Origin of the sequence: Psychrobacter sp. UBA6739 (assembly GCF_002453835.1) — a bacterium.
GTDB lineage: Bacteria > Pseudomonadota > Gammaproteobacteria > Pseudomonadales > Moraxellaceae > Psychrobacter > Psychrobacter immobilis_A.
On sequence record NZ_DKHR01000055.1, the window covers coordinates 1 to 48225 of the forward strand.

Sequence of the window (48225 nt, forward strand, 5' to 3'; positions counted from 1 at the left end):
GGTCGAACAATTCAATAATATCCTCATTACGCATACGTACGCAGCCGTGCGAGAGTGGCGCGCCCATCGGTTCACTGTCTGGCGTACCATGAATGTAGATATAACGCTGATAAGTATCACAGCCACCTTGACTATTACTGCCTTTATTAAAGCCCTCTTCCACACCACTTAGCCAAAGAATACGGCTTAATATCCAATCGCGTTCAGGATGTCGTTCACCAAGCTCAGCACTATATCTCTCGCCCGTAGGGACGCGTCCAATGAATACGGCATTTATGGGTTCATTTGCGCCAATTTTTTTGGCGATAAAGTGTTTGCCAAGAGGTGTGCAGCCGCTATCTTGTTGACTACCAATGCCATTTTTAGCAGTAGACACCGTATATTGAGCCAATTCTCTATTATGCTGGTAGAGCGTTAATGTTTGCTTAGCAATATTAACCAACAACTGCACATCAGAACTTTCGTTATTTTTCTCGTTATAGCTTTCGTTATTCTTCATAGAATNNTGAATTTTTCTATTATTAAGGGATTGTATCAAGGCTTTTGGCACCGTAATATAGGGGCACACTTTTTGATGCTAGCAGATTATGACGACTATTTCACCGACACGTGTGTCGATGTATGATTTTCTCTATCAAGATACCAAGCCAATGGTATCTTTATTGGCCGATGCCGCCAAGCTTTCATTACCACAAGCTCGATTGGCAATGGATGCCAGTTTGCAGGCCATTATCAGTGCCTTGCTTGCTTACCAGCAGCACAATGACGGACAAGCTGTGAGCAAAAAGCTATTTAGTCGCGGCGCTGTTAAAGAGCTACGCCAATATAATTCGATGAATTTTTCGACCATGAATGCGACGTTATATCATCGCCATGAAGCGGCGGATGCGATATTTTATGATAATGCTCGCGTGATTAAAGCGAGTGACTATATTGCTCAGCAAATTGACGCAACAACGCAGCAAGTACAGATACTCCTCACGTCCTTATGCGTGATTGTCTTACGTGAACTGGCTATTTTAGCCGACTATAGCCAACTTGATAACGACGAGATGGATAAGTGGTTCGCTTTACAGCCACAGTTTTTATCAGCTGCTCGCTTTGCCATCAATGAGCCAGCGTCTGTCTCTGTTAAATTGAATGAGGTAAATGAAGATAACAGTCTAGTCGCAGCATCAGAGATCAATTTAGACTCGACATTAAAAACAAAATCAGCAGCCGAATCCGAAAAACATCCTAATACAGAACGTGCCTTATTAAGTACAGAACAGCTCGCTGACACCCCACCAGCGTTCAATCCTTACTGGCATGAATTGACGACATTCAAGCCTGAAAATCAACAGCCTGTGCAAGATATGCAGTTGGCAACTGGCAATTATTTAAAAGCCATTGGACGCTCACCTGATAACTTGCAGCAAGGTCGCCATAACGATATGCTAGTCTTTACAGAAATGCAAGCCATTGCCTTGCCACACCAACGCTGGCTATTACAGCTCGCCAAAATCTCAGATATCTATCTCAGTCGTAATCGCCTACGTATTACCTCCGAACCTGCCAGCGCACCCAAACCACCTTTGGTAAGCTTGGGTTTAATTGGTGGTAATAACGATAATACGCCGACCACCACCAGCGAAAAGCCCATTGAATACGAGGCATCAATACCCCTCTGGAAAAATCCGGTTATCCTGATTATTATTGCTGTGATCGGGGTGCTTGGCGGGCTTGCAACGCTCAAGTATCAAAGCCAAAAATCTGACGGTGTGTTACTGGCGACAGAAGAAGTCATAGAACAAGATGTTATCGAAGAACGTCAGCAGCAGGATGTGGCTATTGTCATGGTTGACGATGAGGAGCCTGATGATAAAGAAACAAAAGCGGCTCAATGATAAATAAAAGCTCTGAATACAGAACTTCTTAATTAGCAAAAAATCATCGAACAAACCTTTAAAAAATCCACAAAAAAAAGGCGCTATTCGTATAGCGCCTTTTTCTATTCATATTTTTTATTCATGCTTTATCTAGCACAGTCTATTAAGACCGGCTTACTTCGATAAATCACGACCACGACTGGCTTCGATAGCCAAACGTAGACCATTTAGACGGATGAAACCTTCTGCATCTTTTTGATCGTAAGCACCCGCATCATCTTCAAAAGTCGCGATTTTTTCGTCAAACAACGAATCATCTGACTTACGACCAACAACGCTCACAGCACCTTTGTATAACTTCACACGTACTGTGCCATTGACATATTCTTGTGACTTGTCAATCAATGCTTGTAACATCATACGCTCAGGACTGAACCAATAACCATTGTAGATAGTTTTGGCGTAGCGTGGCATCAGCTCATCTTTTAGATGCGCCGCTTCACGATCGAGCGTCAATGACTCAATACCGCGATGCGCTTTTAGCATAATGGTACCCGCTGGCGTCTCATAGCATCCGCGTGATTTCATACCAACATAACGGTTTTCTACGATATCCAAACGTCCAATACCATGCTGACCGCCAATCTCATTTAACTTAATCATGACTTCATACGGCTTAAGTGCTTCACCATCGATGGCAACGATGTCGCCTTTTTCGTATTCTAATTCTAAGTATTGTGCTTCGTCAGGCGCTTCTTCTGGGCTCACTGACCAGCGCCACATATCATCTTCTGCTTCGGCGTAAGGGTCTTCTAAAATACCGCCTTCATAAGAGATGTGTAATAAGTTGGCGTCCATTGAGTACGGAGATTTTTTCTTATTGCCCGCATAATCAATCGCAATGTTATGCTCTTTGGCATATTCCATCAAGCTCTCACGGCTAGACAAGTCCCACTCACGCCATGGGGCAATGGTAACCACGTCAGGCGATAAAGCAACGGCGCCAAGCTCAAAACGGACTTGGTCATTCCCTTTACCAGTAGCGCCATGACTAATAGCATCGGCGTTGTGTTCTTTAGCAATCTCAACCAAGCGCTTGGCGATTAACGGACGGGCGATAGAAGTCCCTAGCAGATACTCGCCTTCATAGATGGCATTGGCGCGGAACATTGGGAACACATAATCACGGGCGAACTCTTCACGTAAGTCTTCAATATGGATATGTTTGATGCCCATAGCTTCAGCTTTGGCGCGTGCTGGCTCAACTTCTTCGCCTTGACCGATATCAGCAGTAAAGGTAATCACTTCTGCATCATAGGTTTCTTGCAGCCATTTAGCGATAATGGAGGTATCAAGACCACCTGAATAGGCCAAGACGATTTTATTAATATTTTTTGGATCAAGTTGAGCCATGAAGAACTCCTATTGTGAGCATTTAGTGTTAGGAAAAGCGCTAATATTCAATCAAAAGATAAACTACTTGCTCAGTGTACATCATATTTACTATAGGCAAAAGTGCAACTGCCCCATGGCATAAGCTTTTGATTTAAATTTTGGGTCGATAGATTTCAATTATTCACATATAGGTGACAGTTGACTGCCGCAAATTAAAAAACAACCCATCTATTATGTACAGATATTTAGCCGCATATTTAGTCAAGTAGGCAAATCTGTTATGATAGCAGTACAGTATCCCTTCCTTTTATTTCCGTATATGACGATATAGAGCGCGACGACATTATGACTGATTCGATTAGAGAGTTGACCATCCTTCAGCCAGACGATTGGCATATCCATTTGCGTGATGGCAAAGCATTGAGCACGACTGTATCGCACGCAGCAAACAGCTTTAACCGTGTCATATGTATGCCAAACTTAGTGCCTCCTGTTAAGAACACTGACGATGCGCGTGCCTATCGCGACCGTATCATGGCGCACTTAGTAGCCAGTGAGCTGAGTACTGAGCGCAAAACTGCATTCGATCCACGTATGACTTTATATCTCACTGACAAAACCACTGCCCAAGATATCGAGATGGCAGCACAATCAGGTATCGTCCAAGCGGTCAAGCTTTATCCTGCTGGCGCGACTACCAATTCGGCTGATGGCGTCACCAATATTAACGCCTGTGTCGATGTTTTTGAAGCATTAGAAAAGTACAACCTACCACTATTGATACATGGCGAAGTGACGCAAGATCATGTGGATATCTTTGACCGTGAAAAGCGCTTTTTAGACGAAGTGTTGGCGCAAATCATTGTCAAATTCCCTACATTAAAGATTGTCGTCGAGCATATTACCACCAGTGATGCGGCAGACTTTGTCTTAGCACAAGGCAATCACATTGCCGCCACTATCACTCCGCAGCATTTAATGTTTAACCGCAATCATCTATTGGTTGGCGGTATCAAGCCACATTTTTATTGCTTGCCTATTTTGAAGCGTGAAAGCCATCAAAGAGTATTATTAGACGTGGCAACCAGTGGCAATCCCAAGTTTTTCTTAGGCACGGATTCAGCCCCGCATGCGACGGATAAAAAAGAAGCCGCTTGTGGCTGTGCTGGCTGCTATAGCGCTGCAACTGCCTTGCCATTGTATGCCACCGCTTTCGATAGCGTGGGGAAAATAGACAAGTTAGAAGGCTTCGCCAGTCGTTTTGGTGCTCAGTTCTATGGACTGCCAGTCAATGACAGCACGATTACGCTTGTCAATACGCCTATGCAAGTGCCAGCAGCCTATCCTTACTTTGATGGCTCATCATTGACCCCACTTATGGCAGGCGAGACACTGCCTTGGTCTATCAAAGCATAAAACGCACTAAGCAAATCCATCTGTATTCTATTTTAACTTGAGAAGTTTAGCCCTATGATAAGAATGACATCTGCTAACCAGCGGTGTGATTTGTATCATAGGTTATTTATTTTTCATTTAATGTCTTAATTCAATATAACAGTACGACTGATAAAAGCGATTTAACCAGATATGACCACTCCAAACGATGCCGCCTTACCTAACGAAAACCCATTAAACTCTGTAGAGAATAGCCTTAAAATCGCGTCAAATAGTCACACAGAAGATACCGCAGCAGACGGACTAGTACCAATGCGTCTAAAAGACCGATTTCGTAAGTTTCTGCCTGTCGTCGTTGATGTGGAAACTGCTGGCTTTAATGCGCAAACCGATGCTTTACTAGAGATTGCCTGCATTCCTGTACTACTGAATGAGCAAGGCGTGTTTTATCCTGGGGAAGCATTCAATGCTCATATCGAACCCTTTGAAGGCGCGAATCTTGAGCCAAGTGCCCTTGCCTTCACTGGCATTGATCCCAACAATCCGATGCGTAAAGCCATTGCCGAAGATGAAAAAACAGCACTACGCCGTATCTTTAAGGGGTTAAAAGAAGTACGCCGTACTGAAGACTGCCGCCAGTGCGTCTTAATCGGGCACAACGCCCATTTTGACTTAGCATTTTTGAATGCGGCAGTGCTGCGTACCAATAACAAAAGTCACAACCCGTTTCATAACTTTTCAGTTTTTGACACAGTGACCTTATCTGCGCTGGCATTTGGTCAGACAGTACTAGCACGGGCTTGTAAGGCAGCAGGGCTTGATTTTGATGGCAATGATGCGCATTCTGCCCTATACGATACACAAAAGACCGCTGAACTGTTTTGCCATATTCTAAACCATTATCCTATGCTAGCTAATGCGATGCATACTGAAGAAAATAAAGAGGATTCGACTGAGAGTAGTCACAAATAATCCATTTATCACATATCCTATATTGCCAACTACCCATAATAGTGCTATTTGTAATACTTGATGACTTTAACATCTTGGTTTTACAATCAATAGGGATATGATTGATATCACAATAAATCAGCCACTTGTCTAACCGTTGAATATCATATTGTGTAAAACAATTCAAAAACCAGACAAGTTGTTGTAATTACTCACATTAGAACGTCTCGTTATATCCTATAGATGGTTTAAGTTGCCCACATTGTCTCGATAGCCAGTACGGTTCATGCTATCGAGGCGTAATAGGAGGGACTCTATTATGGATCCACAGCTTAAGTTATGGGGAACCATCCTCGGTTATATGCTGCTCGCATTGACTATTAGTGCTTGTACTTCTCTATGGATTCGTTATCATTTGAAGCGTAATGACTTACATCCTCGCCGTGCGATCAAAAAAAGATACTTAATTTTAAAAAGAAGAAGAAAAAGGCTTGACAGCAAGCGCAGACGCTATTAGAATACGCACCACTTCAGCATAAAGGTGAAAGCAGCTGAGGTGTTGTGTTACTAGTCCCCATCGTCTAGAGGCCTAGGACACCGCCCTTTCACGGCGGTAACGGGGGTTCGAATCCCCCTGGGGACGCCACTATTTGGCGTCACTTATTAGCAAGCTTGCTGCAAAGCATCTGATAAGACTAATAAGCGTACCATCAAAAAGCCCAATCACATACTATTGTGATTGGGCTTTTTTTATGCCTGTTTTTTATATCATGAGGCTCTTGATACCTTAGCACTCAGTTCGTCATCGCCGATTTACTTAATAGGTGAAGCATAATTAATTTTATAGATAAGATTCGGTATTAAGTTCGCTCAAGATATTAAGGTATATTTACTAAGCGTCGCTATCCATAGTTTCTATACTTAGCTTGATATTCTGTTTATTTATTGAACTCCTCATCATAAATTTAAGCAAAAAAATCCAGCATTGAATACTGGATTTTTAAGTCAAACAGTCTATTTTTACAAAAACTACCAAATCTTATCTGATAGCATTAGCCACAACAATGTCATCACAATCATGATACCGAGTACTGTTTGAATCAAGAAGAATGCTTGATGCTGACCAACAACCTTACTTAACGTCACCCCTAACGTGCTGTACTTGATAGGTGGCGTGTCAATATTGCCAGTTCTTGCTTGTTCCTCATAATATCCTTGTAAGATATCTAAAAATTCGCGCCATGCGTTAGAGCCCCAATCATAGGGTTTAAATGGCATGAGTTTTTTCAGCTCAGGCTCTTTGGTCATCCAACGTTCAAGTGTAATGGAGCGTAAAGACCAGTTCGAAAAACGGCGTTCAGTAATTTCTGAAAAATCTAAGATTTTTAATTCTTTATGTCGATCGTCTAATAATAAGCGATTCTTTAGATTGGTTAAATCTTGTTCTGACCCTTCTGCACATTGAAAAAAGTAGCCATTGCCATAGCAAAGAATACCCGTAACATTATCGGCTTGGTTACGCTCAATCGCGACCTCTGAGATGTCGTTAAGCGTGCTGGGACTTGAAAGACCAGTCGAAGTAATTTGGCTTATATATATAAGCTGGCAGAGATCTGTCGTCACTGGATTTGTCGAATCGTTGATTGTTGACAATCAGCTTCTCCCTATTTTTAGGTAAATGTAGCTAAGACAACCATACTAAATTTAGAAAAAACATAGAAACAAGATCTTTGAAAATATCAAATAGGCTTGGTATATTATTGATTTTATAAATGTTTATATTAATTGTATTAAGTTGGTTACATCATAGGCTAGTTTAGTCATCAAAGCAATATATGTTTATCTTATATCATCAACCAACAAAACTAAACAATAATTCACAATTATTTCTATTGAGAACTTGCACTGTGGTTTATGGGAAGCAATAGGATAAATAGGTAATATGGGAGGGGAAAGTGATGATAAAAACCGTCACCAATGAGCGATAAGACTACCGGCTCATTAATGAGATTGATACAGACTGATGGCTATTGCGAGTGTTTAATTATTTTTAGTCTGCTCAGAACAGAACTGAGCGTTAATAATCGCTGCGAGTAAGATAGCATCATCAGGATAGGTGAGCTTGATATTCTGGCGACTGCCAGTCACGATGCGAATGGGTAGGTCTAAACATTCAAATGCACTGGCTTCATCAGTAATAGTGAGCTCGTGTTCAGCGACATAAGTTAATACTTTTTGCAGCTGACCTAAGCGAAACACTTGCGGCGTTTGTGCTTGCCACATATGACGGCGATCGATAGTACATTTAGCGTAAGAATGTGGGCTGCTACTCACTGTCAGGTTAACTACAGGCGTCTCACCTACAAGCTCAGATTGAGCGGTAGACTGCGGATAAGATTCCTTTAAAGTATCAGCCACCGGTGTCGCTAAGATAGCACCATAGGGCTCTAGCATCGCCGCTTCGATGACTTGTTCAATATCATGACTGGGAACCGCAGGACGCGCAGCATCATGAATAACAACCAAATCTAAATCGTCGGCTCCCGCCTCAATAATCGCCTTTACCCCTGCCTGTACCGACTGCCAACGCTCATCGCCGCCAATCACATAATTGATGGGAAGCGCAAAATTAAGCGTCTGTGCTGTACTGTCATCTGCTGCGACGACTAATAAACATGTATCAATATAAGCACTACTAGCAAGCCGTGCCACACTATGCTGTAGCAAGGTCTGCCCTTGCAACATCGTATATTGCTTGGCAATAGAGGCACCAAAACGACTACCGCGACCCGCAGCGACGATCATGGCATGTACATTAGGTGTGATATTCATAAGGCAATGTTCATAAAGTAGTATTCATGGTTAGAACCTATGACAGTATTGCTAAGGATAAACGAGGAATAAGAGAAGTAACGAATTTCAGGTGAATAAGGTTTCTATTATAGACAATAGAAGATCATAATTTTAGACAGTTAATGGGAATTAATAACGGCTATGCGTCGTGGGCGCCGTAGATACTTGTACAAAGGTCTCATTCGGCTTAATCAAACCCAAGTCTAAACGAGCGTGCTCTTCTACTGCCTCAAGACCAGTTTTTAAGTCATGCACATCAGTACGCAATAAGTTATTTGCTGCCACTTGGTTTTCGTTTAAGCGTTGTTGTTCTTCGATTTGAGTCAGCAATTTATTATGCTCAAAGCGACCATTTTCGCCCAGCCAATACTGATATTGCAATCCCAAAAGGACGGCAACGGCTAGAGCAAGTAGCATAAATTGGCTAAAGTATTTCATAAGATAATAACGCCGAACAACATAGAGACAATAATAAAAATAAAAAACCAGCTAAGCTTGCTAAGCGATATATCACCAGATTAATGATGACATATCGCCTAGCTGTAGCAGGAAATCTGGCTTGTTAACCACGTAGACCGATGAACTCTTCACGACCACGATAGCTTGCACGTACTTGTTGCTCGATACGTAGCAGCTGATTGTATTTCGCCACACGGTCTGAACGGCATAGTGAGCCAGTTTTAATCTGACCAGCAGCAGTACCAACTGCTAAATCTGCAATGGTGCTGTCTTCAGTTTCACCTGAACGATGTGAGATAATCGTTGCATAGCCATTTTTCTTCGCTAGATAGATCGCATCTAGCGTTTCTGACAAGGTACCGATTTGATTAAATTTAATCAAAATTGCATTGGCAATATGCTTATCAATACCCTCTTGCAAGATAGCAGGATTGGTCACAAACAAATCATCACCAACCAACTGAACTTTATCACCAATCTGCTCAGTTAAGTACTTCCAACCATCCCAATCAGACTCATCAAGCCCGTCTTCGATAGAGATAATAGGATATTGACGCGCCAAGCCGACTAGATAATCTGAGAATCCTTGGCTATCAAAGGCTTTGTTGCCCTCGCCTGCCAAGATATATTGACCATCTTTATAAAACTCACTAGCCGCACAGTCTAACGCCAAATGAATGTCTTCGCCCGCTTTATAGCCGACTTGCTCAATCGCTTGCATGATAACGGTGATGGCTTCTTCATTGCTACGCAGGTTTGGCGCAAAACCACCTTCATCACCAACCGCAGTATTTAAACCTTGTGATTTCAACACAGATTTCAAGCTGTGGAAAATTTCTGTACCAGCACGCAATGCTTCTGAGAAGCTGGTGAAACCAACAGGCTCAATCATAAACTCTTGGATATCAACCGTGTTATCCGCATGCTCACCACCGTTCAAGATGTTCATCATCGGTACAGGCATCGTCAGCGACGTCTGATTGCGCAAGTTTGCAATATATTGATGTAATGGCAAACTTTGCGACTTGGCAGCGGCTTTTGCAGTGGCAAGAGAAACCGCTAGCATAGCATTAGCGCCAAGGCTGTCTTTGTTTTCTGTGCCATCTAGCGCAATCATTGCATCATCAATGCCTTGCTGTTCGGTGACGTCTTTATCCATCAACGCGCTGCGAATTTGGCTATTGACGTTAGCAACGGCTTTCTTAACACCTTTACCCATATAGCGACTTTGGTCACCATCACGTAGCTCAAGCGCTTCGCGTGAACCAGTTGATGCACCACTTGGGGCAGCAGCACGGCCGATAGTGCCATCAGCTAAGATTACATCAGCTTCGATGGTTGGGTTACCACGCGAGTCTAAAATCTCACGGGCACGAATGTCTTTAATTGCGGTGACGTTGGTGGTTTCTTCAGCGTACATAATGTCTGTTAATTCCTTTGGTCATGCCAAGTTTGTGGGATAAATAACGGCAACTAGAATACAAAAAAGATAAAGCAAAATATCGTATAGTGCTATGCTCAAACCAGCTTTGTTTATCTATATAGTCAGCAAGTTTTGAGCAGGATTAAAGGTGGTTTTAATACTTTAATCGTCAGCTATAGTGCTTGGCATCATAGCATAAATTTTGCCAAACTTCCCTTATCTTGCACCGACTGGCGCTGATAAAATCATACTTAGATAAACAAATTACCAATTATGGATTTGTCTCAGCACCTATAATATTAAAAGTCATATGACTCTTATGCTTTTGTTAGACGCTTTGCTTTAGTCTCGGAGCCAGATACTGTGTTATCCAGCTCAACCTTTGTTTTAAATTGGGTCAAACGTAATGCATTCATTAATACTGAAATAGAGCTAAGCGCCATCGCAGCGGCGGCAATCATAGGGTTTAAGAAACCAAAAGCAGCCAGCGGAATACCCAGACAGTTATAAATAAAAGCAAAAAACAGATTTTGCTTAATGTTGCGCACTGTTGCATTAGCGATTTTTTGCGCGGCATCAATATGCATCAGTGACTCACCCATCAAGCGTGCAGACGCACTATGCTGGGCGACATCTGTGCCTTCAAACATGGCAAAGCTTGCATCGGCAGTTGCCATCGCTGGCGCATCGTTGACACCATCACCTGCCATTGCAACTTTATGACCAGCCGTTTGCAACAAGGCAATTTGACTGGCCTTATCGCGTGGGCTCATTTTACCATAAGCCTGTTCAATACCCAGCTGCCCTGCTACATGATCGACGACGGACTGCTTATCACCACTCATCAAAATGACATTGATACCTGCGTCTTGTAGCGCAGTAATAGCCTTCGGAGTATCTACTTTTAAGTCGTCAGCTAATGCAAAAGCACCCAAAGCTTCCTCATTAATACTAACGGCAACGGTACTGGCAATTTGCCATACCTTTGGCATCAGCTTAGGCAGTGTTAAATTAGCAAACTCTGCGGTACCGACTTTTACCACACCCAAACCGTCAATATTGGCTTGTATGCCAGCGCCTTTAATGACACTAATATCAGTCACATTCATCAACGGCAAGTTTCGCTCAGTAGCCGCGTTAACCAATGCTGTTGCTAGCGGATGACTGGCATGTGCTTCAACGCTTGCGGCAATTTGTAACACATCATCGACTGCGATCGATTTATCCACCATCACATGGTCTACGATAGTCGGCTTACCAATGGTCAAAGTACCTGTTTTATCGAGCACTACTGTATCGATGTTGCCTGCCGCTTCAAGGCTTTGTGCGTCTTTGAACCAGACACCATGACGAGCAGCAACGCCCATACCAGCCATGATAGCGGCTGGCGTTGCCAAACCTAGGGCACAAGGACATGCAATGACCAACACCGAGACGGCATGCATCAAGGCAGTATCAAGGCAGTATCAATCATCCCAGTCAGCCACCACGTCACTCCAAAGGTGATAAGCGCAATGACAACGACGACTGGGACGAATACTGCCGTCACTCTATCGGCAAGACGGGCTAAATTGGCTTTTGAGCCTTGGGCATCGCTGAGGGCTTGTACCATATCACCAAGCTTTGTATCACTACCTTTAGCACTGACGCGGTATAACAAGCTGCCATTTTCAACCAACGCCCCTGCCAATAATTTATCTCCCACTTCTTTTTTAAGCGGTACCGACTCACCCGTTAAATGACTCTCGACACACCAGCCAGCACCATAGATAACCACCCCATCGGTTGCAACTCGGCTGCCTTGCTTGGCACGCAAAATATCACCAACTTGCACGTCTTTAAGAGCAATATTATGAAAATCACCATTAGGCTGCTGCTGTTCGACTTCATCGGGCGTTAAGGACAATAATAAATCGATACTATTGAGGCTGTGTTTTTTGGTGCGCTCTTCTAGATACTTACCCGTACGCACAAAAGCAATGACCATGACGCCTGCTTCAAAATACACCGCAGGACTGCCATCCGCATCGTGACCACCAGCATGACCACTTTGCAGCAAACTGTTTAAAGTGCCATCACCATGGGTCAGCCACAGATACGTTGAATACGCCCAAATAGTCACGGTACCGATGACGACTAGCACGTCCATATTAGCAAGACCACCTTTAATCGACGCCCAAGCGCTTTTGTAAAATGGCAAGGCAAATCCAAACTGTACAATGGTCGCTAATATAAATTGAGTCCAAATTGGCGGCATCCACGCCATACCCTGCCCAACAAGCATACCTGCCATACCAACTAAAAATGGCACCAAACAAATCCATAACCCAATCAAGCGCCATGGGTACTGAGTCGCGGTATCTTCGTCTGTTTTTGCAAACAAACTATCGGCCGCCTGCAAATTGGCAACGAAGCCTGTTTTATTTACCCATTCTGTCACTTGTTCAGGCGTTGTCTGCGTTGGGTCATAATCAACATTCGCAGTTTCGCCAGCGAAATTTACACTCACCTCGTATACCGACGGCTTTTTGTTGAGCACCTTCTCAATTCTCGAGGCGCAGGCTTGACATGTCATTCCATCAATGGCCAGCTGCAAGTGTGCACGCTGCGGCGCGAGCGGCGTATTGGACTGAATATCAGTTTTTACATCGTAGGCGTCATGATTGTCAGTTTGGGTAGTATCATTCATAAATAAAACTCGGTATGGCGTTTATGCGTTATGGCGTTATGGCGTTATAAAGTCGTCTGAGCTAGGACAGCAACTCAGTGGATGGAATATCTAAGTCAAACAAATAGCACGCTTTAAAATTTAATATTGGTATGGTCGTACTGAATAATGAGTACGCTACTATCAATAATTTTTAACCATTAAAAAACCAGCCTTGATAGCCGGTTTTTTAATACAAATGAAGCAGGTTAAGCATTAGCAACAGTGGCATCAAAGCCAGCATCGTCGATAGCAGCAGCAATTGTCTCTACACTGGTTTTGCTATCATCAAAAGTAACCGTCGCTTGATTATCTGCCAGCTCAATACTGATATCGTCTAAGCCATCGATATCAGCAGTGGCGTTATGAACACTGGCTACACAGCCACCGCAAGTCATGCCATCAATTTTAATAATACGTGTTTGGTTTGCCATGAGAGGCTCCTTATTTTTGTAACTGAGTTTTTATAGGTAAATACTTTTATTAAAGAATTGCTTTTATAATTGTCTTTTTAAGACGGCTATCTTTTAAGACGTTATAAAAATAGCACTTAACCAGCTTAAGCCCTATCACGGTTAACAACAAGGCTCTTTGATTATCACTTTATTAATAGAACCGTAAATAATGGAACTGTAAATAATAGAACCGTGAATTTATGCCTAAGTGACAGACAATAGCGCTTATTTTAGAATAACGTCTAATCATCATGACGTGGGTTTTGCGGTGCATCAAGAGGAAATGGCTGAGTCACATAATCGACCGTACTAATTGCCGCCGTAAACGCATGAATACTGGTGTCTGTATCTTCATAACGTATGGTGGCAACATTATTATCAGGATCAAGCTCGATGGCCGTCACCCCTGTGATATTTTTCAGCGCTGTCATCACACTCTTTAATCCTTCATCATTATCGATATTTTCGATACTGACTGTTGCTGTTTGCATCGCCATAATCTCAGCCTCTTATTGTCTGTGAATACATTAATGGGTATCTAACACCTCAAAGCCCTTAACCAAGTCATCAATTTGCTTCAACTGACGCAAAAACGGCTCTAACTGGCTCATACGTAGCGCACACGGACCATCGCATTTTGCAGTTTCTGGATTTGGATGCGCCTCTAGAAACAACCCTGCCAGTCCTGTCGCCATCCCTGCTCGTGCCAATGTTGTGATTTGTTCACGGCGTCCACCCGCACTATCGCTACGGCCGCCTGGCTGCTGTAAGCTATGCGTCACATCAAAAAATACGGGGATATCCATCTGCTTCATGGTATCAAAACCAAGCATATCAACGACCAAATTATTGTAACCAAAGGCACTGCCGCGCTCACAAAGGATCAACTTATCGTTACCGCCTTCAAGGCATTTGTTCACGATATGGCGCATCTCATGCGGCGCTAAAAACTGCGCTTTTTTGATATTGATAATCGCATCCGTCTTCGCCATCGCGTGTACTAAATCTGTCTGACGTGATAAGAATGCAGGTAGTTGAATGATATCTGCGACTTCAGCGACGGGTGCCGCTTGATACGGCTCATGCACATCCGTGATAATAGGAACTTGGAATTTTTCTTTGATTTGCCCCAGCCAATCAATACCTTGCTCTAATCCAGGACCTCGATATGAGTGCAGGCTTGAACGGTTGGCTTTATCAAAACTGGCTTTGAAAACATAGCCAATGCCCAAACGCTGACATATTTCGATATATTGCTCTGCAATCTCGAAGGCCAATTCCTTTGATTCTAAGACATTCATACCACCGAACAACACGAATGGCTGGTCGTTACCGATATTAAGAGTATTGCCATTTGGCGTAGTAAGTTTGATATGTGATTGCGCCGTTGATAAATGTTGCATGAAGTCGTTACCCTCTTTATTGTTATTAATATTTCTATCCCATATTGTAACCGATAGACTCAGTAAAAAAAGGGGTTAAGCGTAATTGCTGACCAACCATTAGAAAAATTGTCATTTTTATTGCTTAAAAACAATCTCATTCATAGCCACAGTCATAAAATTAAACGCAAAAAAAAGACCAATCCGAAGATCAGTCTTTTTTATACATGTAAGTTTTTATGCATTAACGATTATTTGCTTTCGTTATAGTTCTTAGCTGCTTTTACAAAGCTGTTGAACAGTGGATGACCACCGCGTGGCGAGCTAGTAAATTCAGGATGGAACTGTACGGCGACAAACCAAGGATGATCAGCAATCTCGACTGATTCTACTAGATGCTGCTTGGCAGAATAACCAGATATGGTCATGCCTGCTTGCTCTAATGGCTCGATATAGCGATTGTTCATCTCATAACGATGGCGATGACGTTCAGTGATATTTTTAGCGCCATAAATTTGGCTAAGCTTGCTGCCAGCAACCAGTTCGGCTTGCTGCGCGCCTAGACGCATAGTGCCACCAAGGTCAGAGTCATCGCTACGAATCTGTAATTCGCCGCGCTCATCTAACCACTCAGTGATGAGACCAATGATAGGCTCTGCCGTTTTGCGATCAAACTCAGAAGAGTTGGCATCGATTTTGAGTACATTACGCGCGTACTCAATCACTGCTAGCTGCATACCAAGGCAAATACCTAAATATGGCACGTTGTTTTCACGAGCATAAGTGATGGCTTTTATCTTACCATTGGTACCACGCTCACCAAAACCACCCGGTACTAGGATGGCATCAGCATTGTGTAGCTGCGCCAATAAGCTATCATCGTCTTCTAGACGCTCAGCATCAACATAGTCAATTTTGACATCGGCTTTATGAGTGATACCAGCATGCAGCAGTGCTTCGTTGATCGACTTATAAGCATCAGGTAACTCGACGTATTTACCAACCATCGCTACCGTAAGGCTCATTTCAGGATTAAGCTGCGCTTCAACCACTTTGTCCCAATCACTCAAATCTGCTTCTGGTACATCTAAACCAAAACGCTCACAGATCAAATCATCAAGATCCTGCTCATGAAGCGTGCGTGGTATTTGATAAATACTTTGCGCATCTTCACACATAATGACTGCACGCTCTTCCACATTGGTGAACAACGCTATTTTGCGACGGTTGTCTTGCGAGATGTGGTGATCAGAGCGGCAAATCAATATGTCAGGCTGCAAACCGATAGAACGTAGCTCTTTTACTGAATGCTGCGTTGGTTTGGTTTTGGTTTCGCCTGCACTAGCAATGTAAGGAACTAGCGTCAAATGCATCAGCATGGCTCTATTGCGACCAAGCTCTACTTGCATTTGGCGGACGGCTTCCATAAATGGTAACGATTCGATGTCACCAACCGTACCGCCAATCTCAATAATAGCGATATCATAACCTTCACCACTGGCTAAGATTTTACTCTTAATTTCATCAGTGATATGTGGAATAACTTGTACTGTACCACCAAGATATTCACCACGGCGCTCTTTATTCAAGACGTTTTGATAGATACGACCACTAGTAAAGTTATTGCTCTTACTCATTTTTGAATGGCGTAAGAAGCGCTCATAGTAACCCAAATCTAAATCAGTCTCTGCACCATCTTCGGTGACGAATACTTCGCCATGCTGGAATGGGCTCATCGTACCTGGATCGACGTTGATGTACGGATCCATCTTGGTCATCGTGACGGTCACGCCACGGGCTTCTAAGACCGCTGCAAGAGAGGCTGCGGTGATACCTTTTCCTAGTGAGGACACTACCCCACCGGTCACAAATATAAACTTGGTCATAGTACTCTGTCGGTAATTGGTAAAGAAGGATTTTACTAAAAATACGTCAAAAAATATAGGGCAAAAGCATAAACTCTTTGAAACATTCAAGTTTTAGTACTTAGCTATTATAACGCACTACCCACTCAAAAAGGATATAACAAAAAAAACTCACCCCGAAGGATGAGTTTTTATAATCAGATTCTAATGCTTAGATTAGAATTTGTATTCTAGACCAGTACCAACTACGAATACTTCAGCATCGCCTTTTACCTTGGCAAGTATGTCTTTATTAGTAATAGGATCTTTAACACCAGTGTTATACATAGTATTAACGTTATCAGCATTGTTCATACCAGCATAGGCATGCATGATGATATTGTCTTTAAAGAAGTACTTACCGCCAACAACGATCTGATCTGATTCAGCGTTATCAATACCAGCTAGATTGTCAGTCTTGTTGTACTGAGTGTAAATAGAAGCTGGACGTGCAAAGTTAGCTAGCGCCATTTGAGCACTCACAACTAGACCTTTTTCTTTTTCAGAACCAGTAAAGTCATAATCTGCAACCTGATACAAAGCACCGAGTGTTATAGGGGCTGCGATGTATTTTCCTAAGTCTACAGTGGCCGTACCACGGATGATATCACCATTGATGTTTTGGTCTTTATCATAAGCCACACCAGCAGTGAAGCCTGTACCTTGGTCAAACATCATTGCAACACCGAAGCCCGCATCATTGTTGAAATTATCATCATCAGAGCTATACATAGCATACAATTCTAATGGTAGGTTATTGTATTTTGGTGCAGCCCAGATCACTGAGCTATTAATACGACCACTATCAGCCATATTCAACGCTTCAACAACGTCGTCTTCCATTTCATTCGTACCCATGTTATCCCAATAGCCTTCGTTAACAACAACGTTGTTAATTTTGTCTAGGCTAGATTGGTTTTTACCAACACGGAACTCACCGAATTGCTTGTTATTAATACCTAGGTATGTATCACGGTTAGAGAAAGTATCATTATCACCATCGATGCTTGTGCCATACTCTAATTGATAAATAACATCAGTATTAGCAGTCATGGCTTCAGAGCCTTTGAAACCTAAACGTGAAGAATGAGAGTTGATTTCTATTGTATCTTCATCAAAGTCATTTACATTACCAACTGAATTATATTCAGCATTAACGTAGTCGGCAGCTAAGAATGCTTTACCATAAACAGTTGGTGCTGCATTGGCTGCAGATACAGATAAGGCAGCAACTGCTGTAGCTAAAAGTAGTTTTTTCATGGGGTATCTCCACTTTACAATTTTAGTAATAAGCTAGCTATTATTAGCTGGTGCTCATAATGGTATCGTCACAAATCCTCAAAGATATAATGTGTAACTGGCTACCGAGATTAGTCAGAAACAAGTGTGGCGAAGTTCTATTACAGTAAGATGAAAAAAACAATGACTTACATAACTGGGATTAAAAAGTAAATGCCATGTAATCTTAGGTCTTTATCGCTCCGTTGCGTAACATCCGTTACCAAACTCATACTTCGAATACAAGCATAACAACTTTGACATAATTTGCAACATTTTTTTTAGATTTTTAAACCCAGTATTTGTTGAACACCATATCTACTATAGAATGTGGTTCATTGTAAAAAAATCCCTATCTGCTCAAATAGATAAAGATATTATTGATTAATATAATTACCAAGAACTTGAAACTATCGTAATGAATACTCTTTGATTAACAAAAATAAAGCCGTACTTGTTCATTAACAAGTACGGCTAATAAAAAATAATAAATGTGGTTTATGACATACTGACAGTCACAATTGAGATCGAAAAATTGCTACAAGAACAGTAAAAAAGGTATTTTCACTGCTCTTGTTTCCAGACTATAACCTTAGTCAATGGCTATCACAGACTTCTTATTAAGTATAAAAACCAAGAAGAAGCCTAGTCAGTCATATAAGTCTCATAATGTAATATCAAGCATGCCATATTCTAATATTAACCTGCGCAATATTAGCAGCCTGCTTTTAGATCAAGGCGTGCCTGATGTAATAATGGCTCAGTATAGCCACTCGGCTGCTCGCGACCTTTAAACACTAAGTCACAGGCCGCTTTGAATGCATAAGAGTGGTCAAAGCTATCTGCCATCGTCTGATAGTCACTATCGCCTGCATTTTGCTCATCAACTACTTTTGCCATACGCTTCATCGTATCCATCACTTGCTGCTCGCTCACGACATCGTGATGCAACCAGTTGGCAATATGTTGACTTGAGATACGTAAAGTCGCACGGTCTTCCATTAGACCCACATCATTGATATCCGGTACTTTAGAACAACCAACGCCTTGGTTTACCCAACGCACAACATATCCTAAGATGCCCTGAGCATTATTGTCTAGCTCTTGCTGTTTCTCTTCATCTGTCCAATTAGTATTTTTTGCTAATGGAATGGTCAAAATGTCGTCTAAGCTGGCACGCTCACGTGATTTTAGGCTGTCTTGAACATCAGCAACACTCACTTGATGATAGTGCATGCTGTGCAAGGTTGCCCCTGTTGGTGACGGTACCCATGCGGTACTGGCTCCAGACTTAGGATGTGCAGCTTTGGTGTCCATCATCTCTTTCATCTCGTCAGGCTTCGCCCACATGCCTTTACCAATCTGAGCAACACCTTGTAAACCAGTCTCTAAACCGATATCAACGTTCCACTGCTCATAAGCTGGCTGCCATGCTTGTGACTTCATCTCACCCTTAGGTACAAATGGACCTGCATTCATGCTGGTATGCATCTCATCACCAGTACGATCTAAGAAACCTGTGTTGATGAAAATGACACGCTCTTTCGCTTGGCGGATGGCTTCTTTCAAGTTGACCGTCATACGGCGCTCTTCATCCATGATACCGATTTTGATGGTATTACGCTCTAATCCTAATAAGTCTTCTACTGCATTGAATAAATCGTTGGCCATTTTGACTTCTTCAGGACCATGCATTTTTGGTTTAACGATATACATTGAACCTTTACGTGAATTCGATAGCGCATTTTTACCTTTAAGGTCATTGAGCGTTAATAGTGGTGTAATCAAGCCATCCATTAAGCCTTCAAATATTTGTTCTTGACCATCACCCAAGTCGACCAATATTGCAGGGTTTTGCATGAGGTGACCGACGTTACGAATCAGCAATAACGAACGACCTGGCAGGATAAGCTTACCACCATCTGGGGTAGTGTATTCACGATCTGGATTTTGCTGACGTGTGCGGGTTTTGCCACCTTTTTCAAAGGTTTCTTGCAAATCACCATTCATGAGACCAAGCCAATTGCGATACACTTCCACTTTTTCTTCTGCATCGACGGCAGCGATTGAGTCTTCACAGTCTTGAATTGCCGTAATAGCTGACTCTAGCAGCACATCTTTGATATGTGCAGGGTCGTCTTTACCGACTGGATGATTGGCATCTATTTGAATCTCTGCATGCAAACCGTTGTTTTTTAATAAAATACCCGTTGGGCTTTCTGCATCACCGACGAAACCAACGAATTTTTCGGCATCTTTTAGCTCAGTACTGCTATCACCTTGGACAATTTCAAGCTTACCATCGACCACTTTAAAGCCGGTCGCATCGTTATATGAACCTGACGCCAATGCAAAGTTTTCATCTAGGAATTGTTTGGCATAAGCAACGACAGCAGCACCGCGTGTTGGATTGTAACCACCTTTTGCTTCTTGACCATTTTCGTCACTGATAACGTCAGTACCATATAAAGCATCATACAAGCTGCCCCAACGAGCGTTGGTTGCGTTCAATGCGTAGCGCGCATTACGTACTGGTACGACCAACTGCGGACCTGCAATATGAGCAATCTCGTCATCGACATTTTCTGTGCTAACTTTAAAATCATCGCCTTCTGGCAACAGATAGCCAATCTCTTGTAAGAATGCTTTGTAAGCAGGATAATCAATATTGCCGTCTTTGGCAGGATGTTGCAGGTGCCACTGGTCAATCTGCGCTTGAATCTTGTCACGAGTTGCAAGCAATGCTTTATTGCGCGGCGTAAACTCTTTAATGACTTTTTCAAAACCTGACCAATAACTGTCTGAATCAACACCGACTTTCGGCAGCACTTCGTTTTCAATAAAGTCATACAATTGCTGGTCGATGGCAAGAATGCCTTTTTGAATACGATTGGCGTTAGAAGACTGGCTCATGTTGTTATCCTTATCTGTTCGTGAGGGGTGTGAATACGAAGTTGCTACCGCAATGATTACACATTGTCGGTCTTAAACATCTATTCCAAATTTAGATGAAATACTAAGCAAACCTACTGATATATCATACAAGCTTGTGGTGACTAGCGAATTAACTATTTATGCTATGCTATTAACCTATATTTTTGCCGCTTTAGCCATTAGCATGGTCAAAGCATTTATAACGGATGATGGTATCAACCTTGCTTAATGTACTCAGTGTACGATTTGAGCTCGGTTGCCTTGTGCCCACTGTAAACGGTTTCAACTGCATAACATTGGCAAGCATCATCACTGCGACAACACAATATAGCGACACATCAATAGTAAGACAAAATAGCGCTTAAGCGAAATATCATCCTACTATCAAATAAAGAAATAAACAAGAAAACATCATTCACTAGATAAATACTGGGGTTGTATTATAATGATAACCTATATGACACAGGCGCTAAGAGGTTTTATTAGTACTCATTGATTAGTACCTGATATAGCATAGACAAACTGTCAGTAATCACTACCCCACGGATTTATGCTTAACCGTTATCTATTTAATATTAAAAAAAGATTTTTTAAACGTTCGATTATGGCAAAAACTATGAATAAAGAAGATATAAGAACCAAGAACAGTAACGACAAAGTTATGAACGACAGTATTATAGAAGAACCTCGTATAGTAAAAGACGAGATAGAAGAGGACGATGTCGATATCACAAAGCTACGCACCCCGATCAAGGTTGACCTATCTGCTGTTTATAATTTTTTGGGTGCGCGCACAACGCAAGCTTGGGTTGATGCGGCGATTGCAAATGTACCGCTGATCATTCAAGATCATGCCAATTGCGAAAAAAAGGCCGCTGGCACTGCCATGAATCTCATATTCCGCTATGAGTTTTCTTATGATTTGCAGCGTAAATTGGCGCAATTGATACGTGAAGAAATGCTTCATTATGAGCAGGTCTTAGGTATTATGAATGACCGTGGTCAGGCGTGGAAATATCTGAGTGCTGGACGTTATGCCAAAGGCATGTTAAAACACAAACGTACTTATGAGCCAGCAGCGATGGTTGATGTATTGATAATTGGCGCATTTATCGAAGCACGCTCTTGTGAGCGTTTTGCCGCCCTTGCTGAGGTCATCGACGACGAACGTTTGGCAAAGTATTACCGCTACTTACTTAAGTCAGAGAGTCGTCACTTTGAGGATTATTTAGCCTTGGCTCAATCACTGTCTGAGGACAGTATTGATGAGCGCGTCGCATTTTTTAAAGAAGTAGAAGCAGAACTGATTTCTAGCCCAGATCATGAGCTACGCTTTCATAGCGGTACGCCTGCTTAAATACATAAGATTAGGTATCACTTTAGATTAAATACCCTCTTATACAGTGAAAGTTATACAGCAAAAAAGTGAAGTAATTAACCAAGCTTCATGCTCTGGTCTGCTACTTCACTTATTAGCCTTTTATTTGAACTTTTTTATAGCAAAATGAATGGTTATTTATCATCTTTCATCAATGAGCTGTCGTACTGTTTGCTATCCTTCGCAACATGATGAGGATCGTGATCATCGGTTGCTCTTTCTGCCGCTGCTGGATTGACTTTTTGTAGCGCATCATCAGGTACGATGCCATGGTTATCGTTCGCATCTCTTAACTGATGGTCTTCTTGGTTGACAGCCTTGTCATCTGGCGTATTCATCATTACTCCTTATTATCATCATAGTCATTCTATAAAGATAAAAAATCTGTATTTAATCAATATTTTATAAAAGGCTATTAATCTTTTTCATCAGGATTTAACACTCGTGTTTGGGCATTATCGATATTTGCATAACGATTCATGTTGTTAATACTTTCGCTTTTGGATGTCTCGCTAACCATCGTATGCTCATTCACGCCATCATCAAAGGCATTACCTTCTTGGTCTCGGCGATCAGGCTGACGTGCGGGGTTGTCATTATCATTAACATGCTCTGAGTGGACGACGCCTTCTTTAAAAGTATCCGTTCCTTTATTTTCAGTGATGTTCTTTTCAATACCACTATCACTATGCTCATTAGAAGTAGGACTACTAGGTAGGCTATTAGCAGAATCATGACTATTGATTGAGTCATCATTTTCACTGATGCGTGTCTTGGTAAGTGCTGGATCATTGGTTTGCATGGCTATATCCTTATTATTGTTATTCGTGTTTTAGCAATTGCTTAATGTGCTTAGATTTTTTATGGCGGTTTAGCAAATGGTGAGCCTGATTTAATACCCAACTCAACCTAGCCAGCAATTCATACTATTCATTGCCTTCTTGGCTTAGGTCATAGGCATTCAAATCTGCGACGTTCTTGCCACCAGCGGGTAAATTCTCTTCTTTACGAGGGTCAACATATATCTCGTCGGTTTCTTGCGACTCTTGTTGTGGACCATCGATATTAGGTTCGTGCTTACGACCTTCATAACTGTCTTGTACATTGTCTAGGTGTAAAGCGGCTGGATCACTAACTGGTACCGCTTCTTCATGGTTTGGATGAGTATTATTTGGCATTGCAGTTCCCTCGCATCAATATGTCATTCATAGATAAAATAAGTTAATACAAATATTTATGTCACAGCTTATTTATCATTTATCCGTACGCAAATCATCTTCAATAAAAGAGGTTTGCTCGTCTTTATTTAATGCTTCAGGTGCATCGACCGCTTTATTATCTTGAAGGTTTTGCGCAATTTGCTGACTGTCTGCTTGCTCAGCAGCTTTTTTGATATCTGATGTGTCATTATCGATATTGCTCATAACGTGTTTCCTATTTTTATAATTCGTTGATTTAGGCAGTCCCTACTCTTTTTCGTAATACGAGCAATTTTGCGTGAATTACTAGAGTGCTAATTATTTATTAAACCATCAAACCCGTTTAATAATAGCGTGAGGGCTGATCTTGATTATAAGGATGAGATAACGTACTGCACTAGTGTGCTGCCGTATCAATATGTGAATAAATGTGAGGTTACAAGACAGTTTGTAACTTAGACAAATCGTTTATCCAAAAAAAAACCAAGCATAGAAAGTACTCTATACTTGGTTTTTTGCTTGATATTTATTGATTGTAAAGACGTGTTTACCACTTTGAAGATGTCGTTGAAATATTAAGCTAGCTTGATGCGTCAACGCCATTAATCACTTTTAATAAATACTCTTGAGCGGTATGCGGCGTTTCACCTGCGGCTGATTGCAGCTGCTGCCAAACACCATCACCGCTAAGTATCCACGCTTGGGTATTGTCTTTCAGATAGTTAAGTAAACCGTCTTGATATACTTGTTGAAACAGTTTTTTGTCTTCGATTGGAAACGCCACTTCGACGCGATGGAATAAATTACGATCCATCCAGTCTGCACTACCACAATATAAGCGTTCGTCGCCATTATTATAGAAATAATAAACACGCGTATGCTCTAAAAAACGCCCAATAACAGAGCGTACAGTAATGTTTTCTGACAGACCTTTTACTTGCGGACGCAAACAACACATGGAGCGTAAGATGAGCTCGATTTTGACGCCTGCTTGCGAGGCATCGTATAACTTGCTAATCAATCGACGTTCGGTTAAAGCATTAACCTTAACGATAATATGAGCGCGCTTGCCGGCTTTTGCATGAGCAATTTCATCATCGATAAAACTTATCAACTTATCATGCAAGGTAAAAGGCGCATGCAGCAGCTTTTTGAGATTGGCAGGCTTACCCATTCCCGTCAGCTCTTGAAATATATTATGTACATCCTCTGAGATATCAGGATCTGCGCTAAATAAACCATAATCGGTATAAACTTTGGCATTGGCGGCATGATAGTTGCCCGTCCCTAAATGCACATAGCGGCGGATTCGATCATCCTCACGGCGCACAATAAGCATCAGCTTGGCGTGGGTTTTATAGCCGACAATCCCGTACACGACGACCGCACCCGCTTCTTGCAAATAATTGGCGACAGCGATATTAGAGGCTTCATCGAAACGCGCACGCAGCTCGATGACGGCAGTGACTTCTTTACCATTACGAGCAGCAGCAGCCAATGCTTTAACGATTTCTGAATTGGTGCCTGAGCGGTACAGTGTCTGCTTAATCGCTAACACTTTTGGATCGCTCGCCGCTTGCCAAAGCAGATTGATAATCGGTGAAAACGCATGAAAAGGATGATGCACCAGCACATCGCTTTTACGCATGGCGGCAAACATACTGGTTGCTTTGTCCAGCTTATCCATCTCACGGCGGAACTCTTTTGGCACCACATGGGTAAAGGGCTGATAGCGCAGCGCTGGAATATTGAAATCAAACAATAAGCGCGTTAAGTTGACAGGACCATTGACGCGGTACAGTTGATTGTCATGCAGCTCAAACTCATTGAGCAAATAATCGCTGATAGGCGTTGGACAATCGGTGGTGACTTCTAGCCGCACTTTATCACCGAAGCGGCGGTTTTCTAGCTCGCCCTCCAGAGCTTTAGCAATATCCTCAACATCATCAGCCAAATCTAAATCGGCATTGCGCGTCAGTCTAAACTGATGGCAGCCCGTCACACTCATACCAGGGAACAGCTCACCGATATGCTCATGAATAATAGCTGAGAGCATGACGTGGTGTTCTTTGCCACCTGTCAGCTCATCAGGCAGGCGAATCACGCGCGGCAAACTGCGCGGTGCGGGCACAATCGCTAGATTGATATCACGACCAAAGGCATCTTTACCTTCTAAAGTGGCAATGAAGTTTAAGCTCTTATTGACCAAACGCGGAAACGGATGCGCCGGATCGATGCTAATCGGTGTCAACACTGGCGATACTTGCTCAGTGAAGTAGCGCTTCATCCATGCCGACTGCTCAGCATTTAGCTCATCGCGTTTTAGATAACGGATATCCTCAAGCGCCAGTGCAGGTAAGATATCTTCATTGAGAATACGATATTGCTCAGCGATGGCGTCGTGCATTACGGTAGATATCTCATTCAGCACTTCACTGGGACGCATGCCATGAACACTGGTCGAGACATCACCAATATTGAGCTTTTGCATAATGCCTGCGACACGAATCTCAAAAAACTCATCAATATTCGATGAGAAAATAATCAAGAAAAACAAGCGCTCAAGTAGCGGATGACGAGGACTTGCCGCCTGCGCTAAGACACGTAAATGAAACTGTAATAAAGACAAGTCGCGATTGATATAACTGCTGGGTGAATAGCTGCCGTCTTCTGAACGCTGCCACGCAACCTCAGTTAAATTGTCATTGCGACTCTCTGTATGGCTTTTATTATCAACTGCTATCACTGTATTATTGCTATCAGTGTCCTGCTTATTATTCACATCCATCACGTCACTACTCCTTTGCGTTATCGATACGCCATCATCTTTAATACCAATTGTCTTTTATAATCGCTTTTCCACTAAGAAATTTATCAGGGTTCTTTCTTCATTCATTATTACTCGAAACTGCCATTCAAAACTATCGCTTAAAACTATCACTTGAAACCGTCACTTAAAACTATCATGCAAAAACACAGCACTATTTATTAAATGGTCATGGGTACAATCCATTAAGCCGATTGTGGTAACACCGCATTGCTCATGCGCTTTTTGATAATACGTTGTTTATTGCGCAAACGTCTATCACCCTGATTGTCTTCGTAGTATTTTGGATTGGTCAACATAGCGATAAGTAAGGCTGATTCATCACGGTTCAGCTTGGCTGCAGATTTATCAAAGTAATGCTGAGCTGCTGCTTCGATACCATAAATGCCATTGCCAAACTCTGCCACATTGAGATAAGCAGTCAAGATACGCTGCTTGTCCCATAATGTCTCAATCATGACAGTGATAATCGCTTCCTCAATTTTACGAACATACGAGCGATGCGAGGTCAAAAATAAGTTTTTTGCTAGCTGCTGGGTAATCGTCGAGCCACCAGCGGACATCTTACCCGTCTCTTCATTTTTCTTACGTGCCGCCTCAATGCCTTTGAAATCAAAACCATTGTGCTGACTAAATGTCGAATCCTCACTCACTATCGCGGCTTGTTTGGCAGATTTTGCGATGGCATCGTATTCCGCCCAAGTTTGGGTGACAGTACCACCCGTCAAACGATGAGTCAGCATAAACATGCTGTTATTAATCGGCTGCGTTTTCCAAATTAATAGTAGCCCAGCGACTAATACATGAAATGCGACGACCAATAGCATGATTGCCATCAATAATCGTTTGAAAAATTTGCCAAAACTTGCCATGCGCGATATCCAAGTGATTGAAAAGGTAATAAGATAAGATGAGCTGAAGAGCCAGTAATTAAAAACAGCAGGTCATCTTACCTAATCTCACAATCGCTGTCATTATTTACCCCACTTCTTTATCATGCCATAGAGTCTACGTAAACAAGATCAGGCGGTATTTATGCTGGCAAATGAAGTCCTAAAAACCGAAACTTTGTGACAAGTATTAAGACAAGAGAATAAATATGTACGATGATAATAATATAAAAGCCTTACGGGAACGTATGGTTGCTGCAAACCCCAATCTTGGTCATGCTGAAAATAATGATAAATGGTGGTTACTTGGAACGTCTGGCTGTCATTTGTGCGACATCGCGAAGCAAGTGCTGGTTCAATTTCAAGCCGTACAGCCGATTGCCTATCAACAGGTCGATATCGCTCATTTCGATGAACCATTGATGATGGAATTTGCCACCACTATTCCGGTGATTTTGACACCATCAACACGATTAAACTATCCATTTTCAGTCATGGATTTACAGCAACTTTTCATGCAATCATACATAGCAAACCAACAATAAAAAACGATGTAGTGAGAACATAATGAAAAATTTGAGCAAAATTACTGAAATTGAAGACCTGCGCCGCGTTGCCGAACGTAAAGTACCGCGTATGTTTTATGATTATGTCGATTCAGGCTCATGGACTGAGACGACTTATCGTAGCAATGAAACCGACTTTGACCGTATCAAATTACGGCAGCGGGTATTGGTAGATATGGACAATCGCAGTCTAGCAACCCAGATGATTGGTGAAGAAGTAAAAATGCCCGTCGCCATCGCGCCCACTGGCTTTACCGGTATGATGTGGGCGGATGGCGAGATTCATGCCGCTCGGGCAGCAGAAAAATTCGGCGTGCCGTTTTCGCTATCGACCATGAGTATCTGCTCTATCGAAGATATCGCCACCCATACCAGCAAGCCCTTTTGGTTTCAGCTATATGTGATGCGCGATCATGACTATGTAGCCAATTTGATTCAGCGGGCGAAAGATGCCAATTGTTCGGCGTTGATTCTTACCGCGGATTTACAAGTGCTGGGACAGCGCCATAAGGACATCAAAAATGGCTTGTCTGCACCGCCTAGACCCACACTTGCCAATATCGTCAACTTGATGACCAAGCCTCAGTGGTGTATGAATATGCTGGGCACCAAACGTCATAGCTTTGGCAATATCGTCGGTCATGCAAAAGGAGTGGACGACTTATCTTCTCTCACCGCTTGGACGGAAGAGCAATTTGATCCGCGCTTGAGCTGGGATGATGTGGCGCGCATCAAAGATATGTGGGGCGGCAAATTAATTATTAAAGGTATCATGGAACCTGAAGATGCCATTATGGCTGCTCGTAGCGGTGCCGATGCACTGGTCGTCTCAAACCACGGTGGTCGTCAATTAGATGGCGCCCTCTCTTCCATATCTGCCCTATCCGATATCGTACAAGCGGTGCATGCTGAAAATAGCGATATCGAGGTGTGGTTAGACAGCGGTATTCGCTCGGGTCAGGATGTACTAAAAGCGCGCGCATTGGGTGCAAAAGGCACGATGATTGGTCGCGCTTTTCTTTACGGTCTGGGCGCTTATGGCGAAGATGGCGTGCGACGTGCGCTGGAAATCATCCATAAAGAATGCGATCTATCGATGGCATTCTGTGGTCACACTGATATCAATAATGTCACCACTGATATATTGGTAAAAGGCACTTATGAGAACCTCAAAGTTGCTAATCGTTAAATTTGTCGTTAAATTTGTCATTAAAACGGTCGTTAAAACGATCCACTATTAAGAGTACTAATTTTTTAAAAGTACTACTCATCAAATCATAATGTCATGCAGATGTATGACATTATTTGACCATACCCTTTATACTCTATTTATAACATTCTAATGATATCTCACCTTTATGACCATTCAACAATTATTAAAAACAGCCCCTGTCACCACGCTGTTACTAGCCAGCTTTATTGGGTTATTCATCATGCAAGTACTGACAGGCGTCGACGCCAATAATCCATCGACTGAGGCGCTCTTGAAATGGGGTGCCAATGCATTGCCATTTACCATGGGCGATGAGCCGTGGCGCTTGGTCAGCAGTGCCTTTTTACACATCGGCTTGATGCATTTATTGTTTAATGGATTTGCCATGTATTTCTTTGGGCAGATTGCCGAGCCGATGTTTGGCTCAGCCAAGTTTTTGGCATTGTTTTTACTGGCGGCGATCGGGGGCAACTTACTGAATAACTATGTCACGTGGCACAGTATTGTAGAAGGAACTGGTCAACCGGGTCTATCGGCTGGGGCGTCAGGTGGCATCATGGGTATCGGCGCAGCACTATTAATAGCCGCACTGTTTAAAATATCGGTCAATGGTATGGTGCTCAATCTTAAGAGCTTGATATTTATCATGGGCATCAACCTAGTTTATGGTTTTGCCGTACCGGGTATCGACAATGCGGGGCATATCGGCGGCGCGGTGACTGGCTTAGTGATTGCACTGGCATTCGCAATCGCCTACCGTCAGCGTATGACAATAGCGTTACAGAATACGCCTAACCCAGCTACTTATGACGACCGTTATCGAACGACTTATATCAATTTTCCAGTAAGCAGCGATAGTGATTCTCTTGCTAATAATGAGCACTTTAATACTGTCGGTTTTGACAATAAAAGCAGTTTCCACCCCGACTCTGCTGTAAACTCACACTTAAATACTCATGCTAATCACAGCCACCTTAGTGAACAAGAAACACCGACCAAATCTATCCTTATTTGGCAATTACTACCATGGTTAATTATGCTACTGATTAGCATTGGCTTTATTTGGTGGTGGCAAGATATTCATGATCAAATACTACAAGTATTAAAAACCATTGAGTAAACCTTCATAGTTATTTATCATTGCTAAATAGTTCATGATAACAGCTTACTGGTTAGGTTTTCCTTGCTCGCTTCTTGCTATAAGTCAGAGCGCTTTTAAACCGCTACGGTGTTACCCGCCCTAGATGTACTCAGTTTACTATCTGCGGTCGGTCGCCTTGTAGCGATTCTAAAATTTCTTGACTATACACGATTGCCTCCAATTATTTCATCCATTCACGAGACTCTATTATGTTTAAACCTGTAGCGCTACCTCATATTTCTACGCGCGTCATGCTTAGCGCATTAACGGCTACCGCGTTATTTAGTGTCGCCAGTATGTCCAATGCTGCACTTTTTAAGGACAATTTACCTACTGACCAAGACGCTGTATTAAGCGTGGGCGTCAACGTCATAGCCGTCAACTCAGCCTACGATATGGAAGACAGCCTCGATGTGCGTGTGTTGCCAGGCGCCTTTTATGACAACAATAGATTCTATGTGCGCGGCGCTCAAGCGGGTGCTTATATCATTAATGATGGTAAAAATCAGCTGTCGGCTTATGCTCAGCTCGCTGGCAACGATTTCGATCCTGATGATGCTAGAGGTGCATTACAAGGTCTTGATGAGCGTGAAGCATCAGTCGCTGCTGGTCTAACTTATTTGCGCCGCACGCCCGTCGGTGGTTTCCGTGCTCAAATCGCGACTGATGTTTTAGACCGTAGTGGTGGCAATACTGCCCGCTTGACCTATCTTGCTAGAATTACAAAAGACAAGCTAACGGTCTATCCAAGCATTGGCTTTGAATACAACGATGCTGACTATAATGAATACTATTATGGTGTCAGTGAAAAAGAGTCAGCGGAAACTGGCGTCGCCGCTTATAAGTCCAATTCGAGCTTGAATCCTTACGTTAATATTAGTGCCAACTATGATTTCAATGAACGTTGGGCATTGTTTGCCAATCAAAGCTTAAGCTATCTGCCAAATGAGCAATATGATAGCCCAATGGTTGACTCGCGTACTGAGTCAACTTCGACGCTTGGTTTGCTGTATAAGTTCTAATCAAGCTTAGAGTTTTGATATAAAAAAGACCTTACCGCGTGATGTGATAAGGTCTTTTTTTAACAAGCTATTTCAACATAGTCAATTATTTTAAGCTGTTCAAAACTAGCCTTACTTTTACAACAAAAATTACTTCATAGTCTTGATATAATTTCTGTAATTGATATAGATTTTCTTATAATTTTAGTCTTTATGTGGATCGTATTTATTTGTATTATCTACTATAAATAAAAAATTAATTTTGATTGTTTTGATAGATATTTCTAGAACTATATTTACAGTTTATTATGAGCATGTTACTTAGGTTTAAATCAAATATTATGTTAAGACAAAAACTAGATTACAGCCAACGTTTGATGCTTGAGCAGGTTAAGATAATTGAAAAAGCAGAAATGATTTACTACAAATCATTTCGTATGAGTCCGAGACGTTATCGTAAAAAGTTGAAAAGGCTAGACCCAAGTATTGCTACATGTTTGAATATCATAACTGTAAAGCTTAAAGTTCAAAATGTCGAGCTTGATCTTCATACTTATGAAAAATTATTGTCTAATCCTACTATCAGAGAGCTAGCTGAAAAAAACTTGAAAGTACAAGGATATAAACCTCCCCCTGAATATGACGATCAAGGCAAACCTATATATAAGACTTTTACTCCCATGCCAAATTCAGCACGTAGAATAATGTTACGTGTTTATAAAGAATCTTGGCTACTCATCACTTTTTATATACTACTTCTATTGATCAACCTAATCATTGTTGTTGCAGGTTAAGTTTAAAATCGCCTTAGTATGAATGGATTTTTTAATATCTAGTAGAAATTGAAGGCCTAAAGCAACCTAACGACTCAGCTTTTACAATTAGAAGGTCACGCTATTTCTACATCTTTTTATTGCTAATTCAATACTTCAAAAACGTCAACAAAAAAAGACCTTGCAACACGACAAGGTCTTTTTACTATTCTAAGAAACTATTAAATAGCTTACTTAGGGTTTACCATATCAGCAGGGATAACCCACTCATCAAACTGCGCTTCAGTTAACAGCTCTAGCTCAACCGCAACTTGCTTCAACGTTTTGTTTTCTTTATACGCAGTTTTAGCGATTTTCGCAGCATTCTCATAACCAACATGACGGTTAAGCGCAGTCACTAGCATCAACGAGTTATGCAAAAAGTCATCGATTTTGTCTTTGACTGGCTCGATACCAACGGCACAGTTTTCGTTAAAGCTGTTGCATGCATCGCCAAGTAGCTTGATAGATTGCAACAAGTTAAAGGCAATCACTGGCTTGTAAACGTTAAGCTCAAAGTTACCTGATGCGCCTGCCATGCTGATAGTGACATCGTTACCCATCACTTGAGCGACAACCATGGTCATTGCTTCTGACTGGGTTGGGTTTACTTTACCCGGCATAATAGATGAGCCTGGCTCATTTTCAGGAATCGTCAATTCACCTAGACCACAACGAGGACCTGAGGCTAACCAACGGACGTCGTTAGCGATTTTGTTTAAGCTGCCTGCTAGGGTTTTTAGTGCGCCTGAAGCAAATACTTCGGCATCACGAGCCGCTAGTGCTTCAAACTTATTTGGTGAGGTGACGAATGGCAAGCCAGTCAATGTCGCTAATTGCTCAGCAGCGGTTACGGCATAATCAGGATGCGCGTTTAGACCCGTACCAACCGCAGTACCGCCTAGTGGCAATTCATATAGACCTTGTAGCGCGTTATCGATACGAGTCAATGAATGGTCAAGTTGACTTACATAGCCGCTAAATTCTTGACCTAAAGTCAAAGGCGTCGCGTCTTGTAAATGCGTACGACCAATTTTAACAATGCTATCAAATTCTTTCGCTTTAGCAGCCAAGGTATCACGTAGTGCTTTCACGGCTGGAATCAATAAACCGTTGATTTCACGCGCAGCGGCAACACGAATCGCCGTTGGGAAACTGTCGTTGGTAGACTGTGCATGGTTTACATGGTCATTTGGGTGAATGGGCGTGTAGCTACCGCGCTCAGAACCAGCGATTTCGTTGGCACGGTTGGCCAACACTTCGTTCATGTTCATGTTTGACTGCGTACCAGAACCCGTCTGCCATACAACCAATGGGAACTGATCGGTTAGGCCACCATTGATGATTTCGTCAGCGGCTTGTACGATTAGGTCGCGCTTATCGCCTTCAATACGCTCAAGGCTCGCATTAGTAATTGCAGCGGCTTTTTTGACCAGTGCCATTGCTTCAATCATTGGACGCGGCAAAGGCTCGCCACCGATTTTGAAGTTTTCACGGCTACGCTGGGTTTGCGCACCCCAATAAGCGTCAGCTGGGACTTCCACGTTGCCCATGGTATCTTTTTCGATACGAGTTGCCTGATTCTGTGTCGACATAACTACCCTCTTTGATGGTTTGTTGTATAGCTGCTTCGAAAAAAGTGCAACACACGCTGCACATAAAGGAAAATACGCGGTAAAGTGGCGTTATGATAGCATGACTAGACCGTGTTGAATATTCACAAATAGCCATTGCAGCTCTCTAAAAGCAACAGCCATCATCAATTTAATACATTATTGGATAGTCTATCTATGCATCCTGAGTTAAAAAATTCTGAGTCTCAGATATCTACAGTGAGTAATCCGCCCAGACGGCTATTTACCCGCCAGCGCCGCCAATTAAGTGATGGCACACGCAGACAATATGCTCAGTCTGCAAGCTTGCATTTAATCAAGTTGCAACAGCGCTTACCTCCGCGTGCGCGTATTGGCTTATATTACGATGGCTTTGGTGAGCTACCTACTCAGCCAATATTAGACTGGTGTCAACGCTTAGGCTATTTACCTTATCTGCCTGTGGTTGGTTCGCTCGGTCGTACTAGAAATGGTAATGATGATAAACGTCTGCGCTTTGTGCCTATTTATCAATCAAAGCTGTTAAACATACCGACTCGCATTCATAGCTTAGGCATGAAGCAAAACCATCATCGCCGATTACTTTGGGCGCGAGAATTGGATGTGATTATCTGTCCGCTCGTGGCAGTAGACCTCAACGGCAATCGTATGGGCATGGGTGGCGGCTTTTATGACACGACGTTAGGCAAAGGCTATCGGTCAGGGGCGAAAAAGCCGTTAAAAATTGGCTGGTGTTATGACTTCCAAGTAGTCGAACAATTACGGCGGCAACCGTGGGATGTGCCACTAGATGGTTTAATTACACCAAGCGGCATAAGGTGGTTTTGATGAAAGACGATAAACAATCTGATAAAAAAGAATCCAGCGCTGATAATGTGGATGAATATTTGCAAGCGTTAGGTAGCGAGGATGCTAGAGAGTTGCGTTACTACAGTCAAGAGCAACCTTTTAGCTCTGATGAGATGACACGGCTAGTCAATGAAGAACGCTTGAATGAGTTGCTCGCACAAAGTGATGCGTTTTTGCGTGGTTTGAATGATGGGATAAAAGATTTTGAAAATGACAATAAAGACCCATAGAGGATTTGCAAAGACAACAATGAGCTACTTTCGCTCAAAACCACTAAGGGTAGTTTTTGCTATCTTGTGGATCATTTTCGTCGGTCTTATTATCACTTTAGGTTTTAGCACAGATCCCTATTTACTTCACGTTCAGAATATTCCTCTTCCGCATCCCTATCCTATAGAATTAGTCGTTATATTAATAATGGCAATGCTGTTTCATTTAAGCTTACTGGTGACTATGGATGTATATATGGATAGTCGCTGGAAGTTTTTCACTATGCTCGGGACTAGCATTTTATTTTTATTTGGTTTCGGTATGATGGCGATGCATGCACCGCCGTCATTAAGTGGGATGATTTTTTGGACGTTTTTGTCCTCTTTACTATTTTTATTTCTTTGCTTTTGGCAGGTCTATTTATTTGTTTTAAGGCGATTTTTTCGTAGAGAATCAGTTTAATAACAAGGTAATTGATATTTTAAAGCTGGGTTAAAAACCCAGCCTACACCAATCTCTACTTAACTTTGATAGCCTACAACACCATCGCCGCAATCCAACCAAATATCAATAATGGAATGTTGTAATGCAAGAATGTCGGCACCACACTGTCCTTGATATGGTCATGCTGACCGTCGATGTTTAGACCAGAAGTAGGTCCAAGAGTCGAATCTGATGCTGGAGAACCTGCATCGCCCAACGCGCCAGCCGTACCAATAATCGCCACGGTTGCCAATGGCGAAAACCCTAACGAGATACATAGCGGTACATAAATCGCAGCCAAAATAGGAATGGTCGAGAATGACGAACCAATACCCATGGTCACAATTAAACCAATTAACAGCATAATAAATGCAGCTATCGCTTTATTACCTGCGAATAATGACGCGGCACCATCAACTAATGGCTGAATCTGCTCAGTCGCTTTCATAACTTCCGCAAAGCCTTGTGCGGTAATCATAATAAAGCCAATCATCGCCATCAATTTGATACCGTCATTAAAGACTGTATCGGCTTCACTCCATTTAACGACGCCCGTCGCCATAAAGACGCCAAAGCCAAACATTGAGCCAAGCAAAAGTGAGTCAGTATACATCTGCACCACAAATGCCGTCACAATTGCGGCTAGCGCCACCAACGTTTTCATCTTGCTTTGTGTTTGCGCACCAGCTGCGGTTTTGCTTAACGCGTCACCCTCTAACACTTCATCATGCGCAGCTTTATCAATTGCTAGCTGCTGATACTGGCGCGGTTTACGGTAGCTGATAAATACGGCGACGAGTAAGCCTACAAACATACCCAAAGCGGGAATTGCCATGGCTTTGGTGACTGAGATGTTACTGATATCAATGCCTGCTTCGCCGACGTTTTTCAGCATGATTTGATTGAGATAAATATCGCCAAAGCCATACGGAATAAACATGTAAGTGGTCACAAGACCAAAAGTCAGCAAACAAGCAATTAAACGTCTATCGATGTGCATGCGATTGAAGGCGAGCAATAATGGCGGTACTAACAATGGAATAAAGGCAATATGAATAGGGATTAAGTTTTGGCTAAAGCAGCTCATGGTGATTAAACCTGCAAACAGCATGTATTTAATCATGCCACTGGTGCCGCCCGCATCAATGCGTTTGATCACCGCCCCTGCCAGTGACTGTGGCAATCCTGAATGCGCAATCGCCACTGCAAAAGCCCCAAGCAGCGCATATGACAGCGCAATTTGTGCGCCATTTCGGATACCTTCTTGAAAGGCATTCAAAGTATCGGTCATACCCAAACCAGCGATGAGTCCGCCTGCCAGCGCACCGATTAATAAGCTGAGTACCACGTGTACACGCGCCAAAGACAGCCCTAGCATGATGATGACTGCCAGCAGTACCGCATTGATGGTCATATATTGCCTCTTATTCTGTCTGCTATAGTCTGATTAAGACCTATTAATATCTCATGGATGATGGATATCACCCTCGTCTCTAAACCGCTTGACGCTAAAACCACCGTTTAAGACGCGCGTCAGTTTACCTTATTTTGCACACAAATCCTACGCACAGAACCCAATAGGTGTTAGCTATGCACTTATTACCCATGCTCTGTATACATTGAATTTCAGCTAATATTTAAAATTATGAATAACAATATGACTCGCAGTCTTTAGATAGATACAACTATTTTGCGCAGATAAGCGTGTGACTTTGCCTACAAGCCTTGCAATTTTATCGGTGAGCACCATTTATCTAAACATGAACCACGAACTTGACTTTACAAGTCTGGTGAACGAGGAAGAATATATGAGTGAACATAAAATTGCCCAAGACAATATCGACATCGATGTCGACGTTTCATCTACTGTTGCTGATGATCAAGAGCGAGACAGCGCGCCTGACGATGCGACAGGTGATGTAGCTATAACAGCTGATCGCGTTGAAGATGGTGATAGCAAAAATAGTGATGATAAAGATAATGATGACGACAACACTATTGAAGACGATGAAGCAAAAGACGATAGTATAAAAGGTGACGGTACAGAAAACTATTTACCACTACTGGCATTGCGCGATGTTGTCGTTTATCCGCACATGCAGATTGCCTTGTTCGTCGGTCGTGAGCCATCGGTAAAGGCCGTTGAATTGGCACAGGCTGAGTACGGTAATAAAGTCTTGGTCGTGGCACAAAAAGACTCGCTGACTGAAGACATTGATCAAGATAACTTGTATCAATACGGTACGGTTTGCCGTATCGTCAGTACCATGCCGCATGACAGTGATGAGAATTGCATCAAAGTATTGATCGAAGGTCAATATCGTGCGCGCGTTGATACTATAGAAAATCACGATACATTATTAATGGCAAGCTTTGAGCGTGCTGACCTTGATGTCAGTATGGATGAGAGCCAGCAGAAAAACACGATTCAAGCATTAACTACATTGTTTGAAAGTTATGCAGATGCGCGTCTGCGTAATGCTCGCGAGCTGACTCGTGTGGCAAAACGTATCGATGACTTGCTTGAGCTGGTTTATTTCATATCGACCCGTGTGTCGATGGATTTAGATATTAAGCAATCATTCTTAGAAAATGATGATCTTAAAACCCATATCAACACCTTAACCGAATATTTGGTTAAGCAGAGTGCTGAACAAAATATCGAGCAAGATATCCAAGAAGCTGTCCGTCAGCAAATGGAAGACAATCAGCGCGAATACTTCTTAAACGAGAAGATGAAAGCCATTAAAAATGAGCTGTCAGATATGAATGACGGTGCGTTTGATGGCGAAGATGATGTGGCTGAGCTAGAGCAGCGTCTAGAAGATGCCGACTTACCAGAAGATGTGCGCAAAAAAGCGGATCAAGAGCTGAAAAAGCTCAAAATGATGCCACCTGCCTCGAGTGAATCGTCAGTGGTGCGCAACTATATTGAATGGATTTTGGACACACCGTGGAATGCCACAACCAAGGTTTCCATCAATTTAGAAAAAGCCAAAACCGTCTTAGATGAAGACCATTATGGCTTGCAAGATGTGAAAGATCGCATCTTAGAATACCTCGCCGTGCAATCAAGAGTGAAAAAACTGCGCGGTCCGATTCTTTGTTTAGTCGGTCCTCCAGGTGTTGGTAAAACCTCATTAGGCGAGTCGATTGCCCGTGCGACTGGTCGTAAGTTTGTACGTATGGCACTAGGCGGCGTGCGTGATGAAGCCGAGATTCGTGGTCATCGCCGTACTTATATCGGTGCGATGCCAGGTAAAATTGTGCAGTCATTGGCGAAAGTCGAAGTTAAAAACCCGCTATTCTTATTAGATGAAATCGATAAGATGGCGCAAGACTTCCGCGGTGATCCAGCATCAGCATTGCTTGAAGTGTTAGATCCCTCACAGAACGATACTTTTAACGACCATTATTTAGATATGGATTTAGATTTATCGCAAGTGATGTTTATCTGTACCGCTAACAGCATGGATATTCCGCCTGCCCTGCTTGACCGTATGGAAGTCATTCGTCTACCGGGTTATACCGAAGAAGAAAAGGTCAACATCGCGCAGAAGTACTTGGTGCCAAAAGCCATTAAGAATAACGGTCTCAAAGAAGGCGAAATTGAGATTGTTGAAGCGGCATTGCATAGCATCGTGCGTAGCTATACGCGTGAAGCCGGTGTGCGTAACCTTGAGCGTGAAGTCAATAAAATCTGCCGTAAAGTCGTTCGCGGTTCGGTTGAAACCCATGGCGCACGTGCTCCGAAGAAAGCAGAACGTCAGCTGGTTGTGGTCGATGACAAAAATATCGATGATTATCTAGGTGTCCATCAGTATGACTACGGTCTGGCGGAAGAAGAGCCTGAAATTGGTCGTATTACTGGGCTTGCGTGGACCCAAGTCGGTGGTGAGCTACTTACTATCGAAGCAGTGGCGATGAAGGGCAAAGGTGAGCTTAGCTTTACAGGCTCACTCGGTGATGTGATGAAAGAGTCGATTCGCGCTGCCATGAGCGTGGTACGTGCTCGCGGAGACAGTTTGGGTATCGACTACGAAACCTTTAAGACGACTGATGTCCACGTCCATATGCCAGAAGGTGCCACGCCGAAAGATGGTCCATCGGCTGGTGGTGCGCTAACCACAGCGCTGGTTTCAGCATTAACGGGTATTGCCATTCGCCCAGATATCGCCATGACAGGCGAGATTACTCTGCGAGGTAAAATCCTGCGTATCGGTGGTCTCAAAGAGAAGCTACTAGCTGCCCATCGAGGTGGTATCAAGCATGTGTTGATTCCAGCGACCAACGAGCGTGACTTGGCCGATATCCCTGATAACGTGAAAGCTGGTCTGACCATTCAGCCAGTGGCAACGATTGATGAGATATTAAAAGTAGCCTTGGTCAGTATGCCAGTGCCGCTTAAACCAGCTAAAGTGACGGTTGATAAAACCTCAAGCAAAGCGCTGCATAACTAATCTGATTAGTTACTAATCCAGTCTTATAAATCAGAAAGCCGCTCATCATAACGATGGGCGGCTTTTTTTTGGCAAAAATAAAGACCACTCTTAATAATACCTTATGCTATATTTTAGACAAATGTTTATTAATTAGGAAAGTGCAATGTTAAATCATTTAAGGGTACCTCTAGTTGTAATAAGCACATTACTACCCCTCGCTTTGTTAGGCTGCCAAACCAACAGCCTTAATCATTCAGCACAAACCAGGACCGTCATCGACGATAAAAACTGGTCAGCGACCACGCTCGAATCCAGACTGTTTCAAACCACCACAAAATATGAGTGGCAATTAACCTATGTCAGCGATGATAAGGGTCGAATCAAGGCTTTTAACCAAAAGCTGCCTTTGATAATGGAGGTACATCCAAGCCTTTTAACATTTACAGAAGGCTGTCAACGTCACCAAGTTTCTTTTGATATGTGGTTACCATTACCTTACCTTTACGGGCAAATCAATGTCAGCGAACCATCTGATAACTGCACCACAGTAAACCATTCAATTATCGAAAACTTGAGTAATAAAAACACAATCAAAAACAAAACAGGAAATGTCGTAAATAGTGTTTTTATACCCTATTCAGATACAGCTTTCAGATTTGATCCAGTACTAGCAAACTCTGCACAGAGTTCTAACAAGACATTAAAACAGCTGGCTCTAAAAACCAATAAAGGAAAAACACTGATTTTTTCGGGTACGCCCAAGCCTGAATATCCTGTGGCGGGCATACCGCTTATCAATGAATTATTAGAGCGATACCAATGGCGTCTTATTAGTGCAACTGACGATACCAATAAAACTATTAATAAATTTAATCGTCCAGATGTACCTATTACTGCAAACTACAGGCTTGGTTCACATGATTATAGCAATCCTCAGCAAAGTAGTTTTAGCCAAGGTATTGGATTTTCTGTCGGATGCAATGGGGCTGGTGGGTCTTATGCTTTATCTACTAATCAAACGTTGCTAATTGGTGGCAACCCTTCAACGATGGTAGGGTGTGGTGATGACATTGATGATATTGAATCAAGTCTTAGCCGCCTAATGCTTTATAGTTCTAGTCAGTTAACACTGATCAATCTTGATACGCAGAGAGTATCTAATCCTTCTGATAATTCTGAATCCAGCTATCTCCTTACTCAAAAGTTAGAATCAGGCGAAACTTTAGTATGGCAAAACGAAGTAAAGAAAATACCGTAAACAATTTTCAAACCCATACGATACTTACATTTATTAACCGATTGTTGCGCATTTGATGAATAACTATATCTAATCCTTAGCTATACTGATAACGATATTAACGAATGTTTATAGAAATCAAAAAACACTTACCTCTAAACATTTAAGAGTTAGCTTTGTATCAAAAATAACTAAACATTAAAAACCATTGGAGAAAACAATGAATAAGACGATGCTTGCAAGTGCGCTATTATGTGGTTCAGCGTTAGTAATGACGGGTTGCCAAACGGTCGAAGGTCAAATGCAAACTGGCAATCCACTTAGCCAACCCGCCTTAAAATCTACTATTAATGCAGTCGCTGGTAATAAAAATGAAGTGGGTCAAGTATTCTTACGTCCAGTTGATGGCGGCGTACAAGTTTACGGTAAGCTGATGAATTTGCAGCCGGGCAAAACAGTATCATTACATATTCACGAAACAGGCAGCTGTGCTGATATGGGCAAAGCGGCAGGTGGTCACTTTAATCCTGACAATAAGCCTCACTCTAATCCTGATGATATGAATGGTCATGCTGGCGACTTGCCTAATCTGACTGCCAATGCAGATGGCGTGGCTACTATTAACTATGTGAATAAGAAAATCTCTGTCGCTGATGCTGGTAAATATAGCGTTAATCGTCTAGCCTTTATCGTGCATAGCGGTGCTGATGACTATACTAGCCAACCAGCTGGTAATGCAGGCGACCGCGTTGCTTGCGGTATCATCGAAAAGAACTAATAGCATCTGAACTTAGCTGTTATTGATAGCACAACTATGAATAGCACAAAAAAACCTCTTAGATTATCTAAGAGGTTTTTTTATTTAAAGCGATTGATGATAAAAGTAAGACAGACTTACTCCTCTACCCATTTGCCATTACGCCAATACACACCCCAACGTGTGGCCTTGCCATTTTTCTCAGAGCCGATATATTGCTCTTTCTTCTTACGTGACCAGCGTAAGATGGTGGGATTACCATCTGGATCTTCATCTGGACCTTCAAACAAATACTGGAATTTATCTTCCATTTTATCTTTGATTTCGCGTAGCTCAGCCAGCTTTGGTGCGCGTGTCTCGCGTACTTTCGGGAATTTAGACGCCGCCAAGAACATCCCAGCTGCCCCTTCACGCAAGATAAAGTAATCATCGTGCTTGTTTGATTTCAGCTCTGGCAGATGAATGGGATCCATGCGCGGCGGTGCGGCTTCGCCTGTTTTTAGCACTTTACGCGTATTATCACATTGCTGACAAGCGAAGTAAGGACCAAAACGTCCCGTCTTTAGCTCCATTTGTCCATCGCACTTATTACAGTCAATGGTTGGAGAATCAGAGCCAGGCACTTCGAATTTGCCTTCTTCTAAGACATAACCATCACAATCAGGATTATTACCACACACATGCAGTTTCAGACCGCCATCGACGATATAACCATTCATTGCCGTGCTACATTTCGGGCAACGCTTTTTCTCCATCAAATCGCGAACTTCTGCCGCTTCATCATCACCTTCTGCCTCATCAAGATTGGCAAAAGCTTCGACGGGCATTAAATTCTTAGTGCCTTTACAGCGCTCTTTTGGCGGTAAATTATAGCCAGTACACCCTAAGAATACACCCGTTGAGCCAGTACGTAATTGCATTGGACGATCGCAAAGATCGCAATGCACGTCTGGTACGTCAGTTGGATCATTTGGACGCATGCCGTCTTTTTCTTTGGCGCGATCAAGCGTTGTTTTGAAGTCGCCATAGAAATTATCGAGGACATCTTTCCAATCTGTATCACCTTCTGCGACATGGTCAAGCTTGTCCTCTAGTGCGGCGGTAAAGGTATAATCCATCAAATCTGGAAAGCTTGCAGTCAGTCTGTCGGTGACGATATCACCCATTTTTTCAGCAAACAAGCGCTTGTTCTCAAGCTTCACATAGCCGCGATCTTGAATGGTCGAGATGATAGACGCATAAGTTGATGGACGACCAATGCCCTTTTTCTCAAGCTCTTTCACCAAACTTGCCTCGGTATAGCGCGGTGGCGGCTTGGTGAAATGCTGACTCGGATCGAGCTTATCTAGTATTAATTTATCGCCTTTTTTCACATCTGGTAATAAGGTATCGTCAGTTTTTGCCGGTGGCATAACCTTGGTGTAACCATCAAATACTAACGTACGACCACGTGCTTTTAGCTCGACATCATTGGCAGCGACGAATAGATTCACTGACAAGTATTTTGCTGGCAGCATCTGACAAGCGACAAACTGACGCCAAATCAGCTCGTACAGGCGGATGGCATCACGCTCGACCCCTTTAAGCTGCGTTGACTTCATATTGACGTTAGATGGACGAATCGCCTCATGCGCCTCTTGTGCGCCTTGTTTGTTGCCGTAGAAATTTGGCTTTTCGGGTACGTATTTTGCGCCATAGCTGTCTTCGATATAGCCACGTACCGCAGCAAGTGCATCACCAGATAAGAAAGTCGAGTCGGTACGCATATAAGTAATATGACCCGCTTCGTATAAGCGCTGCGCCAAAATCATGGTCTTTTTAACTGAAAAGCCCAATCGTGTGCTGGCTGCTTGCTGTAATGTCGAGGTGATAAACGGCGCACTCGGACGCGATTGCGTTGGCTTCTCTTCACGCTCTTTGACGATAAAGTCGCTTGAGTTAAGCACTGCTAAGACTTTATCAGTCTGCTCTTTATTGACAAGCTTAAGCGTTTTGCCGCCTTGCTTGGTCGCCTCTAAGCGAATCGCAATTTGCTCAGCGTCCTTTTTGCTACTGGCAACGTGAGTATCGGCATGAATTTGCCAATACTCTTCTGGTATAAAGGCGCGAATTTCATGTTCTCTTTCTACGACCAGACGCATAGCAACGGACTGAACGCGACCTGCAGAGAGACCGCGAGCAACCTTTTGCCACAGCAGCGGCGATACCATAAAGCCAACGACACGGTCTAAAAAGCGCCGCGCTTGTTGGGCATTGACACGGTCGATATCGAGTTTGGATGGCTGCTTAAAGGCATTTTGAATGGCTGATTTGGTAATCTCGTTAAAAACCACACGCTCATACTTACTGTCAGCGCCGCCGATGACTTCTTTAAGATGCCACGCAATCGCCTCCCCCTCTCTATCCATATCCGTTGCCAGATAGATTTTGTCAGCGTCTTTAGCTAAGGCTTTAAGCTCTTTAATGACCTTAGTTTTATTTGGTAATACTTCATAAACTGCTGCCCAGTCATGTTCTGGATCGACGCCCATGCGCCGTACCAAGGCTTGCTGGGTTTTTTCTTCTTTGCTTAGACTGTCATCTTTTTTGGTCGTTGTTGGTTTTTTTGCACTTTTGCTTGCGCCAACTGGTAGATCACGGACATGACCAATACTGGAGCGCACGATAAAGTCATCGCCAAGGTATTTATTGATTGTTTTTGCCTTGGCAGGTGATTCTACAATCACCAAAGACTTGCCCTTTGGACTGCCTTTGGGATTACCAGCAGCGGGCGCTGGACTTTTTTTGGTTGCGGTTTTTGCCATATGTGACGACACCATTATTATATGAGTAAATTAAAAGTAAGAATAAATACAGCAGCATGGCAATTTATAATTGTGAGTTATAGTAGCGCGGTGAATCATTATAGTAATAGCTGCTTAAAAAAACGTTTATAAAACAAACAATAACCATAAGATAAAGAGTCAGTTATAAAGACGTTACACTGCTAAGCGTTACACTGTCAACTGTAAATGACTGAGAGTTTGCCAAAAGTGCTTGCATATTGCTTATAAATGGAGATTAAAAAATTATTTTCTACCTTGTAGCCGTTTTATAGGCGCTTTTGCATCTCTGACGCCCATTGTTCAAGCTGTTTTTTGAGCACCAACAAATCTGCTTCAATCAATTTTTGCTGATAAGCAGGATTGGATGAAGGACGCACATAAGCGATATCTTCCCAATAAATCACGATACTATTCGCCTTAGTCAGCAAACCTTTAACAAATGGCTCAATACTGACTGGCAAATCTAGCGGCGCTTTATCCAAGCTAAAATTGGTCTTTTTGACAATCGTATTATTAGTGCTGTTATTAGCACGAATCGCACTCGGAATCGTGAGCTTAACATCATCTTTGCTTGTATCGACAAAACTACTATCTGGTCGCCATTGCCCATCAATCACTTGATAGCGTGTGTGCGGCAGCTGCACATCATCTAACACTAAACAGTATTGACCTAACATTCCACGCCCATATTCGTTGTCTTTACCTTTGATCCAATCAGGGCAACTCACCAGCTTTGGATTCAATTGCAAACGGCGCGCGGTCATGCGCAGCTTATCCAAACGCTGATCGATACCGTTAGGTTTGAGCGCCATCATACTCCCTAATACAAATAGTACAATGATAACGCCAATGAATGTTCCCATGATGATCCGACCTTTTGGATAAATAAAAATGTACTAAAAAATAAAACCACTACTATCTATACAACAGGCTACAACAAAGACAGTGATTACCCAGCTAACTATAAAAAAGCAATCACTGATTGTTTGAGCAGTAACTTTTTAACCAGTCATTTTTTAACCAGTAGCGTTCTAATGAGCATCTGTTTCATAAATGATTGTCTAAATACTGGCTACTATATAGAAGCTTATAATGAGCACGAACCGTTAAAAATCAAGCATGATGAGTTGATAATCACCAACCACTCACGTTTTCGAATCTCGATGGTTTGGCTATATGTGCTAATAGATCAAACACTTAGCTCGAATAAAAAACAGCGTAATAATGAGATACAAAAAGTTGTCAGCATCAAAAAGTGCTATGATAAACCATAATTTTAAACGCGCGCAGGTTTATTATGAATTATCTTCTTAAGCGAAACTCATCGACCGCTTCACTAGCGAGCAAATGTGTCCATAAACTCATGAGTAAAACTGGGCTCACCCTCTCGCTAGTAGGCGCTGCCTTATTTACCCTATCAGGCTGTGCAACGACGCAAAATCTTACCCCGCAGCAATGTCAAGAAAGCAACTGGCAAGAAGTCGGCTATGCTGATGGCTTACAAGGGCGTTCAGGTGCTTATTTCGGTCATTACGCTGATAGCTGCGCAAAGGTAGGTGGTCCCATGCCCAACCGCATACAATGGGAGCAAGGACGACAGCAAGGTCTCAAAAGCTACTGCACCGAGCTCAATGCTTATAAACTTGGTCGCGAAGGCTACGACTGGCAGCCCGTTTGTCCGCTCGAAGGCATCGAAAAGCTAGAAGAAGCTTATGCGCAAGGACGTTACTACTATATCCGTCAACGTGATCTCGATTACCTACGTTCGCCTTATCCGTTTGGCTACGGGCCTGGGCGCTTCGGTTACGGCTATCATCCCTTTGGCTATGGCTGGTAAAAAGAAAACCCCAATGAGTACTTAATTTGAGGTTTAAGTACTCATTGAGGCTGGAGAAAAGTTTATTATTTTTGTTTTATTATTATATTAGCTACCTTTTTGATGGTTGGTTGGCTATCTAGCGAACATCATATGATAATCATGTCTTTTATAGACTCACCTTATTCATTGACAAAGGCTATCTTTGTAAGTCCTGCTTGACTGGCAGCGGCTAGCACTTGAGCGACCGTGTCATACTTACTGTCTTTGTCAGCACGCAATTGTACAGAGGGGTCTTTACCTCCAGCACTTTGCTGCTGTAACCGTGCCTCTAACTCCTCCATGCTAATCGCATCGCTGTCCCAAAATATCCCTGCGTCTTTATCGATGCTAATTTGAATAGCCTCTGGTGGCGCCTCATTTAACGCAGCGCTGGTCTTCGGTAACTCTAGTGGCACTGTCGGATTCAGTACGGTCGCCGTCAATAGAAATATAATCATCAATACCAGCATGATGTCGATAAGCGGAATGAGGTTCATCTCACTCATGCTTTGACTGTCATCATCACCCAATTGAAATGCCATAATTACTCTCAATACATTTGGTTATTCGCAATATAGCTCGCTTGACTATCGCCTAACGGACTGTCCCATCAATGGATAATCGTTAAGGCTGCGACGCGGCTGAACTATGATAATGAGTCACTTGCTGAGCATCTGCTGTGTTTGAGTGCATACCCTTTGCTAACGAATCTTGGGTAACAGTCGATTTGCTGTCCGTTAACGGCTGCTGGGTAACGACCATTTTGGCAGAACGTGCCAATAAGTCATGCGCTCTATCGTTGGCGTGATACATCACACGGCGATTGATACGCACTGCAAGGTTATAAAATACCACGGCTGGAATCGCCACGGCGATCCCCAAACCTGTCATGATAAGTGCCTCACCGACTGGCCCTGCTACTTGTCCCAAGCCTGCTTGCCCACTCATGCCAATGTTATGTAGCGCATGAAAAATTCCCCATACCGTCCCAAACAAACCGATAAATGGCGCAATTGCGGCTGTCGTCCCAAGAATAGGTAAGCCGCGCTCACTGGCAAAACGGTAACGACCAATATGCTTGAGCAAGATCTGCTCAGTAACCAAACGGCGAGTAGTGGCATCTGCTGCTATCATCTCAGCCTGCTTTACTTGAATCTGTTGACTCAAATCATCTGCAACATTGGCGGCCAATTTGCGGCTTTGTAGCACACGAATGATGCCTGTCACCCAAGAAAGAATAGATAAAGCAAGCAACAAAAAGAACAAAGTTTTTGTCACCATGTCGCTGATTTGCCAGTATTGCATAAAGTCCATGTCAGACTCCTTTGTATTTTATTACCATTGTTCGATTATTTGCGATTGCGCCGATGCTTGGTACTAATAATCATGTATTTATGGCACATTATAAGTAACAGGTAATGTGACATTACCGACGACTGGCACGCCATTTTTAGTAAAAGGTCTGAATTTTCCAGAGCTTACTTGACGCTGCGCCTCTTTATCTACTATTGAATTGCCTGAAGATTGAGCAACGCGGGCACTATCAATACCGCCCTGTTTATTCACTCTTAATATCAATACCACTTTGAATGTATCACCCGAAGATGCTCTACGAGCGGCTCGAGTAGGAAAGCTAAAGTTTGGCGCTGATGCCCAGTCTGCAGCACTAGCAGTAAAGCTCACGGGTTCATTGCTTGCAGCGGCGGCTGCTTTTTGCGCGGCATCTTTAGCCGCTTTGTCTTCTGCTGCTTTTCTGGCATTCGCTTCGGCTTGAGCCTCTCGGGCAGCCTTGGCATCGGCTATTTTCTTAGCTTCTTGTACTGCTCTATCATGGGCTTCTTGAGCGGCCTTTTGTGATTCTGCTGCTAGAATCTTACGTCGTTCTTCAGCTTCACGTTGACTATCAGCCATTGAGGTATC

The 48225-nt window shown here is 42.7% G+C and carries 41 protein-coding genes, 1 tRNA gene and 1 pseudogene; 17 read left to right on the forward strand and 26 right to left on the reverse strand.

The window, feature by feature from the left end:
* Nucleotides 1-499, reverse strand: a 499-nt coding sequence (locus B2575_RS11805) for a L,D-transpeptidase (RefSeq protein ID WP_296242241.1), incomplete at its 3' end; no start/stop codon positions are given.
* Between the two features lie 88 nt (nt 500-587).
* On the opposite strand from B2575_RS11805, the gene B2575_RS11810 reads away from it, so the two are divergent.
* A complete protein-coding gene (locus B2575_RS11810; RefSeq protein ID WP_201560345.1) occupies nt 588-1886 on the forward strand; it encodes a hypothetical protein in 1299 nt (432 codons plus the stop codon).
* 156 nt (nt 1887-2042) lie between these two features.
* Here B2575_RS11810 and B2575_RS11815 read toward each other — a convergent pair whose 3' ends face one another.
* On the reverse strand, nt 2043-3281 hold the full coding sequence (locus B2575_RS11815) for an argininosuccinate synthase (protein ID WP_060491644.1): 1239 nt from the start codon (nt 3279-3281) through the stop codon (nt 2043-2045).
* A 327-nt stretch (nt 3282-3608) separates the two neighbouring features.
* On the opposite strand from B2575_RS11815, the gene pyrC reads away from it, so the two are divergent.
* The 4 genes from pyrC to B2575_RS11835 all read left to right on the forward strand — a co-directional run bounded on the left by pyrC (nt 3609) and on the right by B2575_RS11835 (nt 6255).
* Nucleotides 3609-4679, forward strand: a complete 1071-nt coding sequence (pyrC, locus tag B2575_RS11820) for a dihydroorotase (RefSeq protein WP_296242245.1) — start codon at nt 3609-3611, stop codon at nt 4677-4679.
* 291 nt (nt 4680-4970) lie between these two features.
* Nucleotides 4971-5630, forward strand: coding sequence for a ribonuclease T (gene rnt, locus B2575_RS11825; protein WP_201600334.1), 660 nt, complete (start codon nt 4971-4973; stop codon nt 5628-5630).
* Between the two features lie 298 nt (nt 5631-5928).
* On the forward strand, nt 5929-6126 hold the full coding sequence (locus tag B2575_RS11830; protein ID WP_140412980.1) for a hypothetical protein: 198 nt from the start codon (nt 5929-5931) through the stop codon (nt 6124-6126).
* Nucleotides 6127-6179: 53 nt separating this feature from the next.
* Nucleotides 6180-6255 (forward strand) — tRNA-Glu (locus B2575_RS11835).
* Nucleotides 6256-6638: 383 nt separating this feature from the next.
* Here the strand turns inward: B2575_RS11835 and B2575_RS11840 are convergent.
* The 11 genes and pseudogenes from B2575_RS11840 to B2575_RS11890 all read right to left on the reverse strand — a co-directional run bounded on the left by B2575_RS11840 (nt 6639) and on the right by B2575_RS11890 (nt 20983).
* Nucleotides 6639-7262, reverse strand: a complete 624-nt coding sequence (locus B2575_RS11840) for a BLUF domain-containing protein (RefSeq protein WP_045444510.1) — start codon at nt 7260-7262, stop codon at nt 6639-6641.
* 387 nt (nt 7263-7649) lie between these two features.
* Entirely contained in the window at nt 7650-8441 is a 792-nt protein-coding gene (gene ispD / locus B2575_RS11845; RefSeq protein ID WP_296242249.1) for a 2-C-methyl-D-erythritol 4-phosphate cytidylyltransferase, read from the reverse strand.
* 150 nt (nt 8442-8591) lie between these two features.
* A complete protein-coding gene (locus B2575_RS11850) occupies nt 8592-8900 on the reverse strand; it encodes an FtsB family cell division protein (protein WP_055125147.1) in 309 nt (102 codons plus the stop codon).
* 124 nt (nt 8901-9024) lie between these two features.
* Nucleotides 9025-10341 (reverse strand): phosphopyruvate hydratase, encoded by a 1317-nt coding sequence (eno, locus tag B2575_RS11855; protein WP_045444505.1) that lies wholly within the window; start codon nt 10339-10341, stop codon nt 9025-9027.
* A 320-nt stretch (nt 10342-10661) separates the two neighbouring features.
* Nucleotides 10662-13033: pseudogene (locus B2575_RS11860) on the reverse strand (heavy metal translocating P-type ATPase).
* Between the two features lie 227 nt (nt 13034-13260).
* Entirely contained in the window at nt 13261-13485 is a 225-nt protein-coding gene (locus B2575_RS11865) for a heavy-metal-associated domain-containing protein (protein ID WP_011280902.1), read from the reverse strand.
* 263 nt (nt 13486-13748) lie between these two features.
* Nucleotides 13749-14003, reverse strand: a complete 255-nt coding sequence (locus B2575_RS11870; protein WP_201560351.1) for a heavy-metal-associated domain-containing protein — start codon at nt 14001-14003, stop codon at nt 13749-13751.
* Nucleotides 14004-14033: 30 nt separating this feature from the next.
* Nucleotides 14034-14909: a 3-deoxy-8-phosphooctulonate synthase gene (gene kdsA / locus B2575_RS11875; RefSeq protein WP_201560352.1), complete on the reverse strand. Its 876-nt coding sequence runs from the start codon at nt 14907-14909 to the stop codon at nt 14034-14036.
* A 230-nt stretch (nt 14910-15139) separates the two neighbouring features.
* Complete coding sequence (locus B2575_RS11880; RefSeq protein ID WP_045444494.1) at nt 15140-16774, reverse strand: CTP synthase; 1635 nt, start codon at nt 16772-16774, stop codon at nt 15140-15142.
* A gap of 195 nt (nt 16775-16969) precedes the next feature.
* The gene (locus B2575_RS11885; protein WP_060491653.1) at nt 16970-18052 is read right to left on the reverse strand and encodes a porin; all 1083 of its coding nucleotides are present in this window, start codon (nt 18050-18052) and stop codon (nt 16970-16972) included.
* Nucleotides 18053-18784: 732 nt separating this feature from the next.
* A complete protein-coding gene (locus tag B2575_RS11890) occupies nt 18785-20983 on the reverse strand; it encodes a malate synthase G (protein WP_296242254.1) in 2199 nt (732 codons plus the stop codon).
* A gap of 682 nt (nt 20984-21665) precedes the next feature.
* Between B2575_RS11890 and B2575_RS11895 the strand changes: the two genes are divergently transcribed.
* Complete coding sequence (locus tag B2575_RS11895) at nt 21666-22361, forward strand: tRNA-(ms[2]io[6]A)-hydroxylase (protein ID WP_414707439.1); 696 nt, start codon at nt 21666-21668, stop codon at nt 22359-22361.
* Between the two features lie 155 nt (nt 22362-22516).
* Here B2575_RS11895 and B2575_RS11900 read toward each other — a convergent pair whose 3' ends face one another.
* From B2575_RS11900 to mtgA, 6 genes are all read right to left on the reverse strand, one after another.
* Nucleotides 22517-22720, reverse strand: a complete 204-nt coding sequence (locus B2575_RS11900; RefSeq protein WP_201540196.1) for a hypothetical protein — start codon at nt 22718-22720, stop codon at nt 22517-22519.
* Between the two features lie 77 nt (nt 22721-22797).
* Nucleotides 22798-23184, reverse strand: coding sequence for a hypothetical protein (locus B2575_RS11905; RefSeq protein WP_296242258.1), 387 nt, complete (start codon nt 23182-23184; stop codon nt 22798-22800).
* A 124-nt stretch (nt 23185-23308) separates the two neighbouring features.
* Nucleotides 23309-23560, reverse strand: coding sequence for a hypothetical protein (locus B2575_RS11910; protein ID WP_045453166.1), 252 nt, complete (start codon nt 23558-23560; stop codon nt 23309-23311).
* A gap of 75 nt (nt 23561-23635) precedes the next feature.
* Nucleotides 23636-23806 carry a hypothetical protein gene (locus B2575_RS11915; RefSeq protein WP_238049442.1) on the reverse strand — a complete coding sequence of 57 codons (171 nt, stop codon included), beginning with the start codon at nt 23804-23806 and terminating at the stop codon, nt 23636-23638.
* Nucleotides 23807-24161: 355 nt separating this feature from the next.
* Nucleotides 24162-26369, reverse strand: a complete 2208-nt coding sequence (ppk1, locus tag B2575_RS11920) for a polyphosphate kinase 1 (protein ID WP_296242260.1) — start codon at nt 26367-26369, stop codon at nt 24162-24164.
* A 224-nt stretch (nt 26370-26593) separates the two neighbouring features.
* The gene (gene mtgA, locus B2575_RS11925) at nt 26594-27280 is read right to left on the reverse strand and encodes a monofunctional biosynthetic peptidoglycan transglycosylase (RefSeq protein ID WP_045453173.1); all 687 of its coding nucleotides are present in this window, start codon (nt 27278-27280) and stop codon (nt 26594-26596) included.
* A gap of 227 nt (nt 27281-27507) precedes the next feature.
* On the opposite strand from mtgA, the gene B2575_RS11930 reads away from it, so the two are divergent.
* The 5 genes from B2575_RS11930 to B2575_RS11950 all read left to right on the forward strand — a co-directional run bounded on the left by B2575_RS11930 (nt 27508) and on the right by B2575_RS11950 (nt 32013).
* Complete coding sequence (locus tag B2575_RS11930) at nt 27508-27843, forward strand: glutaredoxin family protein (RefSeq protein ID WP_296242262.1); 336 nt, start codon at nt 27508-27510, stop codon at nt 27841-27843.
* Between the two features lie 22 nt (nt 27844-27865).
* Entirely contained in the window at nt 27866-29053 is a 1188-nt protein-coding gene (locus B2575_RS11935) for an alpha-hydroxy acid oxidase (protein ID WP_296242263.1), read from the forward strand.
* A gap of 169 nt (nt 29054-29222) precedes the next feature.
* The gene (locus B2575_RS11940) at nt 29223-30197 is read left to right on the forward strand and encodes a rhomboid family intramembrane serine protease (RefSeq protein ID WP_296242265.1); all 975 of its coding nucleotides are present in this window, start codon (nt 29223-29225) and stop codon (nt 30195-30197) included.
* Between the two features lie 230 nt (nt 30198-30427).
* Nucleotides 30428-31240, forward strand: coding sequence for a MipA/OmpV family protein (locus B2575_RS11945; RefSeq protein WP_060491661.1), 813 nt, complete (start codon nt 30428-30430; stop codon nt 31238-31240).
* A 287-nt stretch (nt 31241-31527) separates the two neighbouring features.
* Nucleotides 31528-32013, forward strand: coding sequence for a hypothetical protein (locus tag B2575_RS11950; protein ID WP_296242266.1), 486 nt, complete (start codon nt 31528-31530; stop codon nt 32011-32013).
* A gap of 209 nt (nt 32014-32222) precedes the next feature.
* On the opposite strand, the gene fumC is transcribed toward B2575_RS11950, so the two are convergent.
* Nucleotides 32223-33626, reverse strand: coding sequence for a class II fumarate hydratase (gene fumC / locus B2575_RS11955; RefSeq protein WP_296242267.1), 1404 nt, complete (start codon nt 33624-33626; stop codon nt 32223-32225).
* Nucleotides 33627-33821: 195 nt separating this feature from the next.
* Here fumC and B2575_RS11960 point away from each other — a divergent pair, with 195 nt between their 5' ends.
* On the forward strand, nt 33822-34472 hold the full coding sequence (locus B2575_RS11960) for a 5-formyltetrahydrofolate cyclo-ligase (protein ID WP_296242268.1): 651 nt from the start codon (nt 33822-33824) through the stop codon (nt 34470-34472).
* Nucleotides 34472-34723: a hypothetical protein gene (locus B2575_RS11965; RefSeq protein ID WP_201560363.1), complete on the forward strand. Its 252-nt coding sequence runs from the start codon at nt 34472-34474 to the stop codon at nt 34721-34723. Before B2575_RS11960 ends, B2575_RS11965 begins: the two co-directional genes overlap by 1 nt.
* Nucleotides 34724-35238: 515 nt before the next feature.
* Here the strand turns inward: B2575_RS11965 and B2575_RS11970 are convergent.
* Nucleotides 35239-36600 carry a Na+/H+ antiporter family protein gene (locus tag B2575_RS11970; protein WP_201599941.1) on the reverse strand — a complete coding sequence of 454 codons (1362 nt, stop codon included), beginning with the start codon at nt 36598-36600 and terminating at the stop codon, nt 35239-35241.
* 613 nt (nt 36601-37213) lie between these two features.
* Here B2575_RS11970 and lon point away from each other — a divergent pair.
* The 3 genes from lon to B2575_RS11985 all read left to right on the forward strand — a co-directional run bounded on the left by lon (nt 37214) and on the right by B2575_RS11985 (nt 41643).
* Entirely contained in the window at nt 37214-39646 is a 2433-nt protein-coding gene (lon, locus tag B2575_RS11975) for an endopeptidase La (protein WP_414707440.1), read from the forward strand.
* Nucleotides 39647-39791: 145 nt separating this feature from the next.
* Nucleotides 39792-40886: a hypothetical protein gene (locus B2575_RS11980; protein ID WP_296242271.1), complete on the forward strand. Its 1095-nt coding sequence runs from the start codon at nt 39792-39794 to the stop codon at nt 40884-40886.
* A 199-nt stretch (nt 40887-41085) separates the two neighbouring features.
* Nucleotides 41086-41643 (forward strand): superoxide dismutase family protein, encoded by a 558-nt coding sequence (locus B2575_RS11985; RefSeq protein ID WP_045444459.1) that lies wholly within the window; start codon nt 41086-41088, stop codon nt 41641-41643.
* Between the two features lie 116 nt (nt 41644-41759).
* Here B2575_RS11985 and topA read toward each other — a convergent pair whose 3' ends face one another.
* Together topA and B2575_RS11995 are read right to left on the reverse strand one after the other, a co-directional pair.
* Nucleotides 41760-44426, reverse strand: a complete 2667-nt coding sequence (gene topA, locus B2575_RS11990; RefSeq protein WP_296242274.1) for a type I DNA topoisomerase — start codon at nt 44424-44426, stop codon at nt 41760-41762.
* A gap of 287 nt (nt 44427-44713) precedes the next feature.
* Complete coding sequence (locus tag B2575_RS11995) at nt 44714-45310, reverse strand: hypothetical protein (protein ID WP_055125173.1); 597 nt, start codon at nt 45308-45310, stop codon at nt 44714-44716.
* A 500-nt stretch (nt 45311-45810) separates the two neighbouring features.
* On the opposite strand from B2575_RS11995, the gene B2575_RS12000 reads away from it, so the two are divergent.
* Nucleotides 45811-46284 carry a DUF2799 domain-containing protein gene (locus B2575_RS12000; protein WP_109589456.1) on the forward strand — a complete coding sequence of 158 codons (474 nt, stop codon included), beginning with the start codon at nt 45811-45813 and terminating at the stop codon, nt 46282-46284.
* A 161-nt stretch (nt 46285-46445) separates the two neighbouring features.
* Here the strand turns inward: B2575_RS12000 and B2575_RS12005 are convergent, their stop codons facing one another.
* The 3 genes from B2575_RS12005 to B2575_RS12015 all read right to left on the reverse strand — a co-directional run.
* Nucleotides 46446-46847, reverse strand: coding sequence for an ExbD/TolR family protein (locus B2575_RS12005; RefSeq protein WP_045444454.1), 402 nt, complete (start codon nt 46845-46847; stop codon nt 46446-46448).
* A gap of 82 nt (nt 46848-46929) precedes the next feature.
* Nucleotides 46930-47619 (reverse strand): MotA/TolQ/ExbB proton channel family protein, encoded by a 690-nt coding sequence (locus B2575_RS12010; protein WP_296242278.1) that lies wholly within the window; start codon nt 47617-47619, stop codon nt 46930-46932.
* Nucleotides 47620-47697: 78 nt separating this feature from the next.
* Nucleotides 47698-48225, reverse strand: a 528-nt coding sequence (locus B2575_RS12015) for an energy transducer TonB (RefSeq protein WP_296242279.1), incomplete at its 5' end; no start/stop codon positions are given.

Bases quoted from the DNA above. Each gene is read 5' to 3' on its own strand.
- B2575_RS11810 (WP_201560345.1), top strand. From the start codon at position 588: ATGACGACTATTTCACCGACACGTGTGTCGATGTATGATTTTCTCTAT.
- B2575_RS11815 (WP_060491644.1), bottom strand. From the start codon at position 3,281: ATGGCTCAACTTGATCCAAAAAATATTAATAAAATCGTCTTGGCCTAT.
- pyrC (WP_296242245.1), top strand. From the start codon at position 3,609: ATGACTGATTCGATTAGAGAGTTGACCATCCTTCAGCCAGACGATTGG.
- rnt (WP_201600334.1), top strand. From the start codon at position 4,971: ATGCGTCTAAAAGACCGATTTCGTAAGTTTCTGCCTGTCGTCGTTGAT.
- B2575_RS11830 (WP_140412980.1), top strand. From the start codon at position 5,929: ATGGATCCACAGCTTAAGTTATGGGGAACCATCCTCGGTTATATGCTG.
- ispD (WP_296242249.1), bottom strand. From the start codon at position 8,441: ATGAATATCACACCTAATGTACATGCCATGATCGTCGCTGCGGGTCGC.
- B2575_RS11850 (WP_055125147.1), bottom strand. From the start codon at position 8,900: ATGAAATACTTTAGCCAATTTATGCTACTTGCTCTAGCCGTTGCCGTC.
- eno (WP_045444505.1), bottom strand. From the start codon at position 10,341: ATGTACGCTGAAGAAACCACCAACGTCACCGCAATTAAAGACATTCGT.
- B2575_RS11865 (WP_011280902.1), bottom strand. From the start codon at position 13,485: ATGGCAAACCAAACACGTATTATTAAAATTGATGGCATGACTTGCGGT.
- B2575_RS11870 (WP_201560351.1), bottom strand. From the start codon at position 14,003: ATGGCGATGCAAACAGCAACAGTCAGTATCGAAAATATCGATAATGAT.
- kdsA (WP_201560352.1), bottom strand. From the start codon at position 14,909: ATGCAACATTTATCAACGGCGCAATCACATATCAAACTTACTACGCCA.
- B2575_RS11880 (WP_045444494.1), bottom strand. From the start codon at position 16,774: ATGACCAAGTTTATATTTGTGACCGGTGGGGTAGTGTCCTCACTAGGA.
- B2575_RS11885 (WP_060491653.1), bottom strand. From the start codon at position 18,052: ATGAAAAAACTACTTTTAGCTACAGCAGTTGCTGCCTTATCTGTATCT.
- B2575_RS11890 (WP_296242254.1), bottom strand. From the start codon at position 20,983: ATGAGCCAGTCTTCTAACGCCAATCGTATTCAAAAAGGCATTCTTGCC.
- B2575_RS11895 (WP_414707439.1), top strand. From the start codon at position 21,666: ATGAACGACAGTATTATAGAAGAACCTCGTATAGTAAAAGACGAGATA.
- B2575_RS11900 (WP_201540196.1), bottom strand. From the start codon at position 22,720: ATGAATACGCCAGATGACAAGGCTGTCAACCAAGAAGACCATCAGTTA.
- B2575_RS11905 (WP_296242258.1), bottom strand. From the start codon at position 23,184: ATGCAAACCAATGATCCAGCACTTACCAAGACACGCATCAGTGAAAAT.
- B2575_RS11910 (WP_045453166.1), bottom strand. From the start codon at position 23,560: ATGCCAAATAATACTCATCCAAACCATGAAGAAGCGGTACCAGTTAGT.
- B2575_RS11915 (WP_238049442.1), bottom strand. From the start codon at position 23,806: ATGAGCAATATCGATAATGACACATCAGATATCAAAAAAGCTGCTGAG.
- ppk1 (WP_296242260.1), bottom strand. From the start codon at position 26,369: ATGGATGTGAATAATAAGCAGGACACTGATAGCAATAATACAGTGATA.
- mtgA (WP_045453173.1), bottom strand. From the start codon at position 27,280: ATGGCAAGTTTTGGCAAATTTTTCAAACGATTATTGATGGCAATCATG.
- B2575_RS11930 (WP_296242262.1), top strand. From the start codon at position 27,508: ATGTACGATGATAATAATATAAAAGCCTTACGGGAACGTATGGTTGCT.
- B2575_RS11935 (WP_296242263.1), top strand. From the start codon at position 27,866: ATGAAAAATTTGAGCAAAATTACTGAAATTGAAGACCTGCGCCGCGTT.
- B2575_RS11940 (WP_296242265.1), top strand. From the start codon at position 29,223: ATGACCATTCAACAATTATTAAAAACAGCCCCTGTCACCACGCTGTTA.
- B2575_RS11945 (WP_060491661.1), top strand. From the start codon at position 30,428: ATGTTTAAACCTGTAGCGCTACCTCATATTTCTACGCGCGTCATGCTT.
- B2575_RS11950 (WP_296242266.1), top strand. From the start codon at position 31,528: ATGAGCATGTTACTTAGGTTTAAATCAAATATTATGTTAAGACAAAAA.
- fumC (WP_296242267.1), bottom strand. From the start codon at position 33,626: ATGTCGACACAGAATCAGGCAACTCGTATCGAAAAAGATACCATGGGC.
- B2575_RS11960 (WP_296242268.1), top strand. From the start codon at position 33,822: ATGCATCCTGAGTTAAAAAATTCTGAGTCTCAGATATCTACAGTGAGT.
- B2575_RS11965 (WP_201560363.1), top strand. From the start codon at position 34,472: ATGAAAGACGATAAACAATCTGATAAAAAAGAATCCAGCGCTGATAAT.
- B2575_RS11970 (WP_201599941.1), bottom strand. From the start codon at position 36,600: ATGACCATCAATGCGGTACTGCTGGCAGTCATCATCATGCTAGGGCTG.
- B2575_RS11980 (WP_296242271.1), top strand. From the start codon at position 39,792: ATGTTAAATCATTTAAGGGTACCTCTAGTTGTAATAAGCACATTACTA.
- B2575_RS11985 (WP_045444459.1), top strand. From the start codon at position 41,086: ATGAATAAGACGATGCTTGCAAGTGCGCTATTATGTGGTTCAGCGTTA.
- topA (WP_296242274.1), bottom strand. From the start codon at position 44,426: ATGGCAAAAACCGCAACCAAAAAAAGTCCAGCGCCCGCTGCTGGTAAT.
- B2575_RS11995 (WP_055125173.1), bottom strand. From the start codon at position 45,310: ATGGGAACATTCATTGGCGTTATCATTGTACTATTTGTATTAGGGAGT.
- B2575_RS12000 (WP_109589456.1), top strand. From the start codon at position 45,811: ATGAGTAAAACTGGGCTCACCCTCTCGCTAGTAGGCGCTGCCTTATTT.
- B2575_RS12005 (WP_045444454.1), bottom strand. From the start codon at position 46,847: ATGGCATTTCAATTGGGTGATGATGACAGTCAAAGCATGAGTGAGATG.
- B2575_RS12010 (WP_296242278.1), bottom strand. From the start codon at position 47,619: ATGGACTTTATGCAATACTGGCAAATCAGCGACATGGTGACAAAAACT.